This window comes from Mesorhizobium sp. M1A.F.Ca.IN.020.04.1.1 (assembly GCF_003997315.1).
GTDB lineage: Bacteria > Pseudomonadota > Alphaproteobacteria > Rhizobiales > Rhizobiaceae > Mesorhizobium.
The window spans coordinates 1-49,550 of sequence record NZ_RZSN01000021.1 but is presented as its reverse complement, the minus strand read 5'-3'; the positions used below and the strand labels follow the sequence as shown (position 1 = coordinate 49,550).

The 49,550-nt window shown below is 64.4% G+C and carries 55 protein-coding genes and 1 pseudogene; 39 read left to right on the top strand and 17 right to left on the bottom strand.

The annotated features are described in order from the left end of the window. Both EOA49_RS07475 and ccmA read right to left on the bottom strand, forming a co-directional pair. On the bottom strand, positions 1 to 263 hold a 263-nt coding region (locus tag EOA49_RS07475), incomplete at its 3' end, for a heme exporter protein CcmB (RefSeq protein ID WP_206520159.1). A gap of 40 nt (positions 264 to 303) precedes the next feature. Next, complete coding sequence (gene ccmA / locus EOA49_RS07470; protein ID WP_127216033.1) at positions 304 to 906, bottom strand: heme ABC exporter ATP-binding protein CcmA; 603 nt, start codon at positions 904 to 906, stop codon at positions 304 to 306. A gap of 283 nt (positions 907 to 1,189) precedes the next feature. Between ccmA and acnA the strand changes: the two genes are divergently transcribed. The 4 genes from acnA to EOA49_RS07450 all read left to right on the top strand — a co-directional run bounded on the left by acnA (position 1,190) and on the right by EOA49_RS07450 (position 6,492). Further along, a complete protein-coding gene (gene acnA, locus EOA49_RS07465) occupies positions 1,190 to 3,880 on the top strand; it encodes an aconitate hydratase AcnA (RefSeq protein WP_127239848.1) in 2,691 nt (896 codons plus the stop codon). Between the two features lie 350 nt (positions 3,881 to 4,230). Further along, positions 4,231 to 5,019, top strand: coding sequence for a thioredoxin family protein (locus tag EOA49_RS07460; protein WP_127239847.1), 789 nt, complete (start codon positions 4,231 to 4,233; stop codon positions 5,017 to 5,019). A gap of 233 nt (positions 5,020 to 5,252) precedes the next feature. Next, positions 5,253 to 5,678, top strand: a complete 426-nt coding sequence (locus tag EOA49_RS07455) for a GNAT family protein (protein WP_245460570.1) — start codon at positions 5,253 to 5,255, stop codon at positions 5,676 to 5,678. Positions 5,679 to 6,105: 427 nt separating this feature from the next. Next, on the top strand, positions 6,106 to 6,492 hold the full coding sequence (locus tag EOA49_RS07450) for a DUF2794 domain-containing protein (protein ID WP_067324630.1): 387 nt from the start codon (positions 6,106 to 6,108) through the stop codon (positions 6,490 to 6,492). Here the strand turns inward: EOA49_RS07450 and EOA49_RS07445 are convergent. From EOA49_RS07445 to EOA49_RS07430, 4 genes are all read right to left on the bottom strand, one after another. Beyond that, positions 6,489 to 7,064 (bottom strand): GNAT family N-acetyltransferase, encoded by a 576-nt coding sequence (locus EOA49_RS07445; RefSeq protein WP_127239846.1) that lies wholly within the window; start codon positions 7,062 to 7,064, stop codon positions 6,489 to 6,491. The genes EOA49_RS07450 and EOA49_RS07445 overlap by 4 nt on opposite strands. A gap of 113 nt (positions 7,065 to 7,177) precedes the next feature. After that, positions 7,178 to 7,918: a Bax inhibitor-1/YccA family protein gene (locus EOA49_RS07440; RefSeq protein WP_067323688.1), complete on the bottom strand. Its 741-nt coding sequence runs from the start codon at positions 7,916 to 7,918 to the stop codon at positions 7,178 to 7,180. A gap of 244 nt (positions 7,919 to 8,162) precedes the next feature. Further along, positions 8,163 to 10,703 carry an ABC transporter permease gene (locus EOA49_RS07435; RefSeq protein WP_127239845.1) on the bottom strand — a complete coding sequence of 847 codons (2,541 nt, stop codon included), beginning with the start codon at positions 10,701 to 10,703 and terminating at the stop codon, positions 8,163 to 8,165. Continuing rightward, positions 10,703 to 11,401 carry an ABC transporter ATP-binding protein gene (locus EOA49_RS07430; RefSeq protein ID WP_127239844.1) on the bottom strand — a complete coding sequence of 233 codons (699 nt, stop codon included), beginning with the start codon at positions 11,399 to 11,401 and terminating at the stop codon, positions 10,703 to 10,705. The genes EOA49_RS07435 and EOA49_RS07430 overlap by 1 nt, the downstream gene beginning before the upstream one ends. An 84-nt stretch (positions 11,402 to 11,485) precedes the next feature. On the opposite strand from EOA49_RS07430, the gene EOA49_RS07425 reads away from it, so the two are divergent. After that, the gene (locus EOA49_RS07425) at positions 11,486 to 12,127 is read left to right on the top strand and encodes an arylesterase (RefSeq protein WP_127239843.1); all 642 of its coding nucleotides are present in this window, start codon (positions 11,486 to 11,488) and stop codon (positions 12,125 to 12,127) included. Positions 12,128 to 12,248: 121 nt separating this feature from the next. Then, a complete protein-coding gene (gene thpR, locus EOA49_RS07420) occupies positions 12,249 to 12,845 on the top strand; it encodes an RNA 2',3'-cyclic phosphodiesterase (protein WP_066991784.1) in 597 nt (198 codons plus the stop codon). Here the strand turns inward: thpR and EOA49_RS07415 are convergent. Beyond that, positions 12,749 to 13,267: a low molecular weight protein-tyrosine-phosphatase gene (locus tag EOA49_RS07415; RefSeq protein ID WP_082980364.1), complete on the bottom strand. Its 519-nt coding sequence runs from the start codon at positions 13,265 to 13,267 to the stop codon at positions 12,749 to 12,751. The two genes, thpR and EOA49_RS07415, sit on opposite strands and share 97 nt — an antisense overlap. 49 nt (positions 13,268 to 13,316) lie before the next feature. Between EOA49_RS07415 and EOA49_RS07410 the strand changes: the two genes are divergently transcribed. The 4 genes from EOA49_RS07410 to EOA49_RS07395 all read left to right on the top strand — a co-directional run bounded on the left by EOA49_RS07410 (position 13,317) and on the right by EOA49_RS07395 (position 14,874). Beyond that, positions 13,317 to 13,610 (top strand): 4a-hydroxytetrahydrobiopterin dehydratase, encoded by a 294-nt coding sequence (locus tag EOA49_RS07410; RefSeq protein ID WP_066991930.1) that lies wholly within the window; start codon positions 13,317 to 13,319, stop codon positions 13,608 to 13,610. Between the two features lie 129 nt (positions 13,611 to 13,739). Beyond that, entirely contained in the window at positions 13,740 to 14,102 is a 363-nt protein-coding gene (locus EOA49_RS07405; RefSeq protein ID WP_066991933.1) for a YkvA family protein, read from the top strand. After that, complete coding sequence (locus EOA49_RS07400; protein ID WP_127214559.1) at positions 14,099 to 14,308, top strand: hypothetical protein; 210 nt, start codon at positions 14,099 to 14,101, stop codon at positions 14,306 to 14,308. The genes EOA49_RS07405 and EOA49_RS07400 overlap by 4 nt, the downstream gene beginning before the upstream one ends. 59 nt (positions 14,309 to 14,367) lie before the next feature. Next, a complete protein-coding gene (locus tag EOA49_RS07395; protein ID WP_066991787.1) occupies positions 14,368 to 14,874 on the top strand; it encodes an invasion associated locus B family protein in 507 nt (168 codons plus the stop codon). A 98-nt stretch (positions 14,875 to 14,972) separates the two neighbouring features. Here EOA49_RS07395 and EOA49_RS07390 read toward each other — a convergent pair whose 3' ends face one another. After that, a complete protein-coding gene (locus EOA49_RS07390; protein WP_067323698.1) occupies positions 14,973 to 16,319 on the bottom strand; it encodes a chloride channel protein in 1,347 nt (448 codons plus the stop codon). 181 nt (positions 16,320 to 16,500) lie between these two features. Then, on the bottom strand, positions 16,501 to 16,938 hold the full coding sequence (locus EOA49_RS07385; RefSeq protein ID WP_245460568.1) for a hypothetical protein: 438 nt from the start codon (positions 16,936 to 16,938) through the stop codon (positions 16,501 to 16,503). 88 nt (positions 16,939 to 17,026) lie between these two features. Here EOA49_RS07385 and rlmN point away from each other — a divergent pair, with 88 nt between their 5' ends. Further along, positions 17,027 to 18,262, top strand: coding sequence for a 23S rRNA (adenine(2503)-C(2))-methyltransferase RlmN (gene rlmN / locus EOA49_RS07380; protein ID WP_127239842.1), 1,236 nt, complete (start codon positions 17,027 to 17,029; stop codon positions 18,260 to 18,262). Then, positions 18,259 to 18,726 carry a hypothetical protein gene (locus EOA49_RS07375; RefSeq protein WP_067323704.1) on the top strand — a complete coding sequence of 156 codons (468 nt, stop codon included), beginning with the start codon at positions 18,259 to 18,261 and terminating at the stop codon, positions 18,724 to 18,726. Before rlmN ends, EOA49_RS07375 begins: the two co-directional genes overlap by 4 nt. Before the next feature lie 14 nt (positions 18,727 to 18,740). Here EOA49_RS07375 and EOA49_RS07370 read toward each other — a convergent pair whose 3' ends face one another. Beyond that, positions 18,741 to 19,382 carry a LysE family translocator gene (locus tag EOA49_RS07370; RefSeq protein WP_127239841.1) on the bottom strand — a complete coding sequence of 214 codons (642 nt, stop codon included), beginning with the start codon at positions 19,380 to 19,382 and terminating at the stop codon, positions 18,741 to 18,743. Between the two features lie 180 nt (positions 19,383 to 19,562). On the opposite strand from EOA49_RS07370, the gene EOA49_RS07365 reads away from it, so the two are divergent. Together EOA49_RS07365 and EOA49_RS07360 are read left to right on the top strand one after the other, a co-directional pair. After that, a complete protein-coding gene (locus EOA49_RS07365; protein WP_127243104.1) occupies positions 19,563 to 20,786 on the top strand; it encodes an argininosuccinate synthase in 1,224 nt (407 codons plus the stop codon). 165 nt (positions 20,787 to 20,951) lie between these two features. Next, complete coding sequence (locus EOA49_RS07360) at positions 20,952 to 21,539, top strand: hypothetical protein (RefSeq protein ID WP_245456919.1); 588 nt, start codon at positions 20,952 to 20,954, stop codon at positions 21,537 to 21,539. 113 nt (positions 21,540 to 21,652) lie between these two features. On the opposite strand, the gene EOA49_RS07355 is transcribed toward EOA49_RS07360, so the two are convergent. After that, positions 21,653 to 22,450 carry a lytic transglycosylase domain-containing protein gene (locus EOA49_RS07355; protein ID WP_066991813.1) on the bottom strand — a complete coding sequence of 266 codons (798 nt, stop codon included), beginning with the start codon at positions 22,448 to 22,450 and terminating at the stop codon, positions 21,653 to 21,655. A gap of 467 nt (positions 22,451 to 22,917) precedes the next feature. Between EOA49_RS07355 and EOA49_RS07350 the strand changes: the two genes are divergently transcribed. Continuing rightward, the gene (locus EOA49_RS07350; protein ID WP_127240848.1) at positions 22,918 to 24,012 is read left to right on the top strand and encodes a putative zinc-binding metallopeptidase; all 1,095 of its coding nucleotides are present in this window, start codon (positions 22,918 to 22,920) and stop codon (positions 24,010 to 24,012) included. Positions 24,013 to 24,076: 64 nt separating this feature from the next. Beyond that, on the top strand, positions 24,077 to 24,682 hold the full coding sequence (locus tag EOA49_RS07345) for a DUF1236 domain-containing protein (RefSeq protein ID WP_066991818.1): 606 nt from the start codon (positions 24,077 to 24,079) through the stop codon (positions 24,680 to 24,682). A gap of 186 nt (positions 24,683 to 24,868) precedes the next feature. Here the strand turns inward: EOA49_RS07345 and EOA49_RS07340 are convergent, their stop codons facing one another. Continuing rightward, positions 24,869 to 25,807: a tyrosine recombinase XerC gene (locus EOA49_RS07340; protein WP_127240846.1), complete on the bottom strand. Its 939-nt coding sequence runs from the start codon at positions 25,805 to 25,807 to the stop codon at positions 24,869 to 24,871. 98 nt (positions 25,808 to 25,905) lie between these two features. Here EOA49_RS07340 and rimM point away from each other — a divergent pair, with 98 nt between their 5' ends. After that, the gene (rimM, locus tag EOA49_RS07335) at positions 25,906 to 26,502 is read left to right on the top strand and encodes a ribosome maturation factor RimM (RefSeq protein WP_127240845.1); all 597 of its coding nucleotides are present in this window, start codon (positions 25,906 to 25,908) and stop codon (positions 26,500 to 26,502) included. Then, positions 26,499 to 27,200, top strand: a complete 702-nt coding sequence (trmD, locus tag EOA49_RS07330) for a tRNA (guanosine(37)-N1)-methyltransferase TrmD (RefSeq protein WP_067323716.1) — start codon at positions 26,499 to 26,501, stop codon at positions 27,198 to 27,200. The genes rimM and trmD overlap by 4 nt, the downstream gene beginning before the upstream one ends. Here the strand turns inward: trmD and EOA49_RS07325 are convergent. Continuing rightward, positions 27,182 to 27,934 carry a sulfite exporter TauE/SafE family protein gene (locus tag EOA49_RS07325; RefSeq protein ID WP_127240844.1) on the bottom strand — a complete coding sequence of 251 codons (753 nt, stop codon included), beginning with the start codon at positions 27,932 to 27,934 and terminating at the stop codon, positions 27,182 to 27,184. The two genes, trmD and EOA49_RS07325, sit on opposite strands and share 19 nt — an antisense overlap. A 322-nt stretch (positions 27,935 to 28,256) precedes the next feature. Here EOA49_RS07325 and rplS point away from each other — a divergent pair, with 322 nt between their 5' ends. The 5 genes and pseudogenes from rplS to leuC all read left to right on the top strand — a co-directional run bounded on the left by rplS (position 28,257) and on the right by leuC (position 33,369). Next, a complete protein-coding gene (rplS, locus tag EOA49_RS07320) occupies positions 28,257 to 28,775 on the top strand; it encodes a 50S ribosomal protein L19 (protein WP_040974610.1) in 519 nt (172 codons plus the stop codon). 345 nt (positions 28,776 to 29,120) lie between these two features. Then, on the top strand, positions 29,121 to 29,918 hold the full coding sequence (locus EOA49_RS07310) for a transporter substrate-binding domain-containing protein (protein ID WP_127240843.1): 798 nt from the start codon (positions 29,121 to 29,123) through the stop codon (positions 29,916 to 29,918). Positions 29,919 to 30,175: 257 nt separating this feature from the next. Then, positions 30,176 to 30,988, top strand: a complete 813-nt coding sequence (locus tag EOA49_RS07305; RefSeq protein WP_095799636.1) for an amino acid ABC transporter permease — start codon at positions 30,176 to 30,178, stop codon at positions 30,986 to 30,988. A gap of 57 nt (positions 30,989 to 31,045) precedes the next feature. Beyond that, positions 31,046 to 31,679 (top strand): annotated as a pseudogene (locus EOA49_RS07300) (class I SAM-dependent methyltransferase). 280 nt (positions 31,680 to 31,959) lie between these two features. Next, complete coding sequence (gene leuC, locus EOA49_RS07290; protein ID WP_066991840.1) at positions 31,960 to 33,369, top strand: 3-isopropylmalate dehydratase large subunit; 1,410 nt, start codon at positions 31,960 to 31,962, stop codon at positions 33,367 to 33,369. 60 nt (positions 33,370 to 33,429) lie between these two features. Here leuC and EOA49_RS07285 read toward each other — a convergent pair whose 3' ends face one another. Then, positions 33,430 to 33,744, bottom strand: coding sequence for a hypothetical protein (locus EOA49_RS07285; RefSeq protein ID WP_127240842.1), 315 nt, complete (start codon positions 33,742 to 33,744; stop codon positions 33,430 to 33,432). A gap of 126 nt (positions 33,745 to 33,870) precedes the next feature. Between EOA49_RS07285 and EOA49_RS07280 the strand changes: the two genes are divergently transcribed. Both EOA49_RS07280 and EOA49_RS07275 read left to right on the top strand, forming a co-directional pair. Continuing rightward, entirely contained in the window at positions 33,871 to 35,064 is a 1,194-nt protein-coding gene (locus EOA49_RS07280; protein ID WP_067322920.1) for a GGDEF domain-containing protein, read from the top strand. Between the two features lie 115 nt (positions 35,065 to 35,179). After that, on the top strand, positions 35,180 to 36,376 hold the full coding sequence (locus tag EOA49_RS07275) for a GGDEF domain-containing protein (protein WP_127242260.1): 1,197 nt from the start codon (positions 35,180 to 35,182) through the stop codon (positions 36,374 to 36,376). Here EOA49_RS07275 and EOA49_RS07270 read toward each other — a convergent pair. Then, positions 36,360 to 36,713 (bottom strand): hypothetical protein, encoded by a 354-nt coding sequence (locus tag EOA49_RS07270; RefSeq protein WP_095799639.1) that lies wholly within the window; start codon positions 36,711 to 36,713, stop codon positions 36,360 to 36,362. The genes EOA49_RS07275 and EOA49_RS07270 overlap by 17 nt on opposite strands. Before the next feature lie 516 nt (positions 36,714 to 37,229). Here EOA49_RS07270 and EOA49_RS34080 point away from each other — a divergent pair. From EOA49_RS34080 to EOA49_RS07230, 7 genes are all read left to right on the top strand, one after another. After that, entirely contained in the window at positions 37,230 to 37,424 is a 195-nt protein-coding gene (locus EOA49_RS34080) for a hypothetical protein (RefSeq protein ID WP_336619659.1), read from the top strand. A 222-nt stretch (positions 37,425 to 37,646) separates the two neighbouring features. Further along, the gene (gene sdhC / locus EOA49_RS07260; RefSeq protein ID WP_127241012.1) at positions 37,647 to 38,069 is read left to right on the top strand and encodes a succinate dehydrogenase, cytochrome b556 subunit; all 423 of its coding nucleotides are present in this window, start codon (positions 37,647 to 37,649) and stop codon (positions 38,067 to 38,069) included. Then, positions 38,069 to 38,464, top strand: a complete 396-nt coding sequence (gene sdhD, locus EOA49_RS07255; protein ID WP_095799641.1) for a succinate dehydrogenase, hydrophobic membrane anchor protein — start codon at positions 38,069 to 38,071, stop codon at positions 38,462 to 38,464. Before sdhC ends, sdhD begins: the two co-directional genes overlap by 1 nt. Positions 38,465 to 38,468: 4 nt before the next feature. Then, complete coding sequence (gene sdhA, locus EOA49_RS07250) at positions 38,469 to 40,304, top strand: succinate dehydrogenase flavoprotein subunit (protein WP_127241011.1); 1,836 nt, start codon at positions 38,469 to 38,471, stop codon at positions 40,302 to 40,304. Between the two features lies 1 nt (position 40,305). Beyond that, entirely contained in the window at positions 40,306 to 40,740 is a 435-nt protein-coding gene (locus EOA49_RS07245; protein ID WP_095799643.1) for a DUF3052 family protein, read from the top strand. After that, the gene (locus EOA49_RS07240; protein ID WP_127214597.1) at positions 40,740 to 41,519 is read left to right on the top strand and encodes a succinate dehydrogenase iron-sulfur subunit; all 780 of its coding nucleotides are present in this window, start codon (positions 40,740 to 40,742) and stop codon (positions 41,517 to 41,519) included. The genes EOA49_RS07245 and EOA49_RS07240 overlap by 1 nt, the downstream gene beginning before the upstream one ends. Positions 41,520 to 41,814: 295 nt before the next feature. After that, positions 41,815 to 42,444 carry a DUF480 domain-containing protein gene (locus tag EOA49_RS07230; protein WP_127241010.1) on the top strand — a complete coding sequence of 210 codons (630 nt, stop codon included), beginning with the start codon at positions 41,815 to 41,817 and terminating at the stop codon, positions 42,442 to 42,444. A gap of 203 nt (positions 42,445 to 42,647) precedes the next feature. Here the strand turns inward: EOA49_RS07230 and EOA49_RS07220 are convergent, their stop codons facing one another. Further along, positions 42,648 to 43,073, bottom strand: coding sequence for an OsmC family protein (locus tag EOA49_RS07220; RefSeq protein WP_127241009.1), 426 nt, complete (start codon positions 43,071 to 43,073; stop codon positions 42,648 to 42,650). A 214-nt stretch (positions 43,074 to 43,287) separates the two neighbouring features. Between EOA49_RS07220 and EOA49_RS07215 the strand changes: the two genes are divergently transcribed. The 3 genes from EOA49_RS07215 to EOA49_RS07205 all read left to right on the top strand — a co-directional run bounded on the left by EOA49_RS07215 (position 43,288) and on the right by EOA49_RS07205 (position 44,494). Continuing rightward, positions 43,288 to 43,506, top strand: a complete 219-nt coding sequence (locus EOA49_RS07215) for a hypothetical protein (protein ID WP_067322949.1) — start codon at positions 43,288 to 43,290, stop codon at positions 43,504 to 43,506. A gap of 2 nt (positions 43,507 to 43,508) precedes the next feature. After that, on the top strand, positions 43,509 to 43,865 hold the full coding sequence (locus EOA49_RS07210) for a YciI family protein (protein ID WP_067322951.1): 357 nt from the start codon (positions 43,509 to 43,511) through the stop codon (positions 43,863 to 43,865). 98 nt (positions 43,866 to 43,963) lie between these two features. Beyond that, the gene (locus tag EOA49_RS07205; protein ID WP_067322954.1) at positions 43,964 to 44,494 is read left to right on the top strand and encodes a hypothetical protein; all 531 of its coding nucleotides are present in this window, start codon (positions 43,964 to 43,966) and stop codon (positions 44,492 to 44,494) included. 271 nt (positions 44,495 to 44,765) lie between these two features. On the opposite strand, the gene EOA49_RS07200 is transcribed toward EOA49_RS07205, so the two are convergent. Continuing rightward, the gene (locus EOA49_RS07200; protein WP_127217027.1) at positions 44,766 to 46,028 is read right to left on the bottom strand and encodes a ubiquinone biosynthesis hydroxylase; all 1,263 of its coding nucleotides are present in this window, start codon (positions 46,026 to 46,028) and stop codon (positions 44,766 to 44,768) included. A gap of 107 nt (positions 46,029 to 46,135) precedes the next feature. On the opposite strand from EOA49_RS07200, the gene tesB reads away from it, so the two are divergent. The 4 genes from tesB (at position 46,136) to EOA49_RS07180 (ending at position 49,522) form a co-directional block, all read left to right on the top strand. Next, positions 46,136 to 46,999, top strand: a complete 864-nt coding sequence (tesB, locus tag EOA49_RS07195) for an acyl-CoA thioesterase II (RefSeq protein ID WP_066998363.1) — start codon at positions 46,136 to 46,138, stop codon at positions 46,997 to 46,999. A 237-nt stretch (positions 47,000 to 47,236) separates the two neighbouring features. After that, positions 47,237 to 47,575, top strand: coding sequence for a P-II family nitrogen regulator (locus tag EOA49_RS07190; RefSeq protein WP_066998360.1), 339 nt, complete (start codon positions 47,237 to 47,239; stop codon positions 47,573 to 47,575). 196 nt (positions 47,576 to 47,771) lie between these two features. Further along, complete coding sequence (locus tag EOA49_RS07185) at positions 47,772 to 48,953, top strand: ammonium transporter (RefSeq protein ID WP_245322420.1); 1,182 nt, start codon at positions 47,772 to 47,774, stop codon at positions 48,951 to 48,953. Positions 48,954 to 49,246: 293 nt separating this feature from the next. Further along, positions 49,247 to 49,522 (top strand): hypothetical protein, encoded by a 276-nt coding sequence (locus EOA49_RS07180; protein ID WP_066998346.1) that lies wholly within the window; start codon positions 49,247 to 49,249, stop codon positions 49,520 to 49,522. Positions 49,523 to 49,550 lie beyond the last annotated feature (28 nt).

Genomic DNA, 49,550 nt, shown 5'->3' with positions numbered 1-49,550 from the left:
ATGTGACGGTCGCTGTTGAGCACCAGAAGATCGAGCGAGCCGTCCTCCCGATCGGCCTGGAAGAGGCGGTCGAGCCCAAGCAGGCAGGCGAGCAGGGCGGCGATCCACAGGATCGCCGGACCGATGCGCGACAACAGGTTGAGGTCGGGCCCGACGCCGAACGGGACCGTGGCAATCACCGCCAAGAAGAAGATGACGCCAATCAGCGCGCCGCCGCCGGCGCGGACGGAGAGGCGGACATCGCGGAGGAAGAGGGCTAGCATGACTTGATATGCCTTCGCCCAGGGGTGCCTCGCGCCGACATCAGTCACCCATCCTCAACGTCTTTGCTCCCTCGAGCCCGAGCGGCAAATGCGTGGCCGCCACGATGATGCCTCCCTCTCGGCAATGCCCTCTCATCAATCCCGCGAATCGTTCCTCCGAGGCCTTGTCCAATCCCGCGGTCGGTTCGTCGAGCAGCCAGACCGGCCGGGGGCTGACCAGGAGCTTCGCGATCGAGGCGCGCCGCCTTTGCCCGGTCGAAAGGTAGCCGAACGGCAGGTGCCCGAGCCCATCCAAGCCGACCGTCTCCAGCGCCTGCCCCACGCTCAAACCAGTCTCGCCCTGGAAGGCGCGCCAGAAGCCCAGGTTTTCTTCGACGCTGAGGGCGGTCTTCATCGCATTGAGATGGCCGAGATAGTGCGAGGCCGAAGCGACCGATGGAAACTCGTCGCCGCCGCCCTCGACCTTCACCTTGCCTTCGGCCGGCGGCAGCAAGCCGGCGATGACCCGCAAAAGGGTCGATTTGCCGGCGCCGTTCGGCCCGGTGACGACGAGTGCCTCGCCCCTGTCGAGGGCGAATTCGATGCCGGAAAAAACCGTCTCGCCGCCGCGCTCGCCGCCCAGATTTTCGGCGATCAGCCGCATCCTTGCCCGTCCCGAAAGCACCGTTTCGCGGCCGCCGCCGCATCGCACAAATTTGCTTTTCGACTGTCTAGAACTATTCCAGAAAATTCTCTATATGCGGTTCATCCGTGCCAGCGGTCGGCGCGGGAACAGAATTAGCGCCGAACCAGCGCACGCGCCGCCTTCAACGGCTCGGGTTGCTCGGGAGCGGACAGCGGAAATGGCCGTACCCGCACCTTTGCGCGTGATTGCATGCCAACGGCGTCCGTTCCCTTTCAGGCTGAACAGACAAGGACGGATCGCCGTGACGAAATCCCTCGATAGTTTCAACTGCCGCCGCACCCTGACCGTGGGTGGCGCGGACTATGTCTATTTCGACCTCGCAGAGGCGGAGAAAAACGGCCTTGGCGGCATTGCCCAGCTGCCCTATTCGATGAAGGTGCTGCTGGAGAACCTGCTGCGCAACGAAGACGGCCGCTCGGTCACCAAGGAAAGCATCCAGGCGGTCGCGGCATGGCTCACCGACAAGGGCACTGCCGGCGTCGAGATCGCCTACCGCCCGGCGCGCGTGCTGATGCAGGATTTCACCGGCGTTCCGGCCGTTGTCGATCTCGCGGCCATGCGCGACGGCATCAGGGCGCTCGGCGGCGATCCGGAGAAGATCAACCCGTTGGTGCCTGTGGATCTCGTCATCGACCACTCCGTCATCGTCGACGAATTCGGCACGCCGATGGCCTTCGCCCGCAATGTCGAGCTCGAATATGAGCGCAACGAGGAGCGCTACAAGTTCCTGAAGTGGGGCCAGCAGGCCTTCCGCAACTTCCGCGTCGTGCCGCCGGGCACCGGCATCTGCCACCAGGTCAATCTCGAATATCTGGGACAGGTGGTGTGGACCAACGCGGAAGAGGGCGAGACCACAGCCTATCCCGACACCTGTGTCGGCACCGATTCGCACACCACCATGATCAACGGCCTGGGCGTGCTCGGCTGGGGCGTCGGCGGCATCGAGGCCGAGGCCGCGATGCTTGGCCAGCCGGTCTCCATGCTTCTGCCGGAGGTGATCGGCTTCCGCCTCACCGGCAGGCTCAAGGAAGGCGTCACCGCCACCGACCTCGTGCTCACCGTCACCCAGATGCTGCGCAAGAAGGGCGTCGTCGGCAAGTTCGTCGAGTTCTTCGGCCCAGGCCTGTCCAACATGACGCTGGCCGACCGCGCCACCATCGGCAACATGGCGCCGGAATATGGCGCCACCTGCGGCTTTTTCCCGGTCGATAGCGAGACCATCCGCTATCTGACAATGTCCGGCCGCGAGGAAAGCCGCATCGCGCTGGTCGAGGCCTATTCCAAGGCGCAGGGCATGTGGCGCGACGCCGGCTCGGCCGATCCGGTCTTTACCGATCTGCTCGAGCTCGATCTCGGCGACGTCGTGCCGTCGATGGCCGGCCCGAAGCGCCCGGAAGGCCGCGTCGCGCTGCAGGATATTCCCGCCGGCTTCGCCAAGGCGATGGAGACCGAGTACAAAAAGGCCGTCGAGATCTCGAAGCGTTACGCCGTCGAAGGCACCGCTCACGATCTCGGCCATGGCGACGTCGTGATCGGCGCCATCACGTCGTGCACCAACACCTCCAACCCAAGCGTCTTGATCGGCGCCGGCCTGTTGGCTCGCAATGCCAACCGGCGCGGCCTGAAGCAGAAGCCGTGGGTGAAGACCTCGCTGGCGCCCGGAAGCCAGGTGGTCGCCGAATATCTCGAGAAATCCGCCCTGCAGAAGGAACTCGACCAGATCGGCTTCAACCTGGTCGGCTTCGGCTGCACCACCTGCATCGGCAATTCCGGCCCACTGCCGGCGCCGATCTCCAAGACCATCAACGACAAAGGCCTGATTGCTGCCGCGGTGTTGTCCGGCAACCGCAACTTCGAAGGCCGGGTTTCTCCGGACGTCCAGGCGAACTATCTCGCCTCGCCGCCGCTGGTGGTGGCGCATGCGCTGGCCGGCACGGTCACCAAGGACCTCACCACCGAGCCGCTCGGCGAGGGCAGCGACGGCAAGCCGGTCTATCTCAAGGACATCTGGCCGACCTCGGCCGAGATCCAGGAGTTCATCGAGAAGAACGTCACGCGCGAGCTTTTCGCCCGCAAATATGCCGACGTCTTCAAGGGCGACGAATATTGGCAGAAGGTGAAGGCGCCGGAAGGCCAGACCTATGCCTGGGACGATCATTCGACCTATGTGCAGAACCCGCCTTATTTCGCCGGCATGGGCCGCGCCTTCGGCAAAGTGGGCGACATCAAGGGCGCGCGCGTGCTTGGTCTCTTCGGCGACAAGATCACCACCGACCACATCTCGCCGGCCGGCTCGATCAAGGCGGCTTCGCCGGCAGGCAAGTACCTCACCGAGCACGGCGTCGGCGTCGCCGACTTCAACCAGTACGGCACGCGGCGCGGCAACCATGAGGTGATGATGCGCGGCACCTTCGCCAACATCCGCATCCGCAACCACATGCTGGGCGAGAACGGCCGCGAAGGCGGCTACACGATCCACTATCCTTCGAAGGAGGAGATGTCGATCTACGACGCCGCCATGGAATACAAGAAGGAAGGCGTGCCGCTAGTCATCTTCGCCGGCGTCGAATATGGCAACGGCTCCTCGCGCGACTGGGCAGCCAAGGGAACCAACCTCCTTGGTGTCCGCGCCGTCATCGCCCAGTCCTTCGAGCGCATCCACCGCTCGAACCTGGTCGGCATGGGGGTCATCCCCTTCGTCTTCGAGGACGGCACCTCATGGGCTTCCCTCAACCTCAAGGGCGACGAGCTGGTCGAGATCGACGGCCTGGATGCCATCAAGCCGCGCCAGAAGATGACGGCCAAGGTCACCTATGGCGACGGCACGCTGAAGAACGTGCCGATCATCTGTCGCATCGATACGCTGGACGAGCTCGACTACTTCAAGAACGGCGGCATCCTGCAATACGTGCTGCGCGATTTGGCTGCGTAGCGACAGGGAATAGGTAGGCATAGGCAGGGGGGAGATACTCCCACTGCCTAGTGCCTACTGACGTTCTAATTAAACTGCGGCAGGCCAAGCATTCTCCGCCCGGCTCAAAGTCCAAGTCCGATTGGCGCGCAATAGAAATCCTCCGGCAGCAGCAAACTTACCCCTTCGCGGCGATGCGGTCCCGAAATCGAACCGGGTCGAAGAATGCAGTGGCCCCTCCTGTCGCCGCCTTACCTACGGTCGCGGCGACAAAATTTCACCGCAACGTGACTTCCCGTTGACTGTCCGTTCTGCCACATATTTTAGCAACCAGAACAAGGCCGGCGTGACCGGCGGGAATTGGAACGGTCATGGCATTGCGAGGACCATTGCGGCTTACGGCAGTTGCGCTGGTCCTCACGGCGTTGAGCCGCGTGGCCTCGGCAGCCGAGCTTGAGAAAGCCGCGACCGGCAAGCCGCAGACTGAAAAGCCTTTGGGCGTCGTCGAGTTGTTCACCAGCCAGGGCTGCAGCTCCTGTCCGCCGGCCGATGAATTCTTCGCCGAGCTGGCGGCGAAGGAAAATGTCGTCGCGCTCGCATATCACGTCAATTACTGGGACTATCTGGGCTGGCAGGACACGCTGAGCAACAAAGAGAACACCGAGCGGCAGTATGACTATATGCGCGCCTTTGGCAGCCGTTCGGTCTATACCCCGCAAGCCGTCATCAACGGCCGCAGCCATGTCAACGGCGCCAACCGCAAGGAGATAGACGGCGCGCTGGCCCGCATGGACAGGACCGGCGAGGGCATGCGGGTCGGCATCAAGGTGAGCCGCACCAGCGATCGGGTCATGATTGACGCCGGCGATGCCGGCAATGGGCCGACCGACGCCCATGTGGTGATCGTCTATTTCGATCCGCCGCAGATGGTGAAGATCGGCCAGGGCGAAAACAGCGGCCGCAACATGACCTATTGGAACGCCGTTTCCGACATCCAGATCGCCGGCATGTGGAACGGCAAGGCGCAGCGTTACGAGCTGCCGATGACGGAGATTGCGAAGAAGGGCGGCTGTGCCGTGCTGCTGCAGTCCGTCGGCAAAGACGGCGTCCCGGGACCGATTCTCGGCGCCGCGCTCATCCGCAAGCCTGACCGGCTCTGACGGCTCCGCTGACAAAACCTGATCGCCGACGAAAGCCGGCCGGGGCCCACGAAGCAGAGCATCCATGGCAAAGCGACCCGAGCCGCACCCGATTCTCCTAACGACGCGGCTGCGCCTGCGTCAGTTCAGGGCTGAGGACACGGATGCGATGCACGAATGCTTTGCCGACCCGGAGGCGATGCGGTTTTTGGAACGCACCAGTCCACACCAAGCGGACCGAGACCGAGCGCACCGTGCTCAGATATGTCGCCTGCACCCCGTCCTACCATCGGCACTGGGCGGTCGCCGACATTGAGACTGACCGCTGCCTCGGCCTCGTCAGCTATCACGATGGCCACATCCGCAACAAGCGTGCGGCCATCGGCTATTTCATCAACCCCGCATATCAGAGCCGGGGCATGGCCACCGAGGCTGTCTCGGCGATGCTCGACTTCTGTTTCGACGATCTCGGCCTGCACCGTCTGCAGGCGTTCATCGATCCCAACAACACCCCGTCGCGCAAATTGGTCGAGAAACTCAGATTCGGGCGCGAAGGCGTACTGCGTGACCATCTGCGTGTCGGCGGCATCTGGCGCGATGAGATCCTGTATGCGCTCCTTAGGACTCGTCGCTCATCCAGCGCAGCGGTTCCAGCTCTCTTCCCTGAGCGTGCATTGTGATGACGCCCGCCGGGCCGCGAGACAGGGGCCGGCGGGCCAGAGCGGACAGGCATGAAAAAACCGGCGTCAGCTTGCTTCTGACGCCGGTTATTCAGGTTTTGGGATCGTCGCACCTGATTTTTCCAAGGAAAAACCGAGGTTGGTTCGATCCGACGCTGACCCGTGGGCGGGGGGCTTGGGGTTTACGAGCCGGTGCCGGACCGAACCGTCTCAGGCAACGCGGGTAAACTCGTCGGACATTGGGGCATGAGCGCGGATAATTTGTGGCGACAATGTGGCAGAGCATCACCAATTCCAACACGCGTTTTGCAAACGTGACTGGACCTTTCGGAAACGGCGGACCGCAAGCCTGCTTCGCCGGCCCTTGCAATTCGGCCGCGAAAGCGCGAACCTTGGCCGGCGCAAGATTCAATCGAAGGATCGCGGCATGACCGATCACAGCAGCGGGACGGAGGATGGGGAAGCATCCGGAATACTGATCCCGCTGCATGAGGCGCGCAGCGCACGCCTCGACCAGCCGGTGCGCTTCGACCGGCGCGAGCTCGACCAGATCCTAAGGCTTTACGGACGCATGGTGGCGGCCAATGAATGGCGCGACTATGCGATCGACCATCTTTCCGATCGCGCTGTCTTTTCGGTCTTCCGCCGCGCCAGCGAAGTGCCGCTGTTCCAGATCGTCAAGGACCCGAAATTGGCGCGCCGACAGGGCGCCTTCGCCGTCATCGCCGCCGGCGGACGCATCCTCAAGCGCAGTCAGGAACTCGGCCGCGTGCTCCGCGTCTTCGATTCCAAGCTGAAGCTGGTCGAAGCTTAACTATCCAATTTGCCGCGAAATCTCCGCTCCGGCAGTGACTCCGGATCCGGCGGCACTTCCGCGCCGCCGTTGAGCGGCAGCTGCATGAACACTGTATCCAGCCAGCGCCCATGCTTGTAGCCGGAGCCTTCCACGCGCCCGGAGTGACGAAAGCCGAGCTTCTCGTGCAGGCGCACCGAGGCGCTGTCGGCATGTCCGTCGCCGATCACCGCGACGATCTGGCGAAAGCCGGCCAGGCGTGCCGCCTCGATGAGCGCCAGCATCAGCAGGCGGCCGATGCCCTGGCCCTTGGCCTCGGGCGCCACATAGACCGAGTCCTCGACGGTGAAGCGATAGGCGGGCCGGGGCCGGAACGGTCCGGCATAGGCGTAGCCGAGCACGACGCCCTCCCTTTCAGCCACAAGATAGGGAAAGCCGCCTCGTGCCAAACTGTCGAATCGATCGCCCATTTCGGCGCGGCTGGGCGGCTCCAGTTCGTAGCTTGCGGTGCCGTGCGTGACCGCGTCCGCATAGATTTCGGTTATTCGGTCGAGGTCGGCCGCAGTAGCGGCTCTGATCGCCAGATTGCTCATAATTTGTGCAGTTCTTCCTGTTGCCTCAATATCAGCAGAGGAGCGCACAAAAGGAAAGGGCGGCCGTTGGGCCGCCCTTTCCGAAGTCTATGGTCCAGCCGGACGGCTACCGTTTAGCGGCGGTCGCCCATGAACTGCAGCAGGAACATGAACAGGTTGATGAAGTCGAGATAGAGCTGCAGCGCGCCCATGATCGCCTTGCGGCCGGCGACATCCGCGACGTCACCCTCGAAATACATCTCCTTGATGCGCTGCGTGTCGTAGGCGGTCAGACCCGCGAACACCAGCACGCCGATCGCCGAAATGGCGAAGGCCAGCGCCGACGACGCCAGGAAGATGTTGATGACCATCGCGATCAGCAGGCCGATCACGCCCATGATCAGGAACGAGCCGAACGCGCTCAAATCGCGCCTGGTCGTGTAGCCGTAGAGCGACAGGCCGCCGAAGGCCGCGGCCGTGGCGAAGAAGGTCTGGGTGATGCTGGTGCCGGTGTAGACGAGGAAGATCGTCGACAGCGACAGGCCGACAAGGCCGGCATAAACCCAGAATGTGGTCTGCGCCGCAGCCACGCTCATCGATTGGATCCTGAAGGACAGGAACATCACGGCAGCGAGAGGCGCCAGGATAACGACCCAGCGGAACGCGCTAGCATAGATGAGCTGGCCGAAGGCGGTGAGCTGGCCGTCGCCGGTGACGGCCAGCTGGAATGCGCCCCAGGCGGCAATGCCTGTGATGAGCAGGCCAAGCCCCATCAGGTTATAGACTTTGATCATATAGGCCCGCAGGCCCTGATCGATATCGACGCGCGCGCCGGAGGCGGCGGACGTCTGGTAGTTGCGAATGGGATCAGCCATTGGAAATCCTCTATTGCTTCTGCCCCGTCCGGTGACAGGTCCTTGGAGCGACCTCCTTGGACCAGGCGCCGCTGGCGGGACTCCAGCATGCCTAGCGCGAAATATGAGCGTTCTCGACCTCAAGAACAAGACGGTAACGAGCGGTAACGCTTCGTGAGAAGGCAAAAGCCCGATTTTCAGCCTTTTCCCGCCGGCATTCTTACCAAGATTTAACGCAGACAGGCCACCGAAGGGCGCTGCCGGATCAAAGCTCGCGCAGCACCGGCGCCGCCTTGTGGCCAAGCACCCGCCAGGTGCCGGCAAGGCCGATGCCGACGGTGACGGCGAGCGAGACGAGGATGGTCGCCACCGCAACTTCCGGCATGAAGTGCGACGGCAGCGTCATGATGCGGGCCACCACGAACCATGCCGCGACGCCGCCCGCGGCAAGCGCGAACAGCGCTGTCGCAAGACCGATCAGCACATATTCCAGCGAGAAGGCCGCAATCAGCGTCCTCCTTGTCGCGCCGAGCGTCTTCAGCACCACCGCGTCGTGGATGCGCGCCCGGTTGCCGGCGGCCAAAGCCCCGGAGAGCACCAGCACGGAGGCGATCAGCGCCACGCCGGCTGCGGCGCGGATCGCAGTGCCCAGCTGCGCGACCAGCCGGTTGACGATGTCGAGCGCGTCCTTGACCCTCACCGTCGTCACTGCCGGAAAGGCGCGGGTGACAGCGTTGAGCAGCCGCGCGTCGTCGGCCGTGGTGGCCTTTCTGTCGGTCAGCGTCGCCAGCCAGCCATGCGGCGCGCCGGCGAACGTATTGGGCGAGAAGATCATGACGAAATTGATACCCATGGTTTCCCACTCGACCTGGCGGAAGCTGGCTATTCTTGCCGTCACGTTGCGGCCGAGCACGTTGACCGTGACCGTGTCGCCGAGCTTCAGCCCGATCGCTTTGCCTTCCTCGGCCGAGAACGACACCAGCGGCTCGCCGGAATAGTCCTGCGGCCACCATTTGCCTTCGGTCAGCGTAGCGTTTTCCGGCTGCTTTGCGTCATAGGTCAGCCCGCGGTCGCCGCGCAGCACCCAGGCGCCGTCGGCCGGGACCTTCACCTTGTCGACGGCGATGCCGTTGAGCGCCATGATGCGGCCGCGCAGCATCGGCACCTTGACCAGCATCCCTTGCGGCGCTTCCTTTTCGACCAGGCCGGCAAAGGCATCGACATCGCTGCTCTGGATGTCGACGAAGAAGAAGTTCGGCGCCCGCTCCGGCAGGCTGCCGGAGATCTGGCGTCTGAGATTCCCGTCGATTAGCGCCAGCGTCACCAGCAGCGTCAGGCCGAGCCCGAGCGACAGCACCACCGATGGCGTCAGCGCGCCGGGCCGATGGATATTGCCGAGCGCCAGCCTGAGAGAGACCGAGCGCAGCCGCGGGCTTCGCCGGGCCAGCCATTGGACCAGCGCCGCCACCAGCCGCAGCACCAGGAAGGCAAAGACGGTGGCGCCGACGAAGATCGAGGCGATGCGCCGATCGTCGGCGGAAAGGATGGCGAGCGCCGCCAGCGCGAGCACGATCGTCAGCGCGGCGCCGACATAGGGCAGGCGCGGCAGGCCGCGGCTTTCGAACCCCATTTCGCGAAACAGCGCCGTTGCCGGCACGTCGCGGGCGCGGCCGAGCGGCAGCAGCGCGAAGGCCAGCGTCACCAAAAGGCCGAACAGTGCCGCCATCGCAAGCGCGCCGGGATAAAAGCCGCCTTGCGCCGGCACCGGAATGACCGACTGCAGGAGCGCGCTCGCCACGAACGGCATTGCCGCACCCAGGATCAGGCCGAGCACGATGCCGAGGCCGGCAATCAAAAGGATCTGCACGAGATAGATGGCGAAGACGAAGCCCCCGGAGGCGCCGAGGCTCTTGAAGGTGGCGATGACGCCGCGCTTGCCGTCGAGATAGGCGCGGACCGCATTCGCCACGCCGACGCCGCCGACCACAAGCGCCGTCAGCCCGACCAGCGTCAGGAACTGCGAGAAGCGCTGGATGTTGGCGGAAAGCGCCGGCGCTGCGTTGCTGCGCGTGCGAATCGACCAGCCGGCCTGCGGAAAGTCCTTCGCCGCTTCGGCCTGAATGCCTTTGATGCGCGCCTCGCTCGCGCCATCGGGCAGTCGGACCTTATAGGCGTTCTCGACCAGGCTGCCGGGCTGGACCAGTCCTGACGCGACCAGCCCGTCGTGCGAAATCATCAGTCGCGGCGCGAAGCCGAAACCGTCGGAAATCGCGTCGGGTTCGCTGACCAATCGGGCCCTCAGCTCGAACGTTGTGCCGCCAAGCTTCAAGCGGTCGCCGATATGCAGATTGAGGCGATCGAACAAGAGAGCGGGCGCGGCGGCGCCGAAGATGCCGGATCTTTCGCCGAACAATTCATTCCTGGGCAGAGGCGGATCGGTCTCCAGCGTGCCGTAAAGCGGATAGGCGTCGTCGACCACCTTGGCTTCGACCAGCGCCTGGTCGGAGCCGTCCTCGAGCCGCGCCATCGAGCGCATGCCGGAATTCAGCGAGACCGTGCCGAGGCTCTTGATGAAGCCGAGCTCGGCGTCCGAAGCGCTGCGCTGGTTGATCTGGAAGCGCAAGTCGCCGCCGAGCAGCGTCTGGCCCTGGTTGGCGACGCCGGCGGTAATCGCCTGCGCCACCGAATTGACGCCGCCGATCGCCGCGACGCCAAGCGCGATGCAGGCGAGGAAGATCATGAAGCCGGACAGGCCGCCGCGCATTTCGCGCAGCGAAAAGCGGAGGGCCAGCCTCAAAGTCCGCATCAGGCCGGCACCTTAGCCTGTCTTGGCGCGTCCTCGATGCGTCCCGAGCGCATCGACACCTGGCGCGAGCAGCGGCCCGCAAGCGCCGGATCATGCGTGACCAGCACCAGCGTCATGCCGCGCTCGGCCGCCTTGGCGAAGAGGAGGTCGGCGATCTGCTTTCCCGTTGCCTGGTCGAGGTTGCCGGTCGGCTCGTCGGCAATGAGGATGCGCGGCGAAGGCGCCAGGGCCCTGGCGATCGCCACGCGCTGCTGCTCGCCGCCCGAAAGCTCTCCCGGATAGTGCGTCACGCGGTCGCTCAAGCCGGCCGCCGCGAGCTCCTGCGCGGCCACCCCGAACGGGTCGTTGTGCCCGGCGAGCTCCAGCGGCACCGCGACATTCTCGAGCGCCGTCATGTTGGGGATAAGGTGGAAGGACTGGAAGACAATGCCGATGTTTCGCCCCCGAAATGAAGCAATCTGGTCCTCGCTTCTGCCGTTGAGCAATTCTCCGGCGATCCGAACCGTGCCCGAATCGACCCTTTCCAGCCCGGCCAGAACCATCAGCAAGGTGGACTTGCCGGAGCCCGACGGGCCGACGATCCCGGTGGCTTCGCCGGCGGCCACATCGAGGCTGACGCCCTTCAGCACATGGACGGAGGAGGCGCCCTCGCCGAGCGTCAGCGAGACATCCCTCAATGCGATGACGGCTTCTGTCACAATGAATGCGCCCTATATGGTGGAAGAAGGAGGCAAAAAATGTCTCCTTTGCATGAATCGTGTCGGTCATATGGGGCTCGCCGCATGGCTTTCAAACACTCAGCTGCCGCAGCCCTCACTCTTCTCCTGGCGGTTTGCGGCGCTATTTCGCCGGCGCGCGCCGATACGTTCAAGATCGTCGGCTTCGGCGACAGCCTGATGGCGGGGTTCAGCCTTGGTCCCGATGAGGGCTTCACCGATAAATTGCAGGCGGCCTTGAAGGCAAAAGGCCTCGACGTCGCCGTCGGCAATGCCGGCGTTTCCGGCGACACCAGAAGCGGCGGCCTCGCGCGGCTCGACTGGTCGGTGCCCGACGGCACCGGGCTCGTCATCCTCGAGCTCGGCGCCAACGACATGCTGCGCGGCGTGTCGCCCGAGATCGCCGAGAAAAATCTCGACGCTATGTTGGCCAAGTTGAAGCAGCGGAACATTCCGGTGCTCCTGGCAGGCATGCTTGCAGCGCCCAATCTGGGCGCCGAGTACCAGAAGGCCTTCGACGCCATCTACCCGAAGCTTGCCGCGAAATACGCCGTTCCGCTCTATCCGTTTTTTCTTGATGGGGTCGCCGGCCACCCGGCCATGCAGCTGGAGGACGGTCTTCATCCCAACCCGAAGGGAATAGACGTCATGGTCAAAGGCATTCTACCGGTCGTGGAAAAAGCCATCGCCGCCAAGGGCGGCGCGTGATGGGACCAAAACGCCACGGTTTCCCCAGGGGAAAGCTTGTGGACAACAAACCGCTTGCCCCGCATGGCTATCGATGATTCGCTAGGGGCGAGAGTTTCGATTCGAGGACAGGAGGCTTCCCATGCCGCGTCTTTTCACCGCCCTCGAAATTCCGCGTGATGCCGCGCTTTCACTCTCGCTGCTCCGGGGCGGCCTGCCCGGAGCCCGCTGGATCGACGTCGAAAACTATCATCTGACGCTGCGCTTCATCGGCGATGTGGAGGGCCATATCGCCGACGACATCGCCAATGCGCTCGATCGCGTCAACCGTCCCTCGTTCCCCCTGGCGCTCTCCGGCGTGGGCGCTTTCGGCGGCAAGAAGCCGCACGCCGTATGGGCCGGCGTGTCCGCCTCGCCGGACCTGGTGGCGCTGCAGGGCGAGATCGACCGCATCTGCCAGCGGCTCGGCCTGCCGGCCGATCCGCGCAAATTCTCGCCGCATGTGACGCTCGCGCGCCTGCGCAATTCGAGCCCGGCGGACGTCGCGCAATATCTGTCGGCGCGCGGCAATTTTTCCACGCTGCCCTTCCGGGTCGGCCGCTTCGTCTTGATGTCGTCGCGCGATTCGGTCGGCGGCGGCCCCTACATCGTCGAGGAAGCCTGGCCGCTGGTTGGCGCCGATCCGCTCGCTTCCAGCCGCTTCGCCAGCGCCTCCGACGCCTCGCGGATCATGCGGTAGACCGAAACGAAGGCCTGCTGGTCTTCGTAGTAAGGGTCCGGCACATCGCGCGCATTTCCGCTGGCAAACTCCAGGAAGAGATGGATGCGGTCGCGCGCGGCCTGCGGCGCTAACGCCTTCAGATCGCGCACATTTGTCCGGTCCATGCCGAGAATCAGGTCGAAGCGCGAGAAATCGTCCAGCGCTATCCTGCGCGCCTTTTGCGCGGAAATGTCGATGCCGTGCCTTGTGGCAACCGCGATCGAACGCGGATCGGGCGCGGAGCCGACCTCCCAGCCGCTGGTCGCGGCCGAATCGAGCAGGATGTCCCGACCTTCCCCGCGCTCGGCCCACACGGCGCGGAAGACGCCTTCGGCCAAGGGCGAGCGGCAGATGTTGCCGAGGCAGACGAACAGAATGGATTTTATGGGCTTTGCGCTCATCGATCCGGCGCTATGGTTGGAATACCTCCGAATAGCACGGGAACCCGACATGACCAGGGAAAAACTCAACAAGGAAGCGATCACCGCAGCGCTGGCGGAACTCGAAGGCTGGTCGCTGGCGGCCGACGGCGCCTCCATCAAGCGCAGCTTCGGCTTCAAGAACTTCTCCGAGGCCTTCGCCTTCATGACCCGCGTGGCGCTGGCCGCCGAGAAGATGGACCACCACCCCGATTGGTCGAACGTCTACAAGACCGTCGACGTCACGCTGAACACGCATGACGCCGGCGGCGTCACGGCGCTCGACATCGAACTGGCGAAGCGGATGAACCGCTATTTCGGCTGACGACTGCCGATAAGTCCGATTCCGATTTGCCGGGCCGGCAACGGTGGAGACCTTGCAGGGGGGTGCCGCTTTCACCACATCTTCCGCGGTGGCCGCAACGCAAGCTGGCGCGTGGCCGAGGAGAGATTGATGGCGCAGGAATCCCGTTTCGATTTCTTTGGCTTCGGCGACAGGCTCGCCGGCGAAGGCGAGGTGCGCGAGAAGTTCTGGCGCACGGCCAAGAAGGCTGCCCGGCAGATCCCGTTCATGGAAGAGGTGGTCGCCGCCTACTATTGTGCCATGGACAAGGACACGCCGCTGCGCACCAAGGGTACCCTGCTTGCCGCGCTCGGCTATTTCGTGCTGCCGGTGGATTTCATCCCCGACTTCGTGCTCGGTCTCGGGTTCACCGATGACCTTGCCGTGCTCACCGCGGCAATCACCGCCGTCAGCGCCCATATCACCCCGGCGCACCGGCAGGCCGCCAGGGACGCCCTCGCCGACAAAGGTTGATCCTGGCTGACTTTTCGCCACAACGAAACCGCGAAACCGCCCGCGCGAAAAGACAAACTCTTGCCGCTTTCGTGCCCTCCAAGTTCGCGCCGGGACATCGCGACCGCCGCGTGGAAGCGGCGGCGCGAATGGCGGCGGTTTCCTGGGGTGAGTTCCTTTTGTTGGGAAAAATTCACCGTTTGGTAACCCTGATTAAATCAAAATGAAGCGACGGCAGGACGCCATGCGACCCGCCTCCGCACCATTTCGGAATACGGGAAGAACGATGCGCGGATTGATTGCTACAGTTTCCAGCCTGGTCCTGGCGGCCGCCTTCGCGGCGCCGGCGCTGGCGCAGCAGGCGACCAAGATCGGCCAGCACAACGCCTGGGGCACCTACAGCTATCAGTCGGCAGGCGGCAAGGTCTGCTATGTGCTGACGGTGCCGACCGACAAGCAGCCGCCAAAGCTCGACCATGGCGACATGTTCTTCTTCGTCAGCCAACGGCCCGGGCAGCAGGTGTCCTATGAGCCGCAGTTCATCGCCGGCTACAACTTCCAGGAAGGCTCCAAGGCCACCGTCACCATCGACAAGAAGTCCTTCTCGATGTTCACCCGCGGCAAGTCGGCCTGGGTCGAGAACGCCGCTGAAGAGCCGGTGCTGATCGCCGCCATGAAGACGGGTACCGACATGAAGGTGCAGGCGAAGTCCGGTCGCGGCAACCCGACTTCCTACGTCTTTTCTCTGAAGGGCATCTCGGCCGCGCTGGCCTCGATCGCCAAGTGCAAATAGGCTGAGGCTCCCTTGGTGGAGGATGGCAATATGGAAGTCCGCCTCCCGCAAGTGCTGCCAGGGACAAGCGAATAAGGCGACAGCGCCAAGCTCGCCATTCAGCCTTGCTGCTCGACGGCCCTGCGCCGCCTGATCGCCTCGGCGATGAACACGCGTGACAGCGCGTGATAGAGCGGCTCGTTGGAGATCAGTCGCGCCGTGCCGTAGCCCAGCATCGCCGCGCACATCAGCGCGATGACGTTGTCGTGGTTGCCGGTCATTTCGAGGATGATGACGAAGGCCGTCATCGGCGCCTGCACGACGCCGGCGAAATAACCGGCCATGCCGAGCAGCGCGGCGAGGCCTGTTCCGGCGCCGAACGCCAGGCCAAGCGTGCTGCCGAGACCGGCGCCCACCGCCAACGACGGCGCGAAGATGCCGCCCGGAATGCCCGACACCATCGACAGCACGCCGGCCGCGAATTTTTCCAGGAAGAAGAACGCGGGTAGCGGCGCGCCTTCGACGGCGCCGCGGGCCTGAGCGTAGCCGGTTCCGAAGGTAAGGCCGCCCGAGACGAGACCGATCGCGGCAACCGCCAAGCCGCAGATGCCTGCCACGAGCAGCGCGCGCCACAATGGCTGCAGGCCATTCCAGCGTCGGACGCGCCGCGTGATCCTCAGCGCCAACAGCGAAAACAGCGCGCCGAAGCCGCCGCCGATGACGCCGCAGGCAATCACCAGCGGCCAGTCGGTGGCGAAGGCCACCGTGTCCCTGGCGACGCCGAAATAGGTGTAGTTGCCGAGCAGGCCGAGCGAGGCGAGGCCGGCGAGGATCACCGCCGTCAGCACCAGCCCGTTGGTCCGTGACTCATAGGCGCGACCCATCTCCTCGATGGCGAAGACGATGCCGGCGAGCGGCGTGTTGAAGGCGGCGGCGACGCCGGCAGCCGAGCCGGCCAGGATCAGGCCGCGCGCCTGCGCCATGCCGCCCCAGCGCGCCGCCTGAAGCATGAGTGAGGCGCCGACCTGCACCGTCGGGCCCTCGCGGCCGATCGATCCGCCGCAGGCGAGACCGATGACGGTAAGCGCAACCTTGCCCGCTGCCAGGCGCAGCGAAAGAAGATGGCCGCGATCCTCGTCATCGCGCAGGTGACGGGCGGCGATCGCCTGCGGAATGCCGCTGCCTTGCGATCCCGGAAAGAAGGAATGGGCAAGCCAGGCGCAAATCACGAAGCCCGCGGGCGTCATGACCAGCGGCAGATAAAAGCGCCAGCTGCCGCTATCGCCGCCGGTGACGACGTGGAACAGCGCCTGCGCCCGGTCGGCCAGCAGGGCGAACAGCACGCTGATCAAGCCGATCGAGATGGCGCCGGCCCAGAACACAAGGCGCGGCTGCCAGACGCGGCGCGACGCCCACATAGCCTGCGAGCGCCGCAGCATCGGGTATCTACGCGATATGCCGGCCATGCCTGTCCTCTGGGTGATGACCCGCCCCTAGCACACTGAGAGGGAGGATCAAGCCTGCTAGGTCAGGTCAGGTCGAGGCGAGCGACGAAAATCGGAGATCGAGGAGCCAGGGCAGGACCGCGGTTTGGATATCCCGCCGGCCTGCGCCGGCGGGCAGCAGGGCTGGCGAGTCCCACCATTCTCACATCGCCATCTTTTCACATTCGGCCTGGGCCTTCTTGGTCGACGTATCGATCATGTAGGCTTTGCCTTTGGCGTCGGTGATTATCATCATGCAATGCTTGATCGGCTTCGCCATCTTCATCATTTCGGCGCTCATCTTGGCGTCAGGCATCATGGTGCCCATATGGCCGTCGGGCATGATCGCCGTCACTTGCCCACCCTTCATCATGGTCATCGTGCCCATCGTATCCTCGGCGAACGCCTGCGAGGCAAAAAGGCTTGCGAGACCGGCGACGGCAACAAGCTTGATCGAATGCATTCCGCGTACTCCCATTTCTGCAAGGGCATAGTCGCCCCTTTCAGGTTCGCGGGTGCGCTTCGAGCTGTTACGCCAACACGAATATGTGATCTCACCCGAGGCGGGAATAGCGACACCGGCCGCCTCTGCCGCCGACATGACTCCGGCCGCAAGCTGTGCTATGCGCCGCGCTTCGTTTCAGGCACGATGCTGAAATCGGCCGCAAACCGCTTATATTGGCGCAACCATGACCCTTTTATTCGATCTGACCGCCGAAGGCGCCCGCGACGCCTTGCGCGCCCGCGCCACGCCGGCCGAAAGGCCGTCGCTGATCGGCCTGACGCGCGCCGAGCTTGGCGCCGCTCTGGTTGACGCCGGCATCGTGCCGGAGCGCCAGGCGAAGATGCGCGCCCAGCAGCTCTGGCACTGGATGTATGTGCGCGGGGTCTCCGACTTCGCCCATATGTTCAACATCTCCAAGGATCTGCGCGCCGAGCTCGATAAGCACTTCACCGTTGCGCGGCCCGACATCGTCGAGGAGCAGATCTCTTCCGACGGCACGCGCAAATGGCTGTTTCGCTTTCCGCCGCGCGGCGCCGGCCGTCCGGTCGAGATCGAGGCCGTCTATATTCCGGAGGAAGGCCGCGGCACGCTCTGCATCTCCTCGCAGGTCGGCTGCACGCTGACCTGCTCCTTCTGCCACACCGGCACGCAGAAGCTGGTGCGCAATCTGACGACGGAAGAAATCCTGGCGCAGCTGCTCACCGCGCGCGACCGCCTCGGTGACTTCCCCGACCGCGACACGCCGGACGGCGCCATTGTGCCGGCCGAGGGCCGCAAGGTGTCCAACATCGTCATGATGGGCATGGGCGAGCCGCTCTACAATTTCGAGGCGGTGAAGAAGGCGCTGCTGATCGCTTCCGACGGCGACGGACTTTCCCTGTCGAAAAGACGCATCACGCTGTCGACCTCGGGCGTCGTGCCGGAGATTGCCCGCACCGGCGAGGAGATCGGCGTTATGCTGGCGATCTCGCTGCATGCCACCAATGACGACCTGCGCGACCTGCTGGTGCCGATCAACAAGAAGTATCCGCTGAAGGAGCTGATCGCTGCCTGCCGCGCCTATCCGGGTCTCTCCAACGCCCGCCGCATCACCTTCGAATATGTGATGCTGAAGGACGTCAACGATTCCCTCGAGGACGCCAAGGCGCTGGTCAAGCTGCTCAAGGGCATTCCAGCCAAGATCAACCTGATCCCGTTCAACCCGTGGCCCGGCACCAACTATCAGTGCTCGGACTGGGAGACGATCGAGAAGTTCGCCGACTACATCAACAATGCCGGCTACGCCTCGCCGATCCGCACGCCGCGCGGCCGCGACATCCTCGCCGCCTGCGGCCAGCTCAAGTCGGAATCGGAACGCATGCGCAAGGTCGACCGGCTGGCGCTTGAAGCGATGATGATCGCGGGGCACGGCGAGGCGTGAAGCGTATCATCGCCTATCTCGTCCGCTTCGCCGCCATCCTGATCGGCTATGTGATCGCCTCGCTGGCGGCGAGCGCCTTTCTCAACGTGCTGTTCCTCGGCTATTTCGGCTATGCGCCGGAGCCCGGACATCAGACGATCGCGCCCGCGCTCTATTTTTCGGTGCCTTTCCTGGCATTGTTCGTCGCCTATTTCGGCTTCATGCCGGCAGCGATCGTCATCCTGATCGCGGAAGTGCTCGGCCGCCGCGACTGGCTGTTCTATGCGCTGGGCGGCGCCGTCATCGCCGTCGTCTTCCTCGGCTTCGCGCATAACATCGGCGACGGCGATTTCGATGTCGCCGACAACAATGTCAGGCTCGCGCTGATCGGCAGCGGCATGGTCGGCGGCATCTTCTATTGGCTCTCTGCCGGCCGCTGGGCCGGAAGCTGGCGCCGCGAGGCGCTGCCCGATCTGGAGCCCTGAGCTCGGCGCGGGCTTTACTTCGCCTGTGCCGTCAGGATCTTGAGCGCGAAGGCCGAGAACACGCCGCCGAACAGATAATCGACCACGCGCGTGACGCGCGGGCTCGCCTTCATCGCCGCCGCGAATTTCTCCGCCGCGAGCACCATCGGCGCCGTCACCGGGATCGACAGCACGATGAATGTGATGCCGAGGAAGAACAGCCTGCCGGGTGCGTTCGGGTCATGCGCGGAGACGAATTGCGGCAGGAACGTCATGAAGAACAGGATGATCTTCGGGTTGAGGAGATTGACCCCGAGCCCGGCCGCCCAGCTGCGGAACAGCGAGATTTGCGGTCCCGTCTTCTTCTCCGGCGAAAAGGCCGAGCCTTTGGCCACCGCCTGCCAGGCTAAAAACACCAGATAGCCGGCGCCGAAAATCTTCAGCGCAAAGAAAGCCATGGGAGAGGCCACGATCAGCGCCGAGACGCCGACCACCACCAGCGTGGTGTGGACCAACGTGCCGCATAGCGCGCCTGCCATCGAGGCGAAGCCGGTGGCGCGGCCCTGGCTCAGCGTGCGCGACACGAACAGCGTCATGTCGGGTCCCGGCGTGATCGCCAGGATGACCGTGGCGATGGCGAACTGGATGAGCGTCGAAGTGTCGGGAATGAAGGACATGGGTCGCCTCGGAGTAGATCGCGCAGCTCTATAACGCGGCGATTTTTGCGTCGCCAGCGTCTGCCCAGGCAAACATCTGGCCCAGCCTGTATCATCGGCGGGCATCTGTTCGTCTCTTGCGCCGCCCGGAACGGCCGTGATACCTCGCCCGCGAAGCCATCTTCCCGCGGAACCGCCAAAATGTCCAAGACCAAAGACGTCAAGAAAGTCGTGCTCGCCTATTCCGGCGGCCTCGACACCTCCATCATCTTGAAATGGCTGCAGACCGAGCTCGGCGCCGAAGTCGTCACCTTCACCGCCGATCTCGGCCAGGGCGGCGAGCTGGAGCCGGCGCGCCGCAAGGCCGAGATGATGGGCATCAAGGACATCCGCATCGTCGACGTGCGCGAGGAATTCGTTTCGGACTTCGTCTTCCCGATGTTCCGCGCCAACGCCGTCTATGAGGGTACATATCTGCTCGGCACTTCGATCGCCCGGCCGCTGATCTCCAAGCACCTGGTCGAGATCGCCAAAGAAACAGGTGCCGACGCCATCGCCCATGGCGCCACCGGCAAGGGCAACGACCAGGTCCGCTTCGAATTGTCGGCTTACGCGCTGAACCCCGACATCAAGGTCATCGCGCCGTGGCGCGACTGGTCGTTCAAGTCGCGCACCGATCTCATCAACTTCGCCGAGCAGCATCAGATCCCGGTGCCGAAGGACAAGCGCGGCGATGCGCCGTTCTCGGTCGACGCCAACCTTTTGCATTCCTCCTCGGAAGGCAAGGTGCTCGAGGATCCGTGGAGCGAGCCGCCGGAATTCGTCCACCAGCGCACCGTCTCGCCGATGGACGCGCCGGACGTCGTCACCGAGATCGAGATCGAGTTCCTGAAGGGCGATCCGGTCGCGCTCAATGGCAAGAAGCTGTCGCCGGCTGCCATGCTGGCGGCGCTCAACGACCTCGGCCGCGACAACGGCATCGGCCGTCTCGACCTTGTCGAAAACCGCTTCGTCGGCATGAAGTCGCGCGGCGTCTACGAGACCCCCGGCGGCACCATCCTGATCGCCGCCCACCGGGCGATCGAATCGATCACGCTCGACCGCGGTGCCGCGCACCTCAAGGACGAGTTCATGCCGCGCTATGCCGAGCTGATCTACAACGGCTTCTGGTTCTCGCCCGAGCGCGTGATGCTGCAGGCAATGATCGACAAGAGCCAGGAAGACGTCGAAGGCGCGGTGCGGCTGAAGCTCTACAAGGGCAATGTCATCGTCACCGGCCGCAGGTCGAAGAAGACGCTCTATTCCGATGCGCTGGTCACCTTCGAGGACGACCGCGGCGCTTACGACCAGAAGGACGCCGCCGGCTTCATCCGTCTCAACGCGCTGCGGTTGCGGACGCTGGCGGCAAGGAACCGCGAAGGCTGATATCCGAACGTCGAAAGTTGAGATAAGCGGGAAAACCCGGCGGAGACGCCGGGTTTTATTTCGCGTATCTAATCTAAGAAAAGTTCAGACCACTTCAGAGAAATTATCGTTTGACCTTTCCGCCGCTCCAATTAAGTTCCCAGCGGGATGCGGGGGGTTTCAACAGTGAAAAGTAGTATTTCTCTTCTGGTCGCGACGGCGTTGACCTTGATGACGTGCGGGTCCTCGCAAGCAGCCACGAAGCAGGCGTCTGCGGCTAATTTGGACGGGTGCATCTCGGCTGTCCATTTATGGAGCATCACGTTCAAGCACGAAATCGCCTCCTTCATGGGCGTCTCGCAGGAGCGCATGCCGGCCTTGTTCTGCCAGCGCATAGCCGAGGGGATACGCAGCGGCCGCATCAGCTACTCCGACATAAACAGGCTGCAGCTCGACCAACCGACCGAAATCTGGTTGGTCATCAAGGGCAAGTCCAAGGCGGCTGCTGCGGCCACAACGGCGCCGCGGAACTCTAAATTCCGTACCTGCTCAAATGTTATCACCGGCTCCTTCGAGGTTGCCGCTTCCGAGAAATGCCCCTTAGGCGGCAGCTACTCGCAAGCTGCCGGAGTCCCGACGGTGATCGAGGACAGGCCAAAGGCGGCTCCTTCAGCGCCGCGGAACCCCAAATTCCGTACCTGCAACGGCACTACCGGTACCTTCCAGATTCCCGTTTCCCGGAAATGTCCATTGAGCGGCTACGCGAACGATTGAGAGTTAGGTGATGAGATCGAACCTGGTCGTTCCGGGTGGTTGGGTTTTGATCCTTGCTCCGTAACAAAAAGCCCGGCGCAGGCCGGGCTTCTCGTTGGAATGGAGATATTGCATCAGTTGGCGTCGATCGCCTCGGCGATGCGGGCGATGGCCTGCTGGTAGACGCTTGCCGAATTCCAGCCGGCGATGGCGCCCATATTCGCCTCATATCCCGCGCCGGCCTGCCAGCCATGGGCTTTGAGGAAGTTGGCGGTGGAAGCCAGCGCGGTGTTCCTGTCGCGCAGATTTCCGTTGCCGACGCCATACTTCAGAACATTTCCGGGCAGGAACTGCGTATGGCCGATCTCGCCATGCATGGCGCCGACCGAGGAGGCGGTCAGCGCGCCGCGATCGACCAGCTTCAGGGCGGCGATGGCATGGGGGGTGAAATAGTCCGGGCGGCGGCAATCATAGGCCAGCGTCAGAATGGCGGAGACCGTGTTCTGGTTGCCCATCGACGCGCCGAAGCCAGTCTCCATGCCCCAGATCGCAAGCAGGACGCCCGGCGGCACGCCGTAAGTCTGTTCGATCCTGTCGAACATCGCCGCGTTCTGCTTCTTCAACGCACGGCCCTTGGAAATAATCGCGGCCCCACCACGACGCTGCATGAACGCTTCCACCGAGCCGCTGAAAGCCTTGTGGATCGCGCGGTCGGCAGCGATCGTCCTTGTCGCGTAAGTCGCGCCGGCCAACGCGGACAGACCCCTCTGGCCCACGCCCTCGGCTTGTGCTTCCGCGGCAAATTGCTGTTTCCATGCGTCGAAGCCGGCGCCGTTCTTGCCGCAGCTGGCCGCGGCCTGCGCGCCTGTCGCCAGCCCGAAAGCCGCCACAACGGCGGCCATGAAAATCCTTCCCTTGGCAAAAAATGCCATATCGTTCTCCTGGTTGCCTGAATCACGTCCCGGCTGCAAATCTGCCAGTGAAGCGCCCGGTTGTCACCGCCCGCGCGGGCTGCGCGGCGCTTGAAGCTGGCGAATGCCGGGGAATTTGCCCACGATCAAGCATAAATTATGGCGCAAGGATTTATTGTGGCGTGTCTTGAGGGAAGACGTCGAAGTGTGATCATTGGCGCAGGCTCGCCTATGCGGCTGCCCATCCCGGCTGTTCCGAAGCGCGCGCCACACTGATGCAGGCGGTGGCGGAGAAGATCTTCTTCGCCGGCGAGCATGTCGCCGGACCGCTCACCCAGGCTTTGTTGCGGCGCGACATTGTCAGGCGAAAGCGTGGCCAGGCGGGGCGTCGCCCTGCTCGCGACGAAATAGAAACGGAACGACGGCCGGCGACGGGCGTTTGGGCGTTGCCCAACTTCGTTGACCTTTTTCCCGCGGTTCGACGACCGATGAAGCTGTTCGACTGCCCTCATTGCGGCCACCGTCTCTATTTCGAGAACGCGCAATGCCTGAACTGTTCAAGCCTGGTGCTTTACGATCCGGAGCGGGCGTGTTTCGTGCTTTCCGGCGGCGACGCCGTTCCATGCGGAAATGCCGACGAGTGCGCCTGCAACTGGCGGGCCGAGCCGGGCAGGATTTTCTGCCGCGCTTGCGCGCTCAACCAATTGATCCCCGACCTTTCGGTGGAGGGCAACCGCCGGCGCTGGATCCGCGTCGAGGCGGCCAAGAAACGCGCCGTCTATTCGCTGCTTGCCTTCGGCTTGCCGGTCGCGCCCAAGGCCGGACCGCAGGACGAGGCCGGGCTCGCTTTCGACTTCCTCGCCGATCCGATCGGCGGCGGACCAGGCGGCGAGCGCATCCTGACCGGCCACGACAACGGCAGGATCACCCTCAACGTCGCCGAGGCCGATTCCGCCGAGCGCGAGCGGCGGCGCGTCGAAATGGGCGAGAACTACCGCACCTTGCTCGGTCACTTCCGCCACGAGCTCGGCCATTATTACTGGGACCGGCTGATCCGCGAGGATCCCGAGCGACTTTCGAGCTTTCGCGCTCTGTTCGGCGACGAGCGGGTTGACTACGAGCAAGCGCTGAAGGCCCACTACGCCAAGGGCGCGCCGCCGGACTGGGAGCAGCGCCACATCTCGGCCTATGCGGCGTCCCACCCCTGGGAAGACTGGGCCGAGACCTGGGCGCACCACCTGCACATCACGGACACGCTGGAGATGGTGCATGCGCTGAATTTTCCGCTCGGCCGGCTGGAGACAGTGGAAGCCAACGACCTGCCGCCTGGCGATACAGGGGGAGATCCGCTGCGGGAGCCCGCCGAACCCGATCCGGCGCCGGAACCGTTCGAAAGGATCCTCGCCCGCTGGCTGGTGCTGTCGGAGGCCTCCAATTCGATCAACCGCTGCATGGGTCTGCCCGACCTTTATCCCTTCGTCATTTCGGAGGTGACGGCGCAAAAACTGGCCTTCGTTCACCAGCTTTTGACCGACTTGCCCAAAACAAATGGAACAATTCGTGAGCAGGCGACGGCACTTTAGCCGGAACGCATAAGGTTCTGGTTCGTTTTCGAGCCCGAGGGAGCGTTGAGAACGGAGAGAAATCATGAAAAGTCTATTGTTTCCGGCACTTGCCGGTGCGCTGCTTGCCATGTCGGGCGCGGCGCTTGCCGACACGCCCGTCTCGGCAGTGACGGATCTGAATGTCCGCGCCGGCCCCGGCCCGCAATATCCCGTTATCGGCGTGCTGGCTGCCGGCCAGTCGGCGACGCTCAGAGGCTGCATCGAAGGCAGCAAATGGTGCACCATCGCCGAAGCCGGCGGCAAAGGTTGGGTCTATTCCGACTATGTGACTGCCGAATTCGGCGGCAGCCGTGTTGTGGTGACACGCCGGCCGGCCGATGCCGGCATTGCCGTCGTGGCTCCGCCGACCGATGATATCTACACCACTGACACCTACACCGGCGCCATCGTTTCCGGCGACGACGCCATCGAGCCGATCGCCAGGCCGCCGGCCGAGGTCGGCACCTATGTCACCACGCACCGGGTCGAACCGGTCTATCTCGAGGGCGAAGTGGTGACCGGCGCGGTGCTGCCCGACACGGTCGAGCTGCGCGAGATCCCGGATTACAACTACCGCTATGTCTATGTGAACAACCAGCCGGCGCTGGTTGATCCGGGCACGCGGCGCATCGTCTATGTGATGCGCTGATCCAGGGTATTCGAAAGGCGGCCGCCGGGAAACGGGCGGCCGCCTTTGGAAGAATGTCAAGGTTGGGTCAGGCTACCTGCAGCTGCTCGACAGCCGCCGATTTCGACCTGCAGCCTCGATTTCAGGGTTCACTCCGCTCGTTGCTCCGTCTTGGCACGAGGAAGCGGGGTGGCTCCGTCAAACGCTTCACGCCCTTGGATGCGCCCGGTCGTAAATGTCGAGCAGCCTTGCCGTGTCGACGCCGGTATAGATCTGGGTGGTCGACAGGCTGGCATGGCCGAGCAGTTCCTGGATGGTGCGCAGGTCGCCGCCACGGCCGAGCAGATGAGTGGCGAAGGAATGGCGCAAGGCATGCGGCGTCGCGGTTTCCGGCAGGTTGAGGGCCAAGCGCAGCTTCGCCATCTCGCGCTGGACGATGGCCGGATTGAGCGGGCCGCCGCGAGCGCCGCGGAACAGCAGCTCTTTCGGATCGATGTGGAAGGGACACAGCCGCCGGTATTCGGCGACCGCCCTGAGCGCCACCGGCAGCACCGGCACCAGCCTTGTCTTGCCGCCCTTGCCGGTGATGCGCAGCACCGTGTCGGCCTCGGTGGCGAGATCGGCCCCGGTCAGGCCCAGCGCTTCCGAGATGCGCAGCCCGGAGCCGTAGAGCAGCGTCAGCACGGCGGCGTTGCGGGCGGCGATCCAGGGTTCTTCCGCCAGTTGGCCCTCGACAGTCACGACCTGCTTGGCATCGCTCGCCGTCAGTGGTTTCGGTAGCGATTTCGGCTGGCGCGGCGCGCGCAGGGCGGCCGCACCCGCCGCGTTGACGAGGCCGCGCTTTTCGAGAAACCGCAGCAGCGAACGGATGCCGGCCAGGCCGCGGCCGAGCGTGCGGGCGCCGGCGCCGCCGTTGCGGCGCGCGGCGAGGAAGCCGCGCAGGTCGGCCGGCTGCAGGTCGGCGATATCGGAGATGCCGGGCGGGCCGCCGCAATGCCCGGTCAGGAAATGCAGGAACTGGCGCGTGTCGCGCTCATAGGCTTCGACCGTTTCGGGCGACAGCCGGCGCTCGCGCGCCAGCATCTTGAGCCAGCTCTCGCGCGCCGCCTGGAGGTCGGGTTTTGCCGGGATGAGGAATTCCTGCATGCGGGCATTTTCGGGCAGTCAGGTTAGGAAGCGGTGAAGAGCCGATCATTGAAATGGCGGCTTCAGAGGGTTAGAGCAGGGCAAAGGAAGTGATGCCGATGTCGAAGCTCGAGAACCCTGTACAGATGGCCGTGATCGGCGCCGCGCACGGCATCAAGGGCGAGTTGCGGGTGAAAACTTTCACCGGCGATCCGCTGGCGCTCGCCGACTACGGGCCGCTGCATGCCAAGGATGGCCGAGCCTTCCAGATCCTCGACATCCGGCCGGCCGGCACGGTCGTGGTGGTGCGCTTCAAGGGCGTCAGCGACCGCAACACGGCCGAGGCGCTTGCCGGCACGGAGCTGTTCGTCGACCGTTCGGTGCTGCCGGACGACGGCTTGGAGGACGAGTTCTACCATGCCGACCTCATCGGCCTTGAGGTGAGGGACGATACCGGCGTCATCGGCAGGGTCGTCGCCGTGCATAATTTCGGCGGCGGCGACATACTCGACGTCACGCTCGCGGGCCGCAAGGGCGTGCTGATCCCGTTCACGCAAGCCGCGGTGCCGCATGTGTCGATCGCCGACGGCTTCGTTCAGGTCGATCCCCTGGCGGCGGGGCTGGTCGAGGACGAGGATAGCGAAGCCGCCGGGCGGCCCGGTTTCGACCCGAAGGGCCGGCCGCGCGGACCGAAGGACGCCGGGGGCAACCGGTGAGCTTTGCCGCCTCGGTGCTGACGCTCTATCCGGAGATGTTTCCGGGTGCGCTTGGGCTTTCGCTCGCCGGCCGGGCGCTGGAAGCCGGCACCTGGTCGCTGGAAGCGATCCAGATCCGCGATTTCGCCACTGACCGGCATCGCACCGTCGACGATACGCCGGCCGGCGGCGGCGCCGGCATGGTGATGCGCGCCGACGTGCTGGCCAGGGCGATCGACCACGTTTCGCCGCAGGGCGATGAACGTCCAAGGCTGCTGATGAGCCCGCGTGGAAAGCCGCTGACGCAGGCCAGGGTGCGCGGGCTCGCCGCCGGGCCCGGTGCCGTCATCCTGTGCGGCCGCTTCGAGGGCGTCGACCAGCGGCTGATCGAGGCGCGCGGTCTGGAGGAAGTCTCGATCGGCGATTTCATCCTGTCGGGCGGCGAGCCGGCCGCACTTGTGTTGCTCGATGCGGTGGTGCGGCTGCTGCCGGGGGTGATGGGCAACGCCGTCTCGGGCGAGGAAGAAAGCTTTGAGAACGGCCTGCTCGAGCATCCGCATTACACGCGGCCGCAGGAGTTCGAGGGCAGGCAAATCCCCGAAGTGCTGACCTCCGGGAATCACAGGAAGATCGCCGCGTGGCGTCGCGCCGAGGCTGAGAAGCTGACGCGGGAGCGCCGGCCCGATCTGCTGGCCGGTGCTCAGCCCTTGGTAAAGTAATAAACGGCCAGAAACAGGCCGACGGCGACGACGAAGCCGCGCACGACACCTTGCGGCACGCGCCTGGCGATCCACACCCCGGCATAGCCGCCCAGCGCCCCGCCGGGGATCATGACGATCGCCTGCGGCCAGGCGACGACGCCGCCCGAAACGAAAACCAGGATGGCGATTGCCGCGATGACCACCGCTAGCATGTTCTTCAACGCATTGAGCTTGTGGTAGTCGCCGGCCTGCGTCAGGCCGAGGGTGGCAAGCATCATCACGCCCATGCCGGCGCCGAAGAAGCCGCCATAGACCGAGGTCAGGAACTGCGCCAGCGACCCGGCGAGCGAGCCGACCGAGGCCTGGTGCTCCGGTCCGGCCGCCGGCTTCAGCCACGGACCGGCCGCGAACAGGGCGGTCGCGGCGATCAGCAGCCAGGGCACAAGCGCGCGGAAGGACGTGTTGGAGAGCGCCAGCAGAATGAGCGAACCGGCCAGCGCGCCAAAGCCCGATATCACGCAGAGCACAAGCGCCTGGCGCCAGAAATGCCTGATGTCGTCGAGATAGGCGAGCGTCGAGGTGATGTAGCCCGGAAACTGTGTCACCGAGGACGTTGCGTTGGCAACGATCGGCGGCAGGCCGACCAGCGTCATGGCACCGAAGGTGACGAAAGTGCCGCCGCCGGCGACGGCGTTCACCGCGCCCGAGACAAAGCCCGCGAAGAAGAGCAGGACGGCATCGAAGAATGTCATCGAGGGAGGCCTGGGAAATAGCTTTCTCCGACTTAGAAAGCTTGCATGGCGCGCGCAACCCGGCACGGCGGCAATATGATGGGGCCATAGTTTTCAAAAATTAGGCGTCAAAGGCGTGACAAAGCGCCGAAATAGCTGTATGTCGCCGCCCGAACCGGAAGAACGATCTTCCGGACCCGTCAACAAATGGCGGTGTAGCCGTCCCTGTCCGATGCCCCCGATTTGAATGTCTGGGCAAAGGACATAGCCGAGCGGTCATTGGAACTGCAAGGCAAGTCGAGGACGCTCTGGCTGTCGGAAGAACAAGAAGTGGATATTTGAGATGGATCTCATCCGTCAGCTCGAGGCCGAGCAGGCCGCCAAGATCGAAGCCAAGCGCAAGCTGCCCGAATTCCAGCCTGGCGACACCGTGCGCGTCCAGGTGCGCGTCACCGAAGGCAGCCGCACCCGCGTCCAGGCCTATGAGGGCGTCGTCATCGCCCGTTCCGGCTCCGGCTTCCAGGAGAATTTCACCGTCCGCAAGATTTCCTACGGCGAAGGCGTGGAGCGCGTGTTCCCGGTCTACTCGCCGATGGTCGAAGGCGTCGAGATCGTGCGCCGTGGCAAGGTGCGCCGCGCCAAGCTCTATTACCTGCGCGACCGTCGCGGCAAGTCGGCCCGCATTTCGGAAAACACCGGCGTGCGCGCCCGCAAGCTGAACGATGAAGAGCGTGATGCGCTGAACGCCGAACGCGCCCGCATCGAGGCCGAGAAGGTCGCCGCCGCCGAGGCTCTGGCTGCGGAGAAAGCCGCGCAGGACGCCGCCGAGAAGAAGGCTGCCGAGTCCGCGTCGGCCGAATAAGGCGCTTCCGCAGATCGTTTTGGAAAGGCGGCTTCGGTCGCCTTTTTCGTTTTGGATGTGCAAGCGGCGCTTGCCTGCAGCATGCCGCCGGAACGCGCCGAGCTGAAAGCCCTGCATGGCACGCTGACCCGGCTGGTCGCCGGGTTGCGCGAAGCGGTTGCGGATTGCGCGGATGGTCCGTCGCAGGCTGGGTTCGGGAAGCGTGCCGATCAGAGCATGGGAATCCGCTTTGGCGCTCATCGGTGCAGCGGATCGGCTTGCAAGGCGCTTGCGGAAAGCTAAAGTCGGCGCCGGTTTTTCTCTTGGGGCGAGCGTAGCGCCGCCAGTCACGTTCGGGAGTTCGTCATGATCAAGTCGAAACTGCTGCTGGCCGGCCTATTGGCCTGCCTTCTCGCGCCCGTTGCGGCGCTCGCCGACACGCTGCCCGATCTCGGCGGCAGAAAGGTCGTGGTGGTGACCGAAAACGCTTACCCGCCGCTGCAGTTCATCGACAAGAAGACCGGCAAGCAGATCGGCTGGGAATATGACGCGATGGATGAGATCGCCAAGCGGCTGAATTTCAAGGTTGAATACCAGAACACCTCCTGGGACGCGATGATCCAGGCCGTTTCCGACAACCAGTACAATATCGGCATGACCGGCATCACCATCAAGGACGAGCGCAAGGCGAAGGTCGACTTCTCGGACCCTTACATGCGATCGGAACAGTTCATGCTGGTGCGCGGCGACGAGAGCCGCTTCACCGACGCCAAGAGCTTTGCCGCCTTCAAGGACGGGCTGATCGGCGCGCAAGCCGGCACGACGCCCTTCTACACCGCGGTCTACAGCGTGCTCGACGGCAATGAGCAGAACCCGCGCATAAAATTGTTCGAGACCTTCGGCGCCAGCGTGCAGGCGCTGAAGTCCGGCGATGTCGACGTGGTGCTGACCGACGGCACCGCCGGCAAGGGCTATGTCGACGCCTCCGAGGGCAAGCTGAAGCTGATCGGCGGGCCGCTCGGCAGTGAGGATTTCGGCTTCATCTTCCCCAAGGGCTCCGACCTGGTGAAGCCGGTCAACGCCGCGATCGCCGCGCTCAAGGCCGATGGCACGCTCGATGCGCTGAACAAGAAGTGGTTCCTCGACTACAAGATGGGGCAGTAGCCCACGTTGTTGACGGCAGTGCCTGTGCAGGGAATCGCGCTGACTTGGCGCATGAGCACCCCCCTCTGCCCTGCCGGGCATCTCCCCCTCAGGGTGGGAGATTGGCAGTTTCAGCGCCTCCGCACATTCTGCATCGATGGTTTGCGAAAGCCGATCGACCATCTGATCTCCCGCCTTGAGGGGGAGATGGCCTGCAGGCCAGAGCGGGGTACCTGGGCGCCATCCTTTCTGGGTCGTTACACCGGCGGCACATCCTGATGACCGCCACGACGTCCACCGCCAAATCCGAATTCCCCTGGTGGCTGGCCGCAGCGGCCGTTCTGGCGCTCGCCGCGGCGCTGGCTATCGCCGCCAGCGACCTTTACGCCGAGGTCTTCGCCACCGTCGCCAAGGGCATCGGCATCACCGTCTTCGTCACCGTGGTCGGCTTCGCGCTGGCCTCGGCGCTTGGACTCGGCATCGCGCTGATGGCCTTGTCGGGGTCGCAATGGCTGCGCCAGATCGCGCGCTTCTATGTCGAGATCATCCGCGGCGTGCCGATCCTGGTGCTGCTGTTCTGGATCGCTTTTGCCGGGGCGCCGGCATTCGTCGCGGCGTGGAACGCGCTGACGGCGCCGCTGCAGAGCGCCGGCTGGATCGGCGAGCTCCTGGTGCGCGACATCTCGCTTCTGTGGCGCGCCATCATGGCTCTGACCATCGGCTATTCGGCCTTCATCTCGGAAGTGTTCCGGGCCGGCATCCTGTCGGTCGAGAAGGGTCAGATCGAGGCGGCAAAGGCGCTCGGGCTGACGCGCGTGCAGCGCTTCCGGCTGATTGTCTTTCCGCAGGCGATCCGCACCATCCTGCCGCCGCTCGGCAACGATTTCGTCGCCATGGTCAAGGACTCCTCGCTGGTCTCGGTGCTGGGCGTTGCCGACATCACGCAGATCGGCAAGGTCTATGCCGCCGGCTCGTTCCGCTTCTTCGAGACCTATTCGATCGTCGCCTATATCTATCTGATCTTGACGGTCGGCCTGTCGCTGGCGCTGCGGGCGCTCGAGAAACGGCTGCGACGGCAGCATGAGCAATAGCCCCCGGGCCAAGAGCGCGCTACGCTTCCTGGGTTAGTAACGTCCAGGAGCTGACCCATGAATTTCGACAAGCCCAATGCGGCGCTGGACTCCGTCTATTCGGCCGAGACGCCGGAGGCGCTCGCCAAGGCCTATGCCGAATGGGCGGCGACCTATGACGGCGAGACCGCCTCGCTCGGCTATCTGCTGCCCTTCCTTATCACCGCCTGGGTGGCGCGGCATGTGCCGGCGGGCGAAGGCCCGCTGCTCGACGCCGGCTGCGGCACCGGCCTGTCCGGGCCGTCATTGAAAGCGCTGGGCTATGGCGACATCTGCGGTCTCGACCTTTCAGACGACATGCTGAAGATCGCAGGCAGCCGCAATGCCTATGGCGAGCTGAAGAAGGCGATGCTCGGCGGTCCGCTGCCCTGGCCCGACAGTCATTTCCGCGCCTTCTTCTCGACCGGCGTCTTCACCATCGGCCACGCGCCGGCCGAGGGCCTGCACGAACTCGTGCGCATCACGAAGAGCGGCGGCCACGCATCTTCACAGTGCGCGACCAGGTTTTGAGAGCGGTGGCTTCCAGGCGGTGTTCGACGATCTCAGGCAGGCAAGGAAATGGCGGCTGGCCGAGGAAAGTCCGTGGTTTCGCTGCTATGCGATCGGCGACCCGGACGCGCTGGTGAAGACTTTCGTATTCGAGGTGCTGTGAGCGCGGCTTCCCCTTCTCCCACAAGGGGAGAAGGCAAAGCTACCGCAATTGCCGAAAAGCCAAAACGTTGATATGAGCAGCGCCATGGAAGAGCTTTTCAGCGATCCGGCCTATAAGGGTTTCGTGCTGCAGGACAGGAAGCGCCTGCCGTCGCGATTTGCCGCGCGCGTCTGCGGCGCGCTCACCAGCCGACTTAGCTGAGGCGACCGATCCGGTCGCTTCGCCGGTCAGAAGCCCCGGCGCCAGCTTTTGCCATTCTCATATCGACGGATTTACGCACATGAGCGCACCGCGCACCCTCTACGACAAGATATTCGACGACCATGTCGTCGACCGCCAGGACGACGGCACCTGCCTGCTCTATATCGACCGCCACCTCGTCCACGAGGTCACCAGCCCGCAGGCCTTCGAAGGCCTGCGCATGAGCGGCCGAGACGTTCGCCATCCTGAGAAGACGCTCGCCGTGGTCGACCACAACGTGCCGACCTCGCCCGAGCGCAAGTTCGGCATCAAGAACGAGGAAAGCCGCATCCAGGTCGAGGCGCTGGCCAAGAATGCCAAGGATTTCGGCATCGAATATTATTCGGAGAACGACGTCCGCCAGGGCATCGTCCACATCATCGGGCCGGAGCAAGGCTTCACGCTGCCCGGCATGACCATTGTCTGCGGCGACAGCCACACCTCCACGCACGGTGCGTTCGGCGCGCTGGCGCACGGCATCGGCACTTCGGAAGTCGAGCATGTGCTGGCGACGCAAACTTTGATTCAGCGCAAGGCCAAGAACATGCTGGTGCGCGTTGACGGCCAGCTTCCGGAAGGCGTCACCGCCAAGGACATCATCCTCGCCATCATCGGCGAGATCGGCACCGCCGGCGGCACCGGCTACGTCATCGAATATGCGGGCGAGGCGATCCGCTCGCTGTCGATGGAAGGCCGCATGACGATCTGCAACATGTCGATCGAAGGCGGTGCGCGCGCCGGCCTGATCGCGCCGGACGAGACCACCTTCGCCTATGTGAAGGACAAGCCGCGCGCGCCGAAGGGCGCCGCCTGGGACGCCGCGCTTGCCTACTGGAAGACGCTGCATTCCGACGAAGGTGCGCATTTCGACAAGGTGGTCGTGCTCGATGCGCAAAAACTGCCGCCGATCGTCTCCTGGGGCTCCTCGCCCGAGGATGTCGTCTCGGTGCAGGGTTTCGTGCCGAATCCGGCCGACATCGCCGACGAGAACAAGCGTTCCTCGAAGCTGCGCGCGCTCGACTATATGGGGCTGACGCCCGGAACCAAGATCACCGACATCACGCTCGACCGCGTCTTCATCGGGTCCTGCACCAATGGCCGCATCGAGGACCTGCGCGCCGCCGCCAAGGTTGTCGAGGGCAAGAAGGTCAATCCGCGCGTGAACGCCATGATCGTGCCGGGCTCCGGCCTGGTGAAGGAGCAGGCCGAAGCCGAAGGGCTCGACAAGATCTTCGTCGCCGCGGGCTTCGACTGGCGCGAGCCCGGCTGCTCGATGTGCCTGGCGATGAACGACGACCGGCTGAAGCCGCATGAGCGCTGCGCCTCGACTTCGAACCGCAATTTCGAGGGCCGGCAGGGTTTTAAGGGCCGCACCCATCTTGTCTCGCCGGCCATGGCGGCGGCGGCGGCAATCGCCGGCCATTTCGTCGATATCCGCGACTGGAAGTAACGGCCTGCCGCGGACGCGATCAAAGGCCCGGAGCGCACCGCGTTCCGGGCCTTTTGTCGCTCAGCGGTCGCCGAGCCGGATAATCTCGTGGAACTCCTCACGTCGGCCAGGCTCGTCGGCAGCGACGATCAGCGCCAGTTGCTGCTCGTCGAAAATCTTGAACCACTCGTCCCATTCGACCAGCTCGTAGCCGCCGGCGTTGGGAGGCCGCTCCGGGCTGTCGTCGTCCTCATAGGCGTTCTGGCCAAAAACCAGGCGCAGCATGGGTTGCGTGCCGGCCTCGGGCGAAATGTCGACAATGGCCGGAAATCCGGCGCGCGCCGCCGCCCAGGAACGGATCGCATCGTGCTCGGTCAGGGTGATTGTACCGGCCATCGGCGTTCTCCTGTTTTGTGTTGAGAACGCCGGTCTCCCGGAGCTGTTCCAAGCCGTCGCTTAACCGCTTGTTTGTGCTTCCCGACTAGCATCTCCCCTTGGGTAACTTGGGGAAGTCACGGTCCGTTGGACACCGGTCTGCTCATAGCGCTGCTCAATCCGACGATAGCGCTGGCGCTCGGCGCTGCGTTCCTCGTGCTGTGGTTCTACCAGCGCCATCGTCCGTATCTGGCGGTGCTGGCGGCGAGCTACTGCCTGTCGGCGTCGGGTTTCCTGCTGCAATATTTCACGCTGCCGCTCGGCATCGTGGCGACCAAGCTGATCTCCAACATATGTTTCACGATAGCCGCCTGCTGCCTTTCCGGCGCGATCATCGCCCGCTACGGCCGGCGCGTGCCTTATTTCGGCATCGGGCTCATGGCCGGCGGCGGGCTCGCCGCCTTCGCATGGTTCATGTTCGTCGAGCCGGATCTTACCTGGCGCGTGCTCAGCATGAATTTCGGCTTCGGCGGCCTGAGCCTGCTCGTCGCCGCCGAGCTCAGGACAGTGCGCAACAATGGCCCTGAGAAAATCCTGGTCGCGCTGGCCCTGCTTTCCGCGCTGAATTTCACCGCCCGTACCCTGATCGTCGTCATCGCGCATGGACCGTTCCCAAGCTATGACGGCTTCTACGGCTCGTCCTACTGGACGACGGCGCTGCTCTCGCACGCGCTTTTGTCGCTTCTGATCGCGCTCTGCCTGTTCACGGCGGCCGCCCTCGACGTGCTGAAGGCACTGAAGGCCGAGACGCACACCGACCCGTTGTCCGGTCTTCTCAACCGCCGCGGCTTCGAAGACCGGGCAGCACTGCTGCTCGATCAATGCGCCAAGGCCGGGTTTCCCGTCGCGCTGGTGCTTGCCGACCTCGATCACTTCAAGGCGCTCAATGACCAGCACGGACATGAGGCGGGCGACCGAGTGATTGCCGACTTCGCTGCCAAGCTGCGCTTTGCCACGGGCGCGCGCGGGGCTGCGGGCCGCATCGGCGGCGAAGAGTTCGCCGTGCTCCTGCCGCTCAGCGATCTCGCCGCGGCGCGCCTTTTCGCCGAAGCGATCCGCACTTTCTATTCGGCCGGGGCCGTCGACGGCCTGCCGCCCGGCACCAGGGTGACAGCGAGCTTCGGCGTTGCGGCCCGCAGCGGCGCGGAAGGGCTGGCGCCGCTGATGCGGCGCGCCGACGAGGCGCTCTACAAGGCCAAGAGGAATGGCCGCGACAGCGTCCGCCTTTCCTACGAGCGCCCCGAAACCGCCTTCGTGCCCGAAGCGGTGAGCGTCGGCTGAAAATCGCAGGCTCCAGAGCACCTGACAACAGCCAACATCACTGCCCGAAGGCGACGGACGTTAACGTGTTTTTCGCCCGTCGATGGTTTTCTGCCCGGGGGGCTTCGAAGGGAACATGGGCAGCGCTGATTTCATCCTGGTGATCAATCTGCTCGTCGCCGGGCTGTTGGCCGCGGCCTTCGCGGCGATCGCCGTCCACGACGTCGGGCGTGTGTCGGCGCGCTGGCTGGCTTTCGGCTATTTGCTCGGCATGGCCTATTTTGCCATCGAGTTCAGTATCCCCGCTTTTGCCGATGCCCGGCTGCCGGTTGTCATGGCCTTCGCTGTCTTCCTCGGCGCAACCATCGCTTTCAACGGCGGGCTTGCCCACAAATATGGCGTGACGCCGCCCTGGGCGCCGATGCTGGTCTTCCTGGCCGTGGCCTCGGCCGCCGTCTATCTGGTGCAGGACCTGCCGCGATACTCGCTCACCCGCATGTTGGCCTATCAGCTTCCTTATGCGGCCATGCAGTGCACCGCGCTTGGCATCGTGCTGTCCTCCAGGCAGCGGCTCGAGCGGCTCGATCACCTCCTGATGCTCGTGCTCGCGGCAAGCGCCCTGCAGTTCGCATCAAAGCCTTTCATCGCCGGCGCGCTGGGCGGCTGGGGCGCCAATCCGCAATCCTATGTGCAGACGGGTTATGCACTGGTGTCGCAGTCGCTTGGCACCGTGTTCGGTCTGGCGCTGGCGCTGCTCGCGCTCGCCATCCTGGTGCGCGACGTGCTGGCCGAGGCGATGTCGAAATCGGAGACGGACACGCTGTCGCGGCTCCTCAACCGCGGCGGTTTCGAACGCCATGCCGAGTTGGCGTTGCGCGATGCGGTGCGCCGGGGCGTACCGGTGGCGCTGGTCATTGCCGACCTCGATCACTTCAAGAGGATCAACGACAGCTACGGGCATGCCTGCGGCGATCGTGTCATCGAGACCTTCGCAGGCCTGCTGCGCGAGGCGGCGGCCGAGCATCACGTCGCCGGCCGCATCGGCGGCGAGGAATTCGCCATCCTGCCCGGTACCAACCTTGCTGCCGCGCGATTGTTCGCGGAAGGCGCGCGCAGCGCGTTTGGCGGGCTGCCGATCGAAGGCCTGCCCGCCGATCATCGCTGCAGCGCGAGCTTCGGCGTCGCCGAGCTTGCCACGGATGAGGATTTTCCAGATCTGCTGCGGCGCGCCGACGAAGCGCTTTACGCGGCCAAGAATGCCGGCCGCGACTGCGTGCGCGTCTCGCTCGGGACCGCGCGCCGGCAGTTCCCGGCGGTCAGCGGCAGGGGCTGAGGTTGGGCATCTCGCCGTCGGAGAGGCCGTACATATAGGAACGGCCCTTGATGAAGACCGGCGGCTGGTAGCAGCCCGGGGCGCCGGCAGCGTCGGAATCGTAGATGACATCTGGCTGGCCGGCGCCGGTGAAGTTCGAGAGCTGCTTGGCGTGCCGGCCCTCGCCGACGATGATGCGCTTGTAGCCGGCGGCGCTGTCGATGACGAGATTGCCGAAGGAATCGGCATAGACGCGGTCATGATGGCGCAGGCCGGCTTCGGCCGGCACAGCAACGGCGGTGGCAAGTGCAGCCAGCGTCGCGACCGCCAGGCCTGCCCGCACTGAATTCGAACGCATGTCGCTCTCCCTTGGACGGTGCGACCCTCGGGATCGCCCTGCAAACGTCGTGCGAATCGGAAATTAACCCTTTCTTAACCTTTGTTAAGGGGCAGACAGGCTTCAGGAGGGAAACTTAATGAACATGGTTAATTTCGGCGCCTTGGCTCCACTCCGTCCATCGCCCCGCCCCGGCCCAGGCGAGCTTGATCTTGGCGCATTGCGTGGCTAGCGTGCCGCGCACGAAAGGGGCAGCACATGATGTTTGGCCGCGCGATTTGGGTCTCGCTCGTTGTTCCGCTGCTTCTTGCGGCTACGGCCTGCGTGCCGCAGGACGGCGTGCCGAAGGCGGCGAATACGGGATCGCCAACAGTCTCGCCCGTTCCAACCAGCCAACCCGTCGCTCCCGGGGCTGGAGCTGCCGCAACGCCCAAGCCATTGTCAACAGCTTCGCCACCCGCAACCAAAATCACCACCGACTTGACCACGCCGCGAGCCGGCGTCGGAACGGCCACCTACAGATGCGGCAATGGCGGCATGATCACCATCCAAAATCTCGGCTCTTCGCTGCGTGTGCTCGGGCCGGATGGCTCGGCCGAAGTGTTTCCAGCGTCGCCCGCCAATCAAACCAGCCGCTACCAGGAAGCGGCGACGCATGACGCAATCGTGATCGACGGTCGCGAGGCGCTGGTGATGAAGAAGGGGTCCACGCCGCAGAGCTGCAAAAGATAACGGATCTTATTGCACTGCAGCGACGTTGCGCCGGCTGCAGATCGGCCGCTAATCGATTGAAGCTGAATTTCCCCGTTTTGTCAGACTAAATGACGTTTTCAAAACGATTTTCCGGCTTTGACGCGGTGCAAAAAGCGCATTAGAAACCCGCTATCCGAGGCCCTATGTTGTGCGGCAAAAGCCGCATCCTTCGCGGCTCAGGAACGCCGATCTGGGGGAGCCATGAGCAAATCACCAGCCACCCGCGCAATTGCCAGACGTGAACGGCCGCTTTCGCCGCACCTGACGATTTACAGGCCCCCGATCACGATGACGATGTCGATCGTCCATCGCATCACCGGCGGCGCGCTTTATTTCGGCACGCTCCTGGTGGCGGCCTGGTTGATCGCTGCGTCGAGTTCGCAGGCTGCGTTCGACTGGGTCAACTGGGCCTTCGGCTCCTGGCTCGGCCGGCTGGTCCTGTTCGGCTACACCTGGGCGCTGATGCACCACATGCTGGGCGGGTTGCGCCATCTCGTCTGGGACACCGGCGCCGGGCTCGAAAAACACACCGCCTCGAGGATCGCATGGGCAACGCTCGCCGGCTCGATCGTGCTGACGCTGCTGATCTGGATCGCGGGCTACATGGCGCGGGGGGCACTCTGATGACCGCAAAGAATTCGGACATGCGCACGCCGCTCGGGAGGGTTCGCGGCCTTGGTTCGGCGCGTGAGGGTACCGGCCATTTCTGGCGCCAGCGGCTGACGGCGGTGGCCAATATCCCGCTCATCCTGTTCTTCGTCGGCTTCCTGATCGCCCTCAACGGCCACGGCTATGCTGAAGTGCGGGCGTCGCTCGCGAACCCCTTCGTGGCGCTGGTGCTGTCGTTGGTGCTGATTTCCGCGCTCTACCACATGCGGATCGGCATGCAGGTCATCATCGAGGACTATGTGCATGGCGAGGGCATGAAGCTGGCGCTGATCGCCCTCAACACATTCTTCTCAATAGCAGTCGGCGTCGCCTCACTCTTCGCTCTGCTCAAACTCGCATTCGGAGGCTGACGTCTTGGCCAACGCAAACACAGCCAGCACGGCTTCGGCCTACACCTTTGTCGATCACAAATTCGATGTGGTGATCGTCGGCGCCGGCGGTGCCGGGTTGCGCGCCACGCTCGGCATGGCCGAGCAGGGGCTGCGCACCGCCTGCATCACCAAGGTGTTCCCGACGCGCTCGCACACGGTCGCGGCGCAAGGCGGCATCGCCGCCTCGCTCTCCAACATGGGCCCCGATTCCTGGCAATGGCACATGTACGACACCGTCAAGGGCTCAGACTGGCTGGGCGACGTCGACGCCATGGAATACATGGTGCGCGAGGCGCCGGCCGCCGTCTATGAGCTCGAGCATTACGGCGTGCCATTCTCGCGCACCGAAGAGGGCAAGATCTATCAGCGGCCGTTCGGCGGCCACATGATGAATTATGGCGACGGCCCGCCGGTTCAGCGCACCTGCGCCGCCGCCGACCGCACCGGGCACGCCATCCTGCATACGCTCTACGGCCAGTCGCTGAAGAACAACGCGCAGTTCTTCATCGAGTATTTCGCGCTCGACCTGATCATGGAGCCGGACGGCACATGCACCGGCGTGGTGGCGTGGAACCTCGACGACGGCACCATCCACCGCTTCTCGGCAAAGATGGTGGTGCTGGCGACCGGCGGCTATGGCCGCGCCTATTTCTCCGCCACCTCGGCGCATACCTGCACCGGCGACGGCGGCGGCATGGCCGCGCGGGCCGGGCTGCCGCTGCAGGACATGGAGTTCGTGCAGTTCCATCCGACCGGCATCTACGGCGCCGGCTGCCTGATCACCGAAGGCGCGCGCGGCGAGGGCGGCTATCTTGTCAATTCCGAGGGTGAGCGCTTCATGGAGCGCTACGCGCCGTCGGCCAAGGACCTCGCCTCGCGCGACGTGGTCTCGCGCTGCATGACGCTGGAGATCCGCGAGGGCCGCGGCGTCGGCAAGAACAAGGACTACATCTTCCTGCATCTCGACCATCTCGATCCGGCGGTGCTGCACGAGCGGCTGCCGGGCATCTCCGAATCGGCCAAGATCTTCGCCGGCGTCGACCTGACCAAGGAGCCGATCCCGGTGCTGCCGACGGTTCACTACAATATGGGCGGCGTGCCGACCAATTATTGGGGCGAGGCGCTCAACCCGAGCTTCGACAACCCCGACCGCGTGTCGCCCGGCCTGATGGCGGTGGGCGAGGCCGGCTGCGCCTCCGTGCATGGCGCCAACCGGCTCGGCTCCAACTCGCTGATCGATCTGGTCGTGTTCGGCCGAGCGGCCGCAATCCGCGCCGGCCAGGTGATCGATCGCAAGTCGGCGATTGCGTCGCCCAATCAGGAATCGGTCGACAAGATCATGGACCGCTTCGACAAGCTGCGCCACGCCAGCGGCTCGACCCCGACCGCTGCGCTGCGCGAAAAGATGCAGCGGGCGATGCAGGAAGACGCGGCGGTGTTCCGCACGCAGGAATCGCTGGAAAATGGCTGCCAGCGCGTTTCTCAAATCTGGAGCGAGCTCAAGGACGTCAAGGTCTTCGACCGCTCGATGGTCTGGAACTCGGACCTGGTCGAGACGCTGGAGCTCGAAAACCTGATGGTCAATGCCATCGCCACGGTCTACGGCGCCGAGGCGCGCAAGGAGAGCCGCGGCGCGCATGCGCGAGAGGATTTCTCGGCGCGCGACGACGCCAACTGGCGCAAGCACACGCTGGCCCACGTCGGCGAGGACGGCAAGGTGACGCTTTCCTACCGCCCGGTGCACACCGACCCGCTGCTGGCGGAAAAGGACGGCGGCATCAGCCTGGCCAAGATCGCGCCAAAGGCCAGGGTCTACTGACATGGCATTGGCGGCCGCGGGATATTCCGGCACGCCCCTTGCGGCCAAGCTCGGCCTGAAGGACGGCATGGTCGCCGCCTTCATCGCGCTGCCGCCCGAGCTCGACGAGTTGGCTGGAGCCGTCGGGTTTGCCGAGGTCGATCGGCTGCCCTACTGGTCGGCGATCTCGGGCAACCGGAAATACGATGCCGTGCACGCTTTCACCCGGCAGCGCGCCGAGATCGAGGACGGCCTGGCCGGCATCGAGACGGCGATCAAGCGCGACGGCATGGTCTGGGTCTCCTGGCCGAAGAAGGCTTCGAATGTGCCGACCGACGTCACCGAGGACGTCATCCGCGCCGAGGCGCTCAAGCGCGACCTTGTCGACGTCAAGGTCGCGGCCGTCAACGATATCTGGTCCGGGCTGAAGCTCGTCATCCGAAAGGACCGCAGGTAATGGTCGAACTCACGCTACCCAAGAATTCGAAAGTCCAGCAGGGCAAGACCTGGCCGAAGCCGGAGGGCGCCACCAATCTGCGCGAATACCGCATCTACCGCTGGTCGCCGGACGACGACGAGAATCCGCGCATGGACACTTATTTCGTCGACATGGACGATTGCGGCCCGATGGTGCTCGACGCGCTGCTGTGGATCAAGAACAAGATCGACCCGACGCTGACGCTGCGCCGCTCCTGCCGCGAAGGCATTTGCGGGTCCTGCGCCATGAACATCGACGGCTCGAACACGCTCGCCTGCACCAAGGGCGCCGACGACATTTCCGGCGCGGTGAAGATCTATCCGCTGCCGCATATGCCGGTGATCAAGGACCTCGTGCCCGACCTCACCAACTTCTATGCCCAGCATGCCTCGATCGAGCCATGGCTGAAGACGGTCTCGCCGACGCCCGCCAAGGAATGGCTGCAAAGCCATGAAGACCGCGAGAAGCTCGATGGGCTCTATGAGTGCATCCTGTGCGCCTGCTGCTCGACCTCGTGCCCAAGCTACTGGTGGAACGGCGAGCGCTATCTCGGCCCGGCAACGCTGCTGCAGGCCTATCGCTGGCTGATCGATTCCCGCGATGAGGCGACCGGCGAGCGGCTCGACAATCTCGAGGATCCGTTCCGGCTCTATCGCTGTCACACCATCATGAACTGCGCGCAAACTTGCCCGAAGGGGCTCAATCCGGCGAAGGCGATCGCGGAGATCAAGAAGATGATGGTGGAGCGGCGCGTCTAGAGTTTAGCGGCTCAAGTTCGTACGCAGCGATTCTTCGCGCCACCCTCTGGCCTGCCGGCCATCTCCCTCACGGGTGGGGAGATTGGCTGTCATCGCGGCTTTCGCCAATCGCCAACGTTGAAGGATGAGCGCCGTCGGCGAAGCTGCTGATCTCCCCCCAAGTGGGGGAGATGTCCGGCAGGACAGAGGGGGGCGCTGTCCCGCCGACGTTCCGAAGGTTCTGCCTTGTCGCGGCGATCCGATTTCTGTCAAAATCGGTACCCGGAGAACCGACCTTATCGAAAAGCCAAACCCAATGACCGATCTCCCCGTCCTCTCTTCCGTCGAAGCCCGCGTGCTCGGCTCGCTGATCGAGAAGAAGGAGCTGACGCCGGACGTCTATCCGCTGACGCTGAACGGTGCGCATGCCGCGGCCAACCAGAAGACGGCGCGCGAGCCGGTGATGGCGCTGGAGCTGACCGACGTTAGGCGCGCGCTCAGCTCGCTCGAACAGAAGGGTCTGGTGCGCCAGGCTTTTGCTTCGCGGGTCGAGCGCTACGAACATCTGATGGCGCAGCGCTTTTCGCTGACCACGCCGCAGATCGCGATCGTCGGTCTGCTGCTCCTGCGCGGCGCGCAGACGGCGCATGAGCTGCTCGCCCGTTCCGAGCGCATGGCGCGCTTCGGGTCGATCGAAGAGCTTCGCGACAATCTCGACCTGATGATCGGCCGCCGTCCGCCGCTCATTCTGCTGCTCGAACGTGCGCCCGGGCAGCGCGAGGAGCGCTATGTGCATCTGCTCAGCGGTCCGGTGGAAGTATCAGCGGCGGCAGCGCCATGGCAACCGCCGGCGTCCTCCGACGCTTCCGATCTCGAAGCGCGGGTGCGGGCGCTCGAGGAAGAGGTCGGCGCGTTGCGTGCCAAAATCGAGGCGCTGGGCGGCTAGCGTGAGATGATGGCGGGACAGCGCCCCCCTCTGTCCTGCCGGACATCTCCCCCACGAGGGGGGAGATTGGCAGTTCCAGCGCCTCGCCCGCGGCGTCGGTGATTGGCGAAAGCCGGCGCGAATATCCGATCTTCCCCCTCGTGGGGGAGATGTCCGGCAGGGCAGAGAGGGGCGCGACTGATCCCTGCCCCGCGCAGTCTACGTCAGCCCAGCCTGGCGTCGATCGAGACCTTGATGGCGCCGAGCGCCTTTGAGACCGGGCACTCGGCCTTGGCCTTCTCGGCCAGTTCCTGGAACTTTGCCGCATCGATGCCCGGGACCTTGCCGACCAGGGTGATGGCGCTGCCGGTTATGCCGGTGCCGGGCACCAGTGTCACAACAGCCTTGGAGTCGAGCGCGGTGGCCGGGGTGCCGTTCTCGGCGAGGAAATGCGACAGCTGCATGGCGTAGCATCCGGCATGGGCGGCGGCGATCAGCTCTTCCGGATTGGTGCCGGATTTGCCGCTCTCATCCTCGAAGCGCGCCTTGAAGGAATAGGGTATGCCCTTCAGAGTCCCGCTCTGCGTTTCCAGCGTGCCCTTGCCCTCTTTCAGATTGCCTTTCCAGACGGCGTTTGCGGTGCGGTCCATGAAGTCCTCCTGGCTTGTCGGGGTTCGCGCCGGCGGGCGCCGGCGTTCCGCTGAACTATAGCGCGAGCGCGCCGGAAGACCATGGCGCGATTGTGCCTGCGAAGTCGACGCCCGCGAAAAAAATCTCAAAAAAAGCGCGTGCAGAATGTCGACTTCCCGGCGGCCGGACCATCCTGGGGGCGGCCACGAAGTTCGGGGCCGAAGGAGGTTGAAGATGGACAATCTGTTTTTCGCACTTTGGAGGCGCCCCGGCGGAAGGGTGCAGCGACCGGAAGAGTTCTGGCTGGATCCCCCGGCCTTCGGCCTCGGCCGGCTGGCGGCGGCCGTGGCCATAATCGGGATTGCGGCATGCCTGCTCGATCATGCGGCGGCCAGAAGCAAGGCTGACAGCATCGCGGTCGCCTCCTATGGTTCATCGCAGGAAGGGAACTGACAATGAAATATGTCCTGCTGGTCTACGGCGAGGAAAAGGACCTCTTCGCGCTCACGCCGGAACGATCCGCCAAGCTCGACGCCGATTCGCTCGCCTATGACAGGGAACTCGATCGACAAGGCAAGCTGATCATCGCGCAGGCGCTGCAGCCGGTGAAGATGTCGAAGTCGCTCAGGCGTCGCAAGGGCAAGCGGCTGGTTACCGACGGGCCGTTCGCCGAGACGAAAGAACAGCTGCTCGGCTTCGTCATGATCGAGGCCGCGGATCTCGACGAGGCGATGGCGATCGCAGACGGCATTCCGCTGGCCGAGCTCGGCACCGTCGAGGTCAGGGCTGTCTACGACATACCGGGGTCATGACCCGGAGCTATTAGCGGTTTGTTCATCGCCGCAATTGTCGCGAGTTGAAGCGATGCTGTACTTCTTCTATCGTTGCCGCAGTTTCGGGGGAATTCGGCATGCCTTTTCTGCTCGCTATGCTTGGCCTGCTCGGCGTGGCGGCCATCTGGTGGTACCGGCTGAAGGCGATGAACGAGGCGGCCAGCGAGGTCGCCGACGTTATCGGCCGCGTGCAGGGCAATATCCGCCGCAAGAAGCTGCGCAAACAGGCGGCACTTTCGCCGCTGACGGCGATCGACGATCCGGTCGTGGCCGCCGCGACGCTGATCACCGCGATCGTTTCGGAACATGGCCCGATCCTGCCGCAGCGCGAAGCCGTCATCCGTGAGGTGATCGCGCAGATTGCCGACAACCCTAAGAAAACCGACGAGGCCGTTGTCTACGCCAAATGGGCGGCCGCGCAGGTCGACGACACCACGATCGTCATCGACAAGCTGGCGCCGTTCCTGCGCGAGCGCCTCGAGCCGCACGAACGGGACGATCTGCTCAGCATGCTGAACCGGGTGGCACAGGGCGGCGAGCAACGCCTGCGGATCGCCGACCAGCGGATGGTGAGGCTGCGGCAGAAGCTGGGTTTTGAGGTCAATTAAGCTGAAGCAGTGGCGGCCGGATCGCCTACCTTCGTGATTGGCCGAAACGCCTCTCGCATCCTCATTCTATGGCGGAGCAAGGAGCGAAGCGGCGCGGCGCAGACCATAGAATCCATTCCGTTACCTATAAGCGTTGCAGCGGTGCAGAATTCTGCTCGGCGGCATTCTTCGACCAAGGTCACGGCATGGATCCTCGGGTCTTCGCGTCCGCTTCGCTCCCGCTCCCGCCGTGGATGACGACGTCGCGTAGGCACCGGCCAATTGCTAGGCGCTAGATCGCTTCGCCCTTCAATAGCCGCGGCATGTCGCCTGACAGGCCAGACGCCTGACGGATGAAGAAGTCCTTGAGCTTCGGCATGCGCTCGACGATACCGAGGCCGAGGTCGCGCACGGCGCGCAGCGGGCCGATGTCGTTGGAAAACAGGCGGTTCAGCACGTCGGTGGTGACGCCCATCTGCAGCGTGTCGAAGCGGCGCCATTGCTGGTAGCGCTCGAGCACGTCGAGCGCGCCGATGTCCTGGCCGAGCCGGTCGGCCTCGACCACCACTTCGGCAAGTGCTGCGACATCCTTGAAGCCGAGATTGAGGCCCTGACCGGCGATCGGATGAATGCCGTGCGCCGCATCGCCGGCGAGCGCGATGCGCGGTGCGACGAAGGCGCGCGCAAGGATCAGACCGAGCGGCCAGGCGCGCGGCTTGTCGGCGACTCGTATCTCGCCGAGCTTCAGCCCAAAGCGCTGCTCCAGCTCATGCTCGAAGACGAACTCGTCGCCCTCGACCAGCTTCTGCGCGTCTTCCGTGCGCTCAACCCAGACGATCGAGGAGCGATTGGTGCCGTCCTCCTCAGGCTTCAGCGGCAAGGTGGCGAAGGGGCCGGCGGGCAAAAAATGTTCCTCGGCGCGGCCATTGTGCGGGCGCTCATGCGCGACCGTGCAGACGATGCCGGACTGGCCGTATTCCCATTTTACCGTCCTGATGCCGGCCATGTCGCGCAGCTTCGAATTGACGCCGTCAGCGGCGACGAGCAGGCAGGCCTTAAGCGCGGCGCCGTCGGCCAGATGCACGGTGATGCCGGCGCCGTTCGTGTCGAAGGCGCTGACGGCCATGCCTTCGATGACGTCGATGCCGAGTTTTTCGGCGCGCCGGCGCAGCGCGCCGTTGAGAACCCGGTTGGCCACCATATGGGCGAAGGGTTCGCCGGGCGCCACCTCGCCGTCGAAGGTCAAAAACACCGGCCGCACCGGATCGGCGGCGCGCGAATCGGTGATGATCATCTCGGTGATCGCCTGCGCCTCGGGCGCGATCTCGTCCCAGACGCCGAGCTGCTCCAGCATGCGGCAGGCTGCGGCGGCGATCGCCGAGGCGCGGCCGTCCTTCTGCCAGACGCCGGCAGGTGCCGCATCGACAATGGCGACGGCAAGGCTCGGTCGCGCCTGCTTCAGCGACACGGCCGCGGCAAGGCCGACATAGCCGGCGCCCGCCACCAGCACGTCCACCGAGGTTTTGTCCGCTGCATCCGCCTTGCGGTCGACCATGGCACTTTCCTTTCGCGACCTACGGCCACCGCGGCGGCCGTTGCAGCTTGACTGCCCGGCTCTCCTGTCCGAAACCCGCCATGACACATCTTCAAGGGACGTGGAACATGACGGCGGCCATGGACGAGCTTCTCGACATTCTCGACCTCGAGCAGCTCGAACACAACCTGTATCGTGGTCGCAGCCCCAAGCTCGACTGGCAGCGCGTGTTCGGCGGCCAGACGATCGCTCAGGCGCTGGTCGCCGCCCAGCGCACTGTCGAGCCCGGGCGACATGTGCATTCGCTGCACGGCTATTTCATGCGGCCCGGCGACACCAAGGTTCCGATCGTCTATGAGGTCGACCGCATCCGCGACGGCGGCTCTTTCACCACGCGCCGGGTGGTGGCGATCCAGCATGGGCAGGCGATCTTCTCGCTGGAAGCCTCGTTCCAGCAGGACGAGGTCGGGCTGGAGCATCAGCTGCCGATGCCGCGCAACGTGCCGGCGCCCGACACGCTTCTGTCGCAGCGCGAGCTGCTCGGCAAGTTCGGCGAGGCGGTGCCGGAAGGCATCAAGCGCTACTGGGAGCGCGACCGGCCGATCGAGATGAAGCCGGTAATGCTCAAGCACTATACCAGCCGCGAGAAGCTGGAGCCGGAGCAGAATATCTGGATCCGCACCACGGGCCCGGTGCCGGAAGACCGCGCCACGCAGGCGGCGGTGCTTGCCTATCTCTCCGACATGACGCTGCTCGACACCTCGACCTTCGCGCATGGCCGCGCCATCTTCGATCGCGACATCCAGGCGGCCAGCCTCGACCATGCCATGTGGTTCCACCGCAGTCATTCGCTGGACGACTGGATCCTCTACACGCAGGACAGCCCCTCCACGCAAGGCTCGCGCGGTTTCACCCGCGGATCGCTGTTCGCGCGCGACGGAACGCTGATCGCCTCGGTCGCGCAGGAAGGCCTCATCCGGCTGAAACGCTGAGGCAAGCCTAGAAAGCAGGCATTTTCCAAATTTTGCCCATTTTTTAATCATGAGCCATTGCGGCACTGCGCCCGTTTGTTGAGCAAGCGCTGCTGATCACCTTTGTTTACAACAGGTTAATGTCCTGCTTCGGCAATTGGCACGGAGCTTGAATCCTGTCCTGCACTCTCCGGCTCTCCTCGGGATCGGTGAAGGTGTGCAAACGCGGGGGACCGCAACAGCAAAGGGTGAAACCTTATGAAAATCGTGATGGCAATCATCAAGCCGTTCAAGCTCGACGAGGTGCGCGAAGCGCTCACCGCCGTCGGCATCCAGGGCCTGACCGTCACCGAAGTCAAAGGCTACGGGCGTCAGAAGGGACATACGGAAATCTATCGCGGCGCCGAATACGCGGTCAGCTTCCTGCCCAAAATCAAGATCGAGGTCGCCGTCGGCGCCGACATGGTCGACAAGGCCGTCGAAGCCATCAGCTCCGCCGCCAAGACCGGCCAGATCGGCGACGGCAAGATCTTCGTCTTCGGCATCGACCAGGCGGTGCGCATCCGCACCGGCGAAACAGACACCGACGCGCTCTGAGCGGCGACCAGCTATTCCAACGGAGAGTTCAATGAATATTCCTTCCCCCTTGAAGACGACGGGACGCGCGGCCGCTGCGCTCGCTCTCGTAGCGTTCAGCACCGCCGCCGCTTTCGCGCAGGAGGCCGCTCCGGCAGCCACGGCCGCAGCGCCGGCCGCCCCGGCGCCCGCGCTCGACACTGGCAACACCGCCTGGATGCTGACCTCGACGGCGCTGGTGCTGATGATGACCATCCCGGGCCTGGCGCTGTTTTACGGCGGCATGGTGCGCAAGAAGAACGTACTCGCCACCATCATGCAGAGCTTCGCCATCACCTGCCTGGTGACGGTGCTGTGGTTCATGTTCGGCTACTCGCTGGCCTTCTCCGACGGCGGCGGCATGAACAAGTTTATCGGCGGTGCCTCGAAATTCTTCCACCACGGCATCACCACTTCCTCGCTGTGGGCGCCCGGTGTGGCGAACATCCCTGAATTCGTCTTCTCGATGTTCCAGATGACCTTCGCCATCATCACCCCGGCGCTGATCGCCGGCGCCTTCGCCGAACGCTTGAAGTTCTCGGCGCTGCTCATCTTCATGGCGCTGTGGCTGCTGGTCGTATACGCGCCGGTCGCGCACTGGGTATGGGGCGGCGGCTTCCTCGCCACCGCCGGTGTGCTCGATTTCGCCGGTGGCACCGTCGTCCATATCAATGCCGGTGTCGCGGGCCTGGTCTGCGCGCTCGTTCTCGGCAAGCGCGAGGGCTACGGCACCACCAACATGGCGCCGCACAACCTGGTCTATTCGGTGATCGGCGCCTCGCTGCTGTGGGTCGGCTGGTTCGGCTTCAACGCCGGTTCGGAACTGGCGGCCGACGGCCTCGCCGGCGCTGCGATGTTGAACACGCAGGTCGCCACCGCCGCGGCGGCGCTGGCCTGGATGTTCGCCGAATGGATCGTCGCCAAGAAGCCTTCGGTGCTCGGCATCATCTCGGGTGCTGTCGCGGGCCTTGTCGCGGTGACGCCGGCTTCCGGCTTCGTCAACCCGACCGGCGCCTTCTTCGTCGGCATCATCGCGGGCGTCGTCTGCTACCTGTCGGCGGTCAAGCTCAAGCATGCCATGGGCTATGACGACTCGCTCGACGCCTTCGGCGTCCACGGCGTCGGCGGCATCGTCGGCGCACTGCTGACCGGTGTGCTCGCCGATCCGGCGATCAACAGCCTGTCGTCGGGCGCCTCGCTCGCCAAGCAGGCATACGGCGTCGCTGTCACCATCGTATGGACGGCGGTCGCCACCTTGGTGATCCTCTACATCGTCAAGGCGCTGGTCGGCCTGCGTCCGAGCACCCAGGAAGAGGTCGAGGGTCTCGACGTCACCCAGCACGGCGAAGTCGTGCCGTAAGGGACCCTGCCAATGACCGGCGGATACTCCTCCCGCCGGTCCGGATATCAACGAAGGCCGCGGCGCGGCTTTCCCGATTTACTCCCAAGATCCCGTCGTGACGCTCTCGAAAGGGGCTCACGCCTTGAGGCCCGGAAGATCTTCCGGGCCTCCTTTTTTCTCGGATATGAGCATGGAGCGTTTCGATCACATTCACTTGATCACGAATGTGTGAAACGTCCGCCCTTCCGGTTCCGTACTGGGATTGCGACCGCCATCGTGGTGTCGCCAAATATCAGGGAAGGAACCGACCAATGAACTGCAAAAACATCTTCCTGGGAGCAATGGCTCTGTCGATGGTCAGCGGTGTTGCACTTGCTGGCGCGCTCGACTCGCCTGACAATATGGCTCCGTTCTTCACCGATTCCAGCATGAAGACCATGAAGTCCGAGGCCGATTTCAAGGCCGCCTGGGCGACGACGGCAAAAGACAAGCAGGATGCGATGATGAAGGAGTGCCAGGACGCGGCGATGAGCAAGCCGCATGCCGAATTCTGCGCCAACCTGATGCAGTACGCCGGCCATAAGTGATGTGCGGAAGATCGGGTCCTTACGGGCC

What these genes read in the sequence shown, in the direction of transcription:
- EOA49_RS07205 (WP_067322954.1), top strand. Translation starts at nt 43,964, where the DNA reads ATGCCTTTTCTGCTCGCTATGCTTGGCCTGCTCGGCGTGGCGGCCATC.
- EOA49_RS07245 (WP_095799643.1), top strand. Translation starts at nt 40,306, where the DNA reads ATGGCATTGGCGGCCGCGGGATATTCCGGCACGCCCCTTGCGGCCAAG.
- EOA49_RS07460 (WP_127239847.1), top strand. Translation starts at nt 4,231, where the DNA reads ATGGCATTGCGAGGACCATTGCGGCTTACGGCAGTTGCGCTGGTCCTC.
- EOA49_RS07180 (WP_066998346.1), top strand. Translation starts at nt 49,247, where the DNA reads ATGAACTGCAAAAACATCTTCCTGGGAGCAATGGCTCTGTCGATGGTC.
- EOA49_RS07230 (WP_127241010.1), top strand. Translation starts at nt 41,815, where the DNA reads ATGACCGATCTCCCCGTCCTCTCTTCCGTCGAAGCCCGCGTGCTCGGC.
- ccmA (WP_127216033.1), bottom strand. Translation starts at nt 906, where the DNA reads ATGCGGCTGATCGCCGAAAATCTGGGCGGCGAGCGCGGCGGCGAGACG.
- EOA49_RS07390 (WP_067323698.1), bottom strand. Translation starts at nt 16,319, where the DNA reads ATGGCCGGCATATCGCGTAGATACCCGATGCTGCGGCGCTCGCAGGCT.
- EOA49_RS07445 (WP_127239846.1), bottom strand. Translation starts at nt 7,064, where the DNA reads ATGAGCAATCTGGCGATCAGAGCCGCTACTGCGGCCGACCTCGACCGA.
- EOA49_RS07450 (WP_067324630.1), top strand. Translation starts at nt 6,106, where the DNA reads ATGACCGATCACAGCAGCGGGACGGAGGATGGGGAAGCATCCGGAATA.
- EOA49_RS07305 (WP_095799636.1), top strand. Translation starts at nt 30,176, where the DNA reads ATGACCGCCACGACGTCCACCGCCAAATCCGAATTCCCCTGGTGGCTG.
- EOA49_RS07405 (WP_066991933.1), top strand. Translation starts at nt 13,740, where the DNA reads ATGGCGCAGGAATCCCGTTTCGATTTCTTTGGCTTCGGCGACAGGCTC.
- tesB (WP_066998363.1), top strand. Translation starts at nt 46,136, where the DNA reads ATGACGGCGGCCATGGACGAGCTTCTCGACATTCTCGACCTCGAGCAG.
- EOA49_RS07355 (WP_066991813.1), bottom strand. Translation starts at nt 22,450, where the DNA reads ATGGCATTTTTTGCCAAGGGAAGGATTTTCATGGCCGCCGTTGTGGCG.
- EOA49_RS07285 (WP_127240842.1), bottom strand. Translation starts at nt 33,744, where the DNA reads ATGGCCGGTACAATCACCCTGACCGAGCACGATGCGATCCGTTCCTGG.
- EOA49_RS07385 (WP_245460568.1), bottom strand. Translation starts at nt 16,938, where the DNA reads ATGTCGGCGGCAGAGGCGGCCGGTGTCGCTATTCCCGCCTCGGGTGAG.
- EOA49_RS07415 (WP_082980364.1), bottom strand. Translation starts at nt 13,267, where the DNA reads ATGAGCGCAAAGCCCATAAAATCCATTCTGTTCGTCTGCCTCGGCAAC.
- EOA49_RS07350 (WP_127240848.1), top strand. Translation starts at nt 22,918, where the DNA reads ATGAAGCTGTTCGACTGCCCTCATTGCGGCCACCGTCTCTATTTCGAG.
- rlmN (WP_127239842.1), top strand. Translation starts at nt 17,027, where the DNA reads ATGACCCTTTTATTCGATCTGACCGCCGAAGGCGCCCGCGACGCCTTG.
- EOA49_RS07240 (WP_127214597.1), top strand. Translation starts at nt 40,740, where the DNA reads ATGGTCGAACTCACGCTACCCAAGAATTCGAAAGTCCAGCAGGGCAAG.
- EOA49_RS07410 (WP_066991930.1), top strand. Translation starts at nt 13,317, where the DNA reads ATGACCAGGGAAAAACTCAACAAGGAAGCGATCACCGCAGCGCTGGCG.
- leuC (WP_066991840.1), top strand. Translation starts at nt 31,960, where the DNA reads ATGAGCGCACCGCGCACCCTCTACGACAAGATATTCGACGACCATGTC.
- EOA49_RS07425 (WP_127239843.1), top strand. Translation starts at nt 11,486, where the DNA reads ATGGCTTTCAAACACTCAGCTGCCGCAGCCCTCACTCTTCTCCTGGCG.
- sdhD (WP_095799641.1), top strand. Translation starts at nt 38,069, where the DNA reads ATGACCGCAAAGAATTCGGACATGCGCACGCCGCTCGGGAGGGTTCGC.
- rplS (WP_040974610.1), top strand. Translation starts at nt 28,257, where the DNA reads ATGGATCTCATCCGTCAGCTCGAGGCCGAGCAGGCCGCCAAGATCGAA.
- rimM (WP_127240845.1), top strand. Translation starts at nt 25,906, where the DNA reads ATGTCGAAGCTCGAGAACCCTGTACAGATGGCCGTGATCGGCGCCGCG.
- EOA49_RS07270 (WP_095799639.1), bottom strand. Translation starts at nt 36,713, where the DNA reads ATGCGTTCGAATTCAGTGCGGGCAGGCCTGGCGGTCGCGACGCTGGCT.
- EOA49_RS07220 (WP_127241009.1), bottom strand. Translation starts at nt 43,073, where the DNA reads ATGGACCGCACCGCAAACGCCGTCTGGAAAGGCAATCTGAAAGAGGGC.
- EOA49_RS07345 (WP_066991818.1), top strand. Translation starts at nt 24,077, where the DNA reads ATGAAAAGTCTATTGTTTCCGGCACTTGCCGGTGCGCTGCTTGCCATG.
- EOA49_RS07310 (WP_127240843.1), top strand. Translation starts at nt 29,121, where the DNA reads ATGATCAAGTCGAAACTGCTGCTGGCCGGCCTATTGGCCTGCCTTCTC.
- EOA49_RS07190 (WP_066998360.1), top strand. Translation starts at nt 47,237, where the DNA reads ATGAAAATCGTGATGGCAATCATCAAGCCGTTCAAGCTCGACGAGGTG.
- thpR (WP_066991784.1), top strand. Translation starts at nt 12,249, where the DNA reads ATGCCGCGTCTTTTCACCGCCCTCGAAATTCCGCGTGATGCCGCGCTT.
- sdhC (WP_127241012.1), top strand. Translation starts at nt 37,647, where the DNA reads ATGAGCAAATCACCAGCCACCCGCGCAATTGCCAGACGTGAACGGCCG.
- EOA49_RS07200 (WP_127217027.1), bottom strand. Translation starts at nt 46,028, where the DNA reads ATGGTCGACCGCAAGGCGGATGCAGCGGACAAAACCTCGGTGGACGTG.
- EOA49_RS07340 (WP_127240846.1), bottom strand. Translation starts at nt 25,807, where the DNA reads ATGCAGGAATTCCTCATCCCGGCAAAACCCGACCTCCAGGCGGCGCGC.
- EOA49_RS07185 (WP_245322420.1), top strand. Translation starts at nt 47,772, where the DNA reads ATGCTGACCTCGACGGCGCTGGTGCTGATGATGACCATCCCGGGCCTG.
- EOA49_RS07370 (WP_127239841.1), bottom strand. Translation starts at nt 19,382, where the DNA reads ATGTCCTTCATTCCCGACACTTCGACGCTCATCCAGTTCGCCATCGCC.
- EOA49_RS34080 (WP_336619659.1), top strand. Translation starts at nt 37,230, where the DNA reads ATGATCACCATCCAAAATCTCGGCTCTTCGCTGCGTGTGCTCGGGCCG.
- EOA49_RS07275 (WP_127242260.1), top strand. Translation starts at nt 35,180, where the DNA reads ATGGGCAGCGCTGATTTCATCCTGGTGATCAATCTGCTCGTCGCCGGG.
- EOA49_RS07215 (WP_067322949.1), top strand. Translation starts at nt 43,288, where the DNA reads ATGGACAATCTGTTTTTCGCACTTTGGAGGCGCCCCGGCGGAAGGGTG.
- EOA49_RS07395 (WP_066991787.1), top strand. Translation starts at nt 14,368, where the DNA reads ATGCGCGGATTGATTGCTACAGTTTCCAGCCTGGTCCTGGCGGCCGCC.
- EOA49_RS07435 (WP_127239845.1), bottom strand. Translation starts at nt 10,703, where the DNA reads ATGCGGACTTTGAGGCTGGCCCTCCGCTTTTCGCTGCGCGAAATGCGC.
- EOA49_RS07365 (WP_127243104.1), top strand. Translation starts at nt 19,563, where the DNA reads ATGTCCAAGACCAAAGACGTCAAGAAAGTCGTGCTCGCCTATTCCGGC.
- EOA49_RS07440 (WP_067323688.1), bottom strand. Translation starts at nt 7,918, where the DNA reads ATGGCTGATCCCATTCGCAACTACCAGACGTCCGCCGCCTCCGGCGCG.
- EOA49_RS07210 (WP_067322951.1), top strand. Translation starts at nt 43,509, where the DNA reads ATGAAATATGTCCTGCTGGTCTACGGCGAGGAAAAGGACCTCTTCGCG.
- EOA49_RS07325 (WP_127240844.1), bottom strand. Translation starts at nt 27,934, where the DNA reads ATGACATTCTTCGATGCCGTCCTGCTCTTCTTCGCGGGCTTTGTCTCG.